Annotated in this window: 53 protein-coding genes; 38 read left to right on the top strand and 15 right to left on the bottom strand. The window is 71.9% G+C overall.

Annotated elements, in window-relative coordinates; genetic code table 11:
• From AMK29_RS28415 to AMK29_RS28430, 4 genes are all read left to right on the top strand, one after another.
• Positions 1 to 1,104, top strand: a 1,104-nt coding sequence (locus AMK29_RS28415; protein ID WP_274535650.1) for a vitamin B12 dependent-methionine synthase activation domain-containing protein, incomplete at its 5' end; no start/stop codon positions are given.
• Positions 1,105 to 1,231: 127 nt separating this feature from the next.
• Entirely contained in the window at positions 1,232 to 1,930 is a 699-nt protein-coding gene (locus AMK29_RS28420; RefSeq protein ID WP_073818427.1) for an HAD family hydrolase, read from the top strand.
• A 474-nt stretch (positions 1,931 to 2,404) separates the two neighbouring features.
• Positions 2,405 to 3,994, top strand: a complete 1,590-nt coding sequence (locus AMK29_RS28425; RefSeq protein WP_073818428.1) for an ABC transporter substrate-binding protein — start codon at positions 2,405 to 2,407, stop codon at positions 3,992 to 3,994.
• A gap of 77 nt (positions 3,995 to 4,071) precedes the next feature.
• A complete protein-coding gene (locus AMK29_RS28430) occupies positions 4,072 to 5,652 on the top strand; it encodes an ABC transporter substrate-binding protein (RefSeq protein ID WP_073818430.1) in 1,581 nt (526 codons plus the stop codon).
• Between the two features lie 102 nt (positions 5,653 to 5,754).
• On the opposite strand, the gene AMK29_RS28435 is transcribed toward AMK29_RS28430, so the two are convergent.
• Positions 5,755 to 6,432 carry a response regulator gene (locus AMK29_RS28435; RefSeq protein WP_073818431.1) on the bottom strand — a complete coding sequence of 226 codons (678 nt, stop codon included), beginning with the start codon at positions 6,430 to 6,432 and terminating at the stop codon, positions 5,755 to 5,757.
• 42 nt (positions 6,433 to 6,474) lie between these two features.
• Positions 6,475 to 7,377, bottom strand: a complete 903-nt coding sequence (locus AMK29_RS28440; RefSeq protein ID WP_241845745.1) for a RecB family exonuclease — start codon at positions 7,375 to 7,377, stop codon at positions 6,475 to 6,477.
• A gap of 181 nt (positions 7,378 to 7,558) precedes the next feature.
• On the opposite strand from AMK29_RS28440, the gene AMK29_RS28445 reads away from it, so the two are divergent.
• The 3 genes from AMK29_RS28445 (at position 7,559) to AMK29_RS28455 (ending at position 10,363) form a co-directional block, all read left to right on the top strand.
• On the top strand, positions 7,559 to 8,692 hold the full coding sequence (locus tag AMK29_RS28445; protein WP_241845755.1) for a site-2 protease family protein: 1,134 nt from the start codon (positions 7,559 to 7,561) through the stop codon (positions 8,690 to 8,692).
• Between the two features lie 18 nt (positions 8,693 to 8,710).
• Positions 8,711 to 9,598, top strand: a complete 888-nt coding sequence (locus tag AMK29_RS28450; protein WP_015032448.1) for a tRNA (adenine-N1)-methyltransferase — start codon at positions 8,711 to 8,713, stop codon at positions 9,596 to 9,598.
• A 186-nt stretch (positions 9,599 to 9,784) separates the two neighbouring features.
• Entirely contained in the window at positions 9,785 to 10,363 is a 579-nt protein-coding gene (locus tag AMK29_RS28455) for a hypothetical protein (RefSeq protein WP_073818436.1), read from the top strand.
• A 4-nt stretch (positions 10,364 to 10,367) separates the two neighbouring features.
• On the opposite strand, the gene AMK29_RS28460 is transcribed toward AMK29_RS28455, so the two are convergent.
• Positions 10,368 to 10,679 carry a ferredoxin gene (locus AMK29_RS28460; protein WP_073818438.1) on the bottom strand — a complete coding sequence of 104 codons (312 nt, stop codon included), beginning with the start codon at positions 10,677 to 10,679 and terminating at the stop codon, positions 10,368 to 10,370.
• A 254-nt stretch (positions 10,680 to 10,933) separates the two neighbouring features.
• On the opposite strand from AMK29_RS28460, the gene arc reads away from it, so the two are divergent.
• From arc to prcA, 5 genes are all read left to right on the top strand, one after another.
• Positions 10,934 to 12,700, top strand: a complete 1,767-nt coding sequence (arc, locus tag AMK29_RS28465) for a proteasome ATPase (protein WP_073818814.1) — start codon at positions 10,934 to 10,936, stop codon at positions 12,698 to 12,700.
• A 181-nt stretch (positions 12,701 to 12,881) separates the two neighbouring features.
• A complete protein-coding gene (gene dop, locus AMK29_RS28470) occupies positions 12,882 to 14,393 on the top strand; it encodes a depupylase/deamidase Dop (RefSeq protein ID WP_073818439.1) in 1,512 nt (503 codons plus the stop codon).
• A 159-nt stretch (positions 14,394 to 14,552) separates the two neighbouring features.
• A complete protein-coding gene (locus AMK29_RS28475) occupies positions 14,553 to 14,765 on the top strand; it encodes a ubiquitin-like protein Pup (protein WP_073818441.1) in 213 nt (70 codons plus the stop codon).
• Between the two features lie 160 nt (positions 14,766 to 14,925).
• On the top strand, positions 14,926 to 15,765 hold the full coding sequence (prcB, locus tag AMK29_RS28480; protein WP_073818442.1) for a proteasome subunit beta: 840 nt from the start codon (positions 14,926 to 14,928) through the stop codon (positions 15,763 to 15,765).
• A 46-nt stretch (positions 15,766 to 15,811) separates the two neighbouring features.
• Positions 15,812 to 16,564: a proteasome subunit alpha gene (gene prcA, locus AMK29_RS28485; protein ID WP_073818444.1), complete on the top strand. Its 753-nt coding sequence runs from the start codon at positions 15,812 to 15,814 to the stop codon at positions 16,562 to 16,564.
• A 179-nt stretch (positions 16,565 to 16,743) separates the two neighbouring features.
• Here the strand turns inward: prcA and AMK29_RS28490 are convergent, their stop codons facing one another.
• The gene (locus tag AMK29_RS28490; protein WP_073818445.1) at positions 16,744 to 17,763 is read right to left on the bottom strand and encodes a LacI family DNA-binding transcriptional regulator; all 1,020 of its coding nucleotides are present in this window, start codon (positions 17,761 to 17,763) and stop codon (positions 16,744 to 16,746) included.
• Between the two features lie 122 nt (positions 17,764 to 17,885).
• Between AMK29_RS28490 and AMK29_RS28495 the strand changes: the two genes are divergently transcribed.
• From AMK29_RS28495 to AMK29_RS28560, 13 genes are all read left to right on the top strand, one after another.
• Complete coding sequence (locus AMK29_RS28495; protein WP_073818447.1) at positions 17,886 to 19,166, top strand: MFS transporter; 1,281 nt, start codon at positions 17,886 to 17,888, stop codon at positions 19,164 to 19,166.
• Between the two features lie 69 nt (positions 19,167 to 19,235).
• The gene (pafA, locus tag AMK29_RS28500) at positions 19,236 to 20,597 is read left to right on the top strand and encodes a Pup--protein ligase (protein ID WP_017241694.1); all 1,362 of its coding nucleotides are present in this window, start codon (positions 19,236 to 19,238) and stop codon (positions 20,595 to 20,597) included.
• Positions 20,598 to 20,749: 152 nt separating this feature from the next.
• Positions 20,750 to 21,691, top strand: coding sequence for an FKBP-type peptidyl-prolyl cis-trans isomerase (locus AMK29_RS28505; protein ID WP_073818449.1), 942 nt, complete (start codon positions 20,750 to 20,752; stop codon positions 21,689 to 21,691).
• A 43-nt stretch (positions 21,692 to 21,734) separates the two neighbouring features.
• Positions 21,735 to 22,115 (top strand): FKBP-type peptidyl-prolyl cis-trans isomerase, encoded by a 381-nt coding sequence (locus tag AMK29_RS28510; RefSeq protein ID WP_073818451.1) that lies wholly within the window; start codon positions 21,735 to 21,737, stop codon positions 22,113 to 22,115.
• A 158-nt stretch (positions 22,116 to 22,273) separates the two neighbouring features.
• Positions 22,274 to 23,230 (top strand): helix-turn-helix transcriptional regulator, encoded by a 957-nt coding sequence (locus AMK29_RS28515; RefSeq protein ID WP_073818452.1) that lies wholly within the window; start codon positions 22,274 to 22,276, stop codon positions 23,228 to 23,230.
• A gap of 17 nt (positions 23,231 to 23,247) precedes the next feature.
• On the top strand, positions 23,248 to 24,201 hold the full coding sequence (locus AMK29_RS28520) for a helix-turn-helix transcriptional regulator (protein ID WP_073818454.1): 954 nt from the start codon (positions 23,248 to 23,250) through the stop codon (positions 24,199 to 24,201).
• A gap of 120 nt (positions 24,202 to 24,321) precedes the next feature.
• Positions 24,322 to 24,585, top strand: a complete 264-nt coding sequence (locus AMK29_RS28525; RefSeq protein ID WP_073818456.1) for a hypothetical protein — start codon at positions 24,322 to 24,324, stop codon at positions 24,583 to 24,585.
• 47 nt (positions 24,586 to 24,632) lie between these two features.
• Entirely contained in the window at positions 24,633 to 24,830 is a 198-nt protein-coding gene (locus AMK29_RS28530) for a hypothetical protein (RefSeq protein ID WP_073818457.1), read from the top strand.
• Positions 24,831 to 25,015: 185 nt separating this feature from the next.
• Positions 25,016 to 25,303, top strand: coding sequence for a Sec-independent protein translocase subunit TatA (gene tatA, locus AMK29_RS28535; protein WP_073818459.1), 288 nt, complete (start codon positions 25,016 to 25,018; stop codon positions 25,301 to 25,303).
• Positions 25,304 to 25,408: 105 nt separating this feature from the next.
• Complete coding sequence (gene tatC, locus AMK29_RS28540) at positions 25,409 to 26,311, top strand: twin-arginine translocase subunit TatC (protein WP_198942359.1); 903 nt, start codon at positions 25,409 to 25,411, stop codon at positions 26,309 to 26,311.
• Positions 26,312 to 26,352: 41 nt separating this feature from the next.
• Positions 26,353 to 27,465: a diacylglycerol kinase family protein gene (locus AMK29_RS35355; protein WP_079197181.1), complete on the top strand. Its 1,113-nt coding sequence runs from the start codon at positions 26,353 to 26,355 to the stop codon at positions 27,463 to 27,465.
• Between the two features lie 44 nt (positions 27,466 to 27,509).
• On the top strand, positions 27,510 to 30,338 hold the full coding sequence (locus AMK29_RS28555; RefSeq protein ID WP_073818463.1) for a DEAD/DEAH box helicase: 2,829 nt from the start codon (positions 27,510 to 27,512) through the stop codon (positions 30,336 to 30,338).
• Between the two features lie 296 nt (positions 30,339 to 30,634).
• Positions 30,635 to 32,032, top strand: a complete 1,398-nt coding sequence (locus AMK29_RS28560; protein ID WP_073818464.1) for a cytochrome P450 — start codon at positions 30,635 to 30,637, stop codon at positions 32,030 to 32,032.
• A 46-nt stretch (positions 32,033 to 32,078) separates the two neighbouring features.
• On the opposite strand, the gene AMK29_RS28565 is transcribed toward AMK29_RS28560, so the two are convergent.
• From AMK29_RS28565 to AMK29_RS28575, 3 genes are read right to left on the bottom strand one after another with little or no spacing between them, the layout of a single operon-like run.
• On the bottom strand, positions 32,079 to 33,017 hold the full coding sequence (locus AMK29_RS28565; protein WP_073818466.1) for an ADP-ribosylglycohydrolase family protein: 939 nt from the start codon (positions 33,015 to 33,017) through the stop codon (positions 32,079 to 32,081).
• Positions 33,018 to 33,021: 4 nt separating this feature from the next.
• Positions 33,022 to 33,474, bottom strand: coding sequence for an ABA4-like family protein (locus AMK29_RS28570; RefSeq protein ID WP_073818468.1), 453 nt, complete (start codon positions 33,472 to 33,474; stop codon positions 33,022 to 33,024).
• Positions 33,471 to 34,511 (bottom strand): hypothetical protein, encoded by a 1,041-nt coding sequence (locus AMK29_RS28575; protein ID WP_241845746.1) that lies wholly within the window; start codon positions 34,509 to 34,511, stop codon positions 33,471 to 33,473. Before AMK29_RS28575 ends, AMK29_RS28570 begins: the two co-directional genes overlap by 4 nt.
• Positions 34,512 to 34,696: 185 nt before the next feature.
• Here AMK29_RS28575 and AMK29_RS28580 point away from each other — a divergent pair, with 185 nt between their 5' ends.
• Complete coding sequence (locus tag AMK29_RS28580) at positions 34,697 to 35,329, top strand: MerR family transcriptional regulator (protein ID WP_073818469.1); 633 nt, start codon at positions 34,697 to 34,699, stop codon at positions 35,327 to 35,329.
• A gap of 122 nt (positions 35,330 to 35,451) precedes the next feature.
• Here AMK29_RS28580 and AMK29_RS28585 read toward each other — a convergent pair whose 3' ends face one another.
• Positions 35,452 to 36,303 (bottom strand): siderophore-interacting protein, encoded by an 852-nt coding sequence (locus AMK29_RS28585; RefSeq protein WP_073818471.1) that lies wholly within the window; start codon positions 36,301 to 36,303, stop codon positions 35,452 to 35,454.
• An 83-nt stretch (positions 36,304 to 36,386) separates the two neighbouring features.
• Positions 36,387 to 37,292, bottom strand: coding sequence for a 5'-3' exonuclease (locus tag AMK29_RS28590; RefSeq protein ID WP_073818472.1), 906 nt, complete (start codon positions 37,290 to 37,292; stop codon positions 36,387 to 36,389).
• Positions 37,293 to 37,580: 288 nt separating this feature from the next.
• On the opposite strand from AMK29_RS28590, the gene AMK29_RS28595 reads away from it, so the two are divergent.
• From AMK29_RS28595 to AMK29_RS28610, 4 genes are all read left to right on the top strand, one after another.
• Complete coding sequence (locus AMK29_RS28595; RefSeq protein WP_241845747.1) at positions 37,581 to 38,813, top strand: quaternary amine ABC transporter ATP-binding protein; 1,233 nt, start codon at positions 37,581 to 37,583, stop codon at positions 38,811 to 38,813.
• Positions 38,806 to 40,611 (top strand): ABC transporter permease/substrate binding protein, encoded by a 1,806-nt coding sequence (locus AMK29_RS28600; RefSeq protein WP_073818474.1) that lies wholly within the window; start codon positions 38,806 to 38,808, stop codon positions 40,609 to 40,611. The genes AMK29_RS28595 and AMK29_RS28600 overlap by 8 nt, the downstream gene beginning before the upstream one ends.
• 162 nt (positions 40,612 to 40,773) lie before the next feature.
• The gene (locus tag AMK29_RS28605; protein WP_073818475.1) at positions 40,774 to 41,325 is read left to right on the top strand and encodes a helix-turn-helix domain-containing protein; all 552 of its coding nucleotides are present in this window, start codon (positions 40,774 to 40,776) and stop codon (positions 41,323 to 41,325) included.
• Positions 41,326 to 41,330: 5 nt separating this feature from the next.
• Positions 41,331 to 42,074 carry a helical backbone metal receptor gene (locus AMK29_RS28610; RefSeq protein ID WP_241845748.1) on the top strand — a complete coding sequence of 248 codons (744 nt, stop codon included), beginning with the start codon at positions 41,331 to 41,333 and terminating at the stop codon, positions 42,072 to 42,074.
• On the opposite strand, the gene AMK29_RS28615 is transcribed toward AMK29_RS28610, so the two are convergent.
• Positions 42,022 to 43,173 carry a TDT family transporter gene (locus AMK29_RS28615; RefSeq protein ID WP_073818477.1) on the bottom strand — a complete coding sequence of 384 codons (1,152 nt, stop codon included), beginning with the start codon at positions 43,171 to 43,173 and terminating at the stop codon, positions 42,022 to 42,024. The two genes, AMK29_RS28610 and AMK29_RS28615, sit on opposite strands and share 53 nt — an antisense overlap.
• 70 nt (positions 43,174 to 43,243) lie before the next feature.
• On the opposite strand from AMK29_RS28615, the gene AMK29_RS28620 reads away from it, so the two are divergent.
• A complete protein-coding gene (locus AMK29_RS28620; protein WP_241845749.1) occupies positions 43,244 to 44,281 on the top strand; it encodes a LysR family transcriptional regulator in 1,038 nt (345 codons plus the stop codon).
• A gap of 196 nt (positions 44,282 to 44,477) precedes the next feature.
• On the opposite strand, the gene AMK29_RS28625 is transcribed toward AMK29_RS28620, so the two are convergent.
• The 3 genes from AMK29_RS28625 to AMK29_RS28635 all read right to left on the bottom strand — a co-directional run bounded on the left by AMK29_RS28625 (position 44,478) and on the right by AMK29_RS28635 (position 47,618).
• Positions 44,478 to 45,164: a gamma-glutamyl-gamma-aminobutyrate hydrolase family protein gene (locus AMK29_RS28625; RefSeq protein WP_073818479.1), complete on the bottom strand. Its 687-nt coding sequence runs from the start codon at positions 45,162 to 45,164 to the stop codon at positions 44,478 to 44,480.
• An 89-nt stretch (positions 45,165 to 45,253) separates the two neighbouring features.
• Positions 45,254 to 46,735: an ethanolamine permease gene (gene eat, locus AMK29_RS28630; protein WP_073818480.1), complete on the bottom strand. Its 1,482-nt coding sequence runs from the start codon at positions 46,733 to 46,735 to the stop codon at positions 45,254 to 45,256.
• A gap of 154 nt (positions 46,736 to 46,889) precedes the next feature.
• Positions 46,890 to 47,618, bottom strand: a complete 729-nt coding sequence (locus AMK29_RS28635) for a FadR/GntR family transcriptional regulator (protein ID WP_073818482.1) — start codon at positions 47,616 to 47,618, stop codon at positions 46,890 to 46,892.
• 89 nt (positions 47,619 to 47,707) lie between these two features.
• Between AMK29_RS28635 and AMK29_RS28640 the strand changes: the two genes are divergently transcribed.
• The 3 genes from AMK29_RS28640 to AMK29_RS28650 are packed head-to-tail and all read left to right on the top strand — an operon-like array spanning position 47,708 to position 51,260.
• Positions 47,708 to 49,072 carry a glutamine synthetase family protein gene (locus AMK29_RS28640; RefSeq protein ID WP_073818483.1) on the top strand — a complete coding sequence of 455 codons (1,365 nt, stop codon included), beginning with the start codon at positions 47,708 to 47,710 and terminating at the stop codon, positions 49,070 to 49,072.
• 44 nt (positions 49,073 to 49,116) lie between these two features.
• Positions 49,117 to 50,481 (top strand): aldehyde dehydrogenase family protein, encoded by a 1,365-nt coding sequence (locus AMK29_RS28645; RefSeq protein ID WP_198942352.1) that lies wholly within the window; start codon positions 49,117 to 49,119, stop codon positions 50,479 to 50,481.
• Positions 50,478 to 51,260: a 3-oxoacyl-ACP reductase gene (locus AMK29_RS28650; RefSeq protein WP_073818485.1), complete on the top strand. Its 783-nt coding sequence runs from the start codon at positions 50,478 to 50,480 to the stop codon at positions 51,258 to 51,260. The genes AMK29_RS28645 and AMK29_RS28650 overlap by 4 nt, the downstream gene beginning before the upstream one ends.
• 23 nt (positions 51,261 to 51,283) lie before the next feature.
• Here AMK29_RS28650 and AMK29_RS28655 read toward each other — a convergent pair whose 3' ends face one another.
• Entirely contained in the window at positions 51,284 to 52,486 is a 1,203-nt protein-coding gene (locus tag AMK29_RS28655; protein ID WP_073818486.1) for an amino acid deaminase/aldolase, read from the bottom strand.
• Positions 52,487 to 52,597: 111 nt separating this feature from the next.
• Here AMK29_RS28655 and AMK29_RS37700 point away from each other — a divergent pair, with 111 nt between their 5' ends.
• The 3 genes from AMK29_RS37700 to AMK29_RS28670 are packed head-to-tail and all read left to right on the top strand — an operon-like array spanning position 52,598 to position 56,024.
• Positions 52,598 to 54,058, top strand: a complete 1,461-nt coding sequence (locus tag AMK29_RS37700) for a hypothetical protein (RefSeq protein WP_274535651.1) — start codon at positions 52,598 to 52,600, stop codon at positions 54,056 to 54,058.
• Entirely contained in the window at positions 54,055 to 55,233 is a 1,179-nt protein-coding gene (gene mycP, locus AMK29_RS28665; RefSeq protein WP_073818488.1) for a type VII secretion-associated serine protease mycosin, read from the top strand. The genes AMK29_RS37700 and mycP overlap by 4 nt, the downstream gene beginning before the upstream one ends.
• Before the next feature lie 59 nt (positions 55,234 to 55,292).
• Positions 55,293 to 56,024, top strand: a complete 732-nt coding sequence (locus AMK29_RS28670) for an SseB family protein (RefSeq protein WP_073818490.1) — start codon at positions 55,293 to 55,295, stop codon at positions 56,022 to 56,024.
• A 161-nt stretch (positions 56,025 to 56,185) separates the two neighbouring features.
• On the opposite strand, the gene AMK29_RS28675 is transcribed toward AMK29_RS28670, so the two are convergent.
• Entirely contained in the window at positions 56,186 to 56,563 is a 378-nt protein-coding gene (locus AMK29_RS28675) for a DUF1844 domain-containing protein (protein ID WP_073818491.1), read from the bottom strand.
• A gap of 307 nt (positions 56,564 to 56,870) precedes the next feature.
• Between AMK29_RS28675 and infC the strand changes: the two genes are divergently transcribed.
• Positions 56,871 to 57,581, top strand: coding sequence for a translation initiation factor IF-3 (infC, locus tag AMK29_RS28685; RefSeq protein WP_073818492.1), 711 nt, complete (start codon positions 56,871 to 56,873; stop codon positions 57,579 to 57,581).
• The last annotated feature ends 90 nt before the right edge of the window (positions 57,582 to 57,671 follow it).

Raw genomic sequence — 57,671 nt, forward strand, 5'->3', positions numbered from 1 at the left:
GAGAACCTGGAGGAGCTGAACCAGCGCGAGCTGGCCGCCAAGTACCCCGTGATCCTCGGCGGCGCGGCCCTCACCCGGGCGTACGTCGAACAGGACCTCCACGAGATCTACCAGGGCGAGGTCCGCTACGCCCGCGACGCCTTCGAGGGCCTGCGCCTCATGGACGCCCTCATCGCCGTCAAGCGCGGCGTCCCCGGAGCCGTACTCCCCGAGCTCAAGCAGCGCCGGGTCGCGAAGAAGGACGCCCCGGCGCTCCAGGTGTCCGAGCCCGAGCCCGGCGGCCGCTCCGACACCGCCACCGACAATCCGGTGCCGGCCCCGCCGTTCTGGGGCACCCGGGTCGTCAAGGGCATCCCGCTGAAGGACTACGCCTCCTGGCTCGACGAGGGCGCCCTCTTCAAGGGCCAGTGGGGCCTCAAGCAGAACAGGGCCGGCGACGGACCCTCGTACGAGGAGCTCGTCGAGACCGAGGGCCGACCGCGGCTGCGCGGCTGGCTGGAGCGCCTCCACACGGAGAACCTCCTGGAGGCGGCCGTGGTCCACGGCTACTTCCCCTGCGTCTCCAAGGGCGACGACCTGATCATCCTGGACGAGGCCGGCAACGAGCGGACCCGCTTCACCTTCCCGCGCCAGCGCCGGGGCCGCCGCCTCTGCCTCGCGGACTTCTTCCGCCCGGAGGAGTCCGGCGAGACCGATGTCGTCGGCCTCCAGGTCGTGACCGTCGGTTCGCGGATCGGCGAGGCCACGGCCGAGCTGTTCGCCTCCGACTCCTACCGCGACTACCTGGAGCTGCACGGCCTCTCCGTCCAGCTCGCCGAGGCCCTCGCCGAGTACTGGCACGCCCGGGTCCGTGCCGAGCTGGGCTTCGCCGGCGAGGACCCGGCCGACGTCCAGGACATGTTCGACCTCAAGTACCGCGGCGCGCGTTTCTCCCTGGGCTACGGCGCCTGCCCCGACCTGGAGGACCGCGCGAAGATCGCGGAACTCCTGAAGCCGGAGCGGATCGGTGTGCACCTGTCGGAGGAGTTCCAGCTGCACCCGGAGCAGTCCACGGACGCCATCGTGATCCATCACCCGGAGGCGAAGTACTTCAACGCACGGTGACCGACGGAGGTAAATCCGTACGTCCGCGATGATCGGGACGTACACTTGTCGGTCCAGTGCAGGCCGGTCATCCTCCCCGTACCGGGGAGGGGGGCCGGCCTTCTCGTCCCTCCATGGAGGTGTCCGGATGACCAGTACGGTCCCCGCGTCCCTGATCCGTACGAACGGAAGCTCCGCCCTGCAGGCCGTCTTCCTCGACATGGACGGGACCCTCGTCGACACGGAGGGCTTCTGGTGGGACGCGGAGGTCGAGGTCTTCGCCGACCTCGGACACCGGCTCGACGAGGCCTGGCGGGACGTCGTCGTCGGCGGTCCGATGACCCGCAGCGCGGGCTACCTCATCGAGTCCACCGGCGCCGACATCACCCTCGCCGAGCTGACCGTCCTGCTCAACGAGAAGTTCGAGCAGCGCATCGACCGGGGCGTGCCCCTCATGCCCGGCGCCGACCGGCTCCTCGCCGAGCTGGCCCGGCACTCCATCCCGACCGCCCTGGTCTCCGCCTCGCACCGGCGGATCATCGACCGCGTCCTCGACTCGCTCGGCCGTGACCGCTTCGCCCTCACCGTCGCGGGGGACGAGGTCGTCAGGACCAAGCCGCACCCCGAGCCGTATCTGACGGCAGCCCGCGGGGTCGGGGCCGATCCTGCGCTCTGCGCCGTCATCGAGGACACGGCGACCGGCGTGGCGGCCGCTGAGGCGGCGGGCTGCCGGGTCGTCGCCGTGCCGTCCGTGGCGCCGATCGCGCCCTCGTCGGGGCGGGTCGTCGTGCGTTCCCTCGAAGAGGTCGACGTTCCCTTTCTGCGCACGCTGATCACCGGCGTCTGAGGTTTCCCTGAGCTTTCCCCGGCATCCGCCGGTGGAATGCGCCGGCACCCGCCGGAAACGATCAGGCCATTCACCGAATGGGCCTCCGCGTGACCTTGGTCACCCAGAGTGCCCGGCGGTGGGTGGCCTTCGTCGTGCCCACTGCCCGAAAAGGGAGAGTTTCGGCGTCCCCATGTGTCCCGATTCGCTCGGCGCCGTCCGCATCATCCGACGCATGACTATCGAGCGCATCGCATTCATGATCACTGTGCGATTACCCCCGAGGGGGCCCGTGGTCCGGCAATAGCTGCGTCGCCCACTAATCTTTCGCGAGTACTTCGCCGCATATCCGCGTGCACCGGCGCACACCCAAGTCGCCGAGAACACAGGACCGATCGCAACACCCGGCCCGATCGCTCCCGCCCCGACCGGGCGGCCGGCGGCGGAGTTCCACTCACTGCTGTGTCCCAGTGCCGGATGAGGAGATCGTCCCTGATGAACCGCAAGACCCTGGTGCTGCCGGCCGTGGCCGGACTGCTCGCCCCTCTGCTCGCCGCCTGCGGCGGAGCGGAGGACGGTGGAGCGATCGTCGTCGGCACCACGGACCAGTTCATCGCCACCGCGGACGCCCCCGCCCCGCTCGACCCGGCCTTCGCCTACGACACCGGCGCCTGGAACATCCTGCGGCAGACCGTCCAGACCCTGATGCACGTGCCCCGCGGCGGCGGCGAGCCCGTCCCCGAGGCCGCCCAGAGCTGCGGATTCTCCGACAAGGCCAGCGAGAGCTACCGCTGCAAGCTCCGCTCCGGCCTCACCTTCGCGGACGGCACCCCCATCACCGCCGAGGACGTCAAATACTCGGTCGAGCGGGTCCTGAAGATCAAGTCGGACAACGGCACGGCCGCCCTCCTCTCGAACGTCGACACCGTCGAGACCAAGGGCACCGACGAGGTCGTCTTCCACCTGAAGACCCCCGACGCCACCTTCCCGTACAAGCTCTCCACCCCGGTCGCCGGCATCCTCAGCAAGGACAAGTACGCCGCCGACAAGCTCCGCGACGGCTTCGACGTGGACGGCTCCGGCCCGTACACCATGAAGGTCGAGCGCGACGGCGAGAAGGCCACCCGCTTCGTCTTCACCAAGAACCCCGCCTACAAGGGCGACATCACCCTGCGCAACGACAAGGTCGAGCTGCGGCCCTACGCCGACGCGGAGACCATGGGCCGGGCCCTGGACGGCGACGACATCGACATGATGGCCCGCTCCCTGTCGCAGCAGCAGGTCAAGGACCTCACCGAGACGCCCAAGGAGGGCATCGAGCTCATCGAGGTCCCTGGCCTGGAGATCCGCTACCTCGGCTTCAACACCAAGGCGCCCGCCGTCCAGGAGAAGGCCGTGCGCCAGGCCATGGCCGCCGTCATCGACCGGGGCGCCCTCGTCAACATGGTCTACGGCCCCACCGCCGAGCCGCTGTACTCGCTGATCCCCTCCAGCATCACCGGCCACGCCACCCCCTTCTTCGACGCGTACGGCGAGCCCGACCGCGCCCGAGCCGCCAAGCTCCTCAAGGACGCGGGCGTCAAGACCCCGGTCAAGGTGACCCTGAACTACACCACCGACCACTACGGCGCCGAGACGGCCAAGGAGTTCGAGGCGATCAAGAAGCAGCTCGTCGCCACCGAGCTCTTCGACGCCACCGTCCAGGGCGCCGAGTGGTCCACCTTCCGCACGGCCCAGAAGCGCGGCGACTACGCCGTCTACGGCCTCGGCTGGTTCCCGGACTACCCGGACCCGGACAACTACATCGCGCCCTTCCTGGACAGCGACAACTTCCTCAACACCCCGTACGTGAACAAGGTCGTCCGCGACCAGCTCATCCCGCGCTCGCGCCGCCAGGCCGATCGCACCGCCGCAGGCCCCGTCTTCAACCAGATCCAGAAGATCGTCGCCGAGGACGTACCCGTCCTGCCGCTCTGGCAGGGCAAGCAGTACGTCGCCGCCCGCGACGACCTCAACGGAGTCGAGTACGCCCTCAACACGTCCTCCGACCTCCTGCTCTGGGAACTGGGCCGCGGCACCGCATAACCCCGTCGACAGGATCGGTTACACCGGCCGCGCACCCGCGCGCGGCCGGCCTGACAAGAGATCACGAGGCACGTTCTGTGAAGACGCACAACAAGTGGCTGACGGCCCCCCTCGCCGCCGGCCTTGCCGCCGCCCTCCTCAGCGGCTGCGGCACCGAACAGGGTGGCAGCGGAGACTCCGGCAACGGCGTCCGCGTCGGCATGTCCGACGAGATCCTCGCCACCGACCCGGCGGCCGGCTACGACCCCGGCTCCTGGCTGCTGTTCAACAACGTCTTCCAGTCCCTGCTCGCCTTCCCCAAGGGCGGCTCCCAGCCCGAGCCCGAGGCCGCCGACAAGTGCGGCTTCTCCGCGGGCAGCACCGTCTACACCTGCACCCTGCGCGACGGCCTCACCTTCTCCAACGGCAACAAGCTCACCTCGAAGGACGTCAAGTACTCCTTCGAGCGGGCCCTCAAGATCGCCGACCCCTCCGGCCCCGCGCCGCTGCTCTCCACCATCGACACCATCGAGACCCCGAACGAGCGGACCGTCGTCTTCCGCCTCAAGGTCCCGGACGCCACCTTCCCCAGCAAGATCGCGTCCGGCGCCGGCTCCATCGTCGACCACCGCGAATACCCGGCCGACGGGCTGCGCACCGACGGCAAGGCCACCGGCTCCGGCCCCTACAAGCTGGACTCCTTCAGCGACTCCGAGGCCACCTTCTCCGCCAACCCCGGATACAAGGGCACCGCGCGGCTCAAGAACGACGCCGTCACCCTCAAGCTCTACCGGGGCGACCGCTCCGCCCTCTCCAAGGCCCTCACCGCCGGAGAGATAGACGTCGCCTACCGAGGCCTCTCCGCCGACGACATCGCCGCCCTCGAGACCTCCGAGACCACCGACGACAAGGGCATCGAGGTCATCCCCGGCAGCAGCGCCGAGGTCCAGCACCTCGTCTTCAACATGAAGGACCCGGTCGTCGGCAAGCTCGGCGTCCGCCAGGCCATCGCCCACCTCGTCGACCGCGAGGCCCTCGTCGAAGGCGTCTACAAGTCGACGGCCACGCCGCTCTACTCGATCGTCCCGGCCGGTATCGCCGGCCACAACACGGCCTTCTACGACACCTACGGCGTCCCCGACGCGGCCAAGGCGAAGAAGGCCCTGCGCAAGGCCGGCATCACCGACAAGGTGAAGCTCACCCTCTGGTCCACGCCCAGCCGCTACGGCCCGGCCACCGACCAGGAGCTCAAGGCCATCGCGGGCCAGCTCAACGCGAGCGGCCTCTTCGACGCCGACGTCAAGTCCGTCGCGTTCGACCAGTACGAGAAGGACATCGCCGCCGGCCGGTACGGCGTCTACGTCAAGGGCTGGGTCCCCGACTACCCCGACGCCGACAACTTCACCGCCCCCTTCTTCGGCGAGGGCAACGTCCTCAACAACCGGTACCAGAACACCACCATCACCGGCAGCCTCCTCCCCAAGACCGCCGCCGTCCCGGACCGGGCCGCCACCGCCGACGAGTACGGCACGCTCCAGGACCTCGTCGCCGACGAACTCCCGCTGCTCCCGCTCTGGCAGGGCAAGCAGTACGCCGTCGCCCGCGACGACGTCACCGGCCTCGAATGGACCCTCGACGCCTCGACCGTCTTCCGCTTCTGGGAGATCCGCAAGGGCTGACCCCCCACGACGGAGGGCCGCCCCCACCCGGCGGCGGCCCGGCCCCGGCACGGCGGAGGGGCCCGGCGCGCACACGCGCACCGGGCCCCTCCGCCGTATCCGCTACTGCCCGCCGGCGCCCGGCCGCACCAGACCGCTCTCGTACGCGTACACCGCGGCCTGCACCCGGTCCCGCAGCCCCAGCTTCGTCAGCACATGACCCACGTGCGTCTTCACCGTCGTCTCGCTGACGAACAGGTCCGCCGCGATCTCCGCGTTCGACAGGCCCCGCGCCACCAGCTTCAGCACCTCGACCTCACGGTCCGTCAGGGTGCTCAGCGTGTCCGGGACCTGCTCCTCGCCCGTCGGCAGATGCGCCGAGTACTTGTCGAGCAGCCGGCGCGTGATCGACGGCGCCAGCATCGCCTCACCGGCCGCCACCACCCGGATCGCCTGCACCAGCTCGTTCGCCGGAGCGTCCTTCAGGAGGAAGCCGCTCGCCCCGGCCCGCAGCGCCTCCACCACGTACTCGTCCAGGTCGAAGGTCGTGAGCACCAGCACCTTCGCCGGACCGTCCCGACCCGGACCCGTGATCTGCCGGGTCGCCTCCACCCCGTCCATCCGCGGCATCCGGATGTCCATCAGCACCACGTCCGGCTGCAACGCCCGCACCTGGTCCTGCGCCTGGAGGCCGTCCCCGGCCTCACCCACCACCGCGATGTCCTGCTCCGCCTCCAGAATCATCCGGAAGCCGGTACGCAACAGCGGCTGATCATCGACCAACAGGACGCGGATCGTCACAAGGGCTCCTTCAGGGGACCTGGGCCCACGAGGTCGCCGGCACTACGGCGCCGGCGGGGCCAGGTCCATTCTGCCCTGACCCGATTCGCCCGACTCCGGCGGGCGCACGGAGACGATCTTCAGCGGATAGACCGGGGGAGTCCCCCCGAACTCCGGACACACCGCCTGATGATCACACCAGCCGCACAGCTTCGTCGGCCGCGGCCGCCAGTCCCCCGACTCCGTCGCCAGCCGGATCGCCTCCCACAGCGCGAGCAGCTTCCGCTCCACCCGCAGCAGGTCCGCCTCCACCGGGTCGTACGTCAGCACCTCCCCGCTGCCCAGGTAGACCAGCTGCAGCCGCCGCGGGATCACCCGCCGCAGCCGCCACACCACCAGCGCGTAGAACGTCATCTGGAACAGCGCGCCGTCCCGGTACTCCGGCCGCGGCGCCTTGCCCGTCTTGTAGTCGACGATCCGCACGTCCCCCGAGGGCGCCACGTCGATCCGGTCGATCACCCCGCGCAGCCGCAGCCCCGACTCCAGCTCCGTCTCCACGAACAGCTCACGCTCGGCCGGCTCCAGACGCGTCGGATCCTCCAGCGTGAACCACCGCTCGACCAGCCGCTCCGCCTCGGCCAGCCAGCCCGCGAGCCGCTCACCCTCCGGATCCTCCGCGAACAGCCCGGCCAGCTCCGGCTTCGACTCCAGCAGCCGGTCCCACTGCCCCGGAACCATCGCCCGCGCCCGCGGAGCCGTCCGCTCCACCGCCGGGTCGTCGAAGAGCCGCTCGAGCACCGCGTGCACCAGCGTGCCCCGCGTCGCCGCCGCACTCGGCTTCTCGGGCAGCCGGTCGATCACCCGGAACCGGTACAGCAGCGGACACTGCATGAAATCGCTCGCCCGCGACGGCGACAACGACATGGGCGCCCGGGGCTCCGCCGGCACCTGCTCGCTCGTACTCATGACGAAGACCCTACGACCCGCCACCGACAACGAGCGGAATACCATCGACCCGGGACCCCGTCGCACTGCATGATCGAACCGTGACACACCGACGTGGGCCACACCCCCGCGACGAAAGGACCCCGTGAACCAGGACGAGCCCAAGCCGCAGCGGACCGAGGAACCCGGCGGCGGGATCCTCATGGGCCGGCCCTTCGGCGTGCCCGTCTACGTCGCCCCCAGCTGGTTCCTCGTCGCCGCCCTCATCACCTGGGTCTTCGGTGACCAGATCGAGCGCGTCCTGCCCGAACTCGGAGCCGCCCGCTACCTCGTCTCCCTCTTCTTCGCCATCGCCTTCTACGCCTCCGTGCTCGTCCACGAACTGGCCCACACCATCGCCGCGCTCCGCTTCAAGCTCCCGGTGCGCCGCATCCAGCTCCAGTTCTTCGGCGGCGTCTCCGAGATCGAGAAGGAGACCGAGACCCCCGGCCGCGAATTCGTCCTCGCGTTCGTCGGCCCCCTCCTCTCCCTCGTCCTCGCCGGCGTGTTCTATCTCTCCCTCTACGCCGTCGAGCCCGGCACCGTCCCCGGCGTCCTCCTCGCCGGCCTGATGATCTCCAACCTGATCGTCGCGATCTTCAACCTGCTCCCCGGCCTCCCCCTCGACGGCGGCCGCATGCTCCGCGCCGTCATCTGGAAGATCACCGGCAAGCCCATGAGCGGCACCGTCGCCGCCGCCTGGGTCGGCCGCGCCCTCGCCGTCCTCGTCCTCATCGGCCTGCCCCTGCTCACCCGCACCGGCGCCCTCGGCAACTCCACCGACGACATCAGCGGCCTCGACACCGTCACCGACGCCCTGCTCGCCGCGATCCTCGCCGCCATCATCTGGACCGGCGCCGGCAACAGCCTCCGCATGGCCCGCCTCCGGGAGCACCTCCCCGAGCTCAGCGCCCGCAGCCTCACCCGCCGCGCCATCCCCGCCGAACCCACCACCCCCCTCTCCGAGGCCCTCCGCCGCGCCAACGAGGCCGGCGCCCGCGCCCTCGTCGTCGTCGACGGCCAAGGCGCCCCCACCGGCATCGTCCGCGAGGCCGCCATCGCCGCCGTCCCGCAGCACCGCCGCCCCTGGGTCGCCGTCAGCACCCTCGCCCAGGACCTCACCGACGGCATGCGCGTCCCCGCCGAACTCACCGGCCAGCCCCTCCTCGACCACCTCCGCGCCAGCCCCGCCACCGAGTACCTCGTCGTCGAGGACACCGGCGAGATCTACGGCGTCCTCGCCACCACCGACGTGGAACGGGCCTTCGTCAAGGCCATGGCACGACCCTCCTCGTAACCCCGGTATTCTGGTCACATGTCCGAACCGACCGGTGCCGCCCGCCGACGCGGGCCCTTCAAGGTCGGGGACCAGGTTCAGCTGACCGACCCCAAGGGCCGTCACTACACGTTCACGCTCGAAGAGGGAAAGAACTTCCACACCCACAAGGGTTCCTTCCCGCACGACGAACTGATCGGCGCCCCCGAGGGCAGCGTTGTCCGCACCACCGGAAACGTCGCCTACCTCGCGCTGCGCCCCCTGCTCCCCGACTACGTCCTGTCCATGCCCCGCGGCGCCGCCGTGGTCTACCCCAAGGACGCGGGGCAGATCCTGGCCTTCGCGGACATCTTCCCCGGCGCCCGCGTCGTGGAAGCCGGGGTGGGCTCCGGATCGCTCAGCAGCTTCCTCCTGCGCGCCATCGGCGACAGCGGAATGCTGCACTCCTACGAGCGCCGCGAAGACTTCGCCGAGATCGCGAAGGGCAACGTCGAACGCTACTTCGGCGGTCCCCACCCCGCCTGGCAGCTCACCGTGGGCGACCTCCAGGACAACCTGTCCGACACCGACGTCGACCGGGTCATCCTCGACATGCTCGCCCCCTGGGAGTGCCTGGAGGCCGTCTCCAAGGCCCTCGTGCCCGGCGGCATCCTCTGCTGCTACGTGGCCACCACCACCCAGCTCGCCCGCACCGTGGAGTCCATCCGCGAGTTCGGCTGCTACGCCGAGCCGCAGCCCTGGGAGTCCATGATCCGCAACTGGCACGTCGAGGGCCTCGCCGTCCGCCCCGATCACCGCATGATCGGCCACACCGGCTTCCTCGTCACCGCCCGCCGCCTCGCGGACGGCGTCGAGCCCCCGATGCGCCGCCGCCGCCCCGCCAAGGGCGCCTACGGCGAGGACTACGAAGGCCCCAACAAGGGCTGACGTCCCGACACCCACGGAGCGCCGCCGTCCAGTTCCCCGCCCCGAACGGGAACTCGACGGCGGCGCCCTCATGTTCGACGAGCACGACCACCGGCCGGCCCGCGCCGACCCCAGCTGTTCCGTCCCCCTGTGACGTGTGGCACGATGCCCGGAAACCACCGCACCACCCCACAGGAGACGTCTCGCGTGCAGCCCTCCGCCGCCCTGGATCTCGCGGACCTCGCCCACACCCACGCCCGGCCGTCCCACTGGCTCGCCGTCGCCACCGCGACCGCCGCGGTCGTCGCCCTCGCCGGCCTGCTCCAGCCCGGCCCCGCCGGAGCCACCGCGGCCCCCGCCGGCGCCCCTGCTCCCGCGCCCGCGCCTGAGGCCTCCGGAGCCGACTACCCCCTGGACTGCGGGGGAGCACCCCACAAGATCGCCAAGCGGGCGTCAGGGGACCTCGACGGCGACGGGAACCCCGAGACCGTTGCGGTCGTGCACTGCGAATCCGGCTCCGGCACCCCGCCGAGCGGCGTCTACGTCCTCACCCGCGGCAAGGAGAAGGGCGCCCCCGCGCGCGTGGTGGCCACCCTCGTCGCACCCGAGCTGCGCAAGAACGTCACCGCGCTCGCCGTACGCGATGGAGCGGTCCTCGCCACCCTGCTCGGCTACTCGTCCCCCGACGTCCCCAGCTGCTGCCCCGACGAGAAGGAGCAGGTCGGCTGGCGCTGGCAGGGCGGCGCCTTCGTCCGCGAGGCCCAGGCCGGCGCGCGGAACGCCTGACCCGTCACTCCGCGTCGGGGCCGTACACCTCGACCTTGTCCGCGGCCCGGCGCACATGGATGCAGTCGCCCGGGCACTCCTTCGCGGAGGCCACCACGTCCTGGAGCAGCGGCAGCGGGACCGGGGTCGTCGCCCCCGCGTCCTGGAGCAGCTCGTCGTCGGCGCCCTTCACATAAGCGAGCCCGTCGATGTCCAGCTCGAAGACCTCGGGAGCGTACTGCACGCAGATCCCGTCCCCGGTGCACAGGTCCTGGTCGATCCAGACCTCCAGCGCCTCCTCGGCGCCCGTGGAAGGGACGTCGTGCTGCACGGTCATATCTCCTGCCGTTCCTGCTTCTCGAATCGCTTCTCGCGGGTAAGTCGGGCCCCCTCCGGCGGGTGTTGGCCCATGACGACGATACAACCGCCCGCTTTCAAGCCGTGAAGGGTGGGTATTCCCTCTGGCGAGAGGGGAAGCGCAAGGGTGAAGATCGGACACACCTCGGAGTCTTTTTGATCTAGGGGTTTCAATCACCACCCACGCAGGTAGGGTCAGGAAGCGTCCAGCTCCCCTTGGAGGAGGTGAGGACCGTGGCAGCCCACGACGACGACATCAACCGCGGCATCCGGCCGGGGCGAGGGTCTGAGGACCCCGCCGGTCAGGTTGCCTATCTCGAGCAGGAAATCGCCGTCCTGCGCCGCAAGCTCGCCGACTCTCCGCGACACACGAGGATTCTCGAAGAGCGGATCGTCGAGCTGCAGACCAACCTGGCCGGCGTGTCCGCGCAGAACGAACGACTCGCGAACACGCTCCGTGAGGCCCGCGACCAGATCGTGGCCCTCAAGGAGGAGGTCGACCGGCTCGCACAGCCGCCGGCCGGCTTCGGTGTCTTCCTGCAGGCCAACGAGGACGGCACATGCGACATCTTCACCGGGGGCCGCAAGCTCCGGGTGAACGTCAGCCCGAGCATCGAGCTCGACGAGCTCAAGCGCGGCCAGGAAGTCATGCTCAACGAAGCGCTCAACGTGGTCGAGGCCATGGAGTTCGAGCGCGCCGGGGACATCGTCACCCTCAAGGAGATCCTCGAGGACGGCGAGCGCGCCCTGGTGGTCGGGCACACCGACGAGGAACGGGTGGTGAGGCTCGCCGAGCCTCTGCTGGACGTGACCATCCGCGCCGGTGACGCCCTGCTGCTCGACTCCAGGTCCGGCTACGTCTACGAGGTGGTCCCCAAGAGCGAGGTCGAAGAACTCGTCCTCGAAGAGGTCCCGGACGTCGACTACGAGAAGATCGGCGGTCTGGGCGGCCAGATCGAGATGATCCGCGACGCGGTCGAGCTCCCCTACCTCTACCCGGACCTCTTCAAGGAGCACGAACTGCGTCCGCCCAAGGGCATCCTGCTCTACGGGCCGCCCGGCTGCGGCAAGACGCTGATCGCGAAGGCCGTGGCCAACTCCCTGGCCAAGAAGGTCGCCGAGGTGACCGGTCAGCCCGCGGGGAAGTCCTACTTCCTCAACATCAAGGGCCCCGAGCTCCTCAACAAGTACGTCGGTGAGACCGAGCGGCACATCCGCCTGGTCTTCCAGCGTGCCCGGGAGAAGGCGAGCGAGGGCACCCCCGTCATCGTCTTCTTCGACGAGATGGAATCCCTCTTCCGCACCCGCGGCTCCGGTGTCAGCTCGGACGTGGAGAACACCATCGTCCCGCAGCTGCTCGCCGAGATCGACGGTGTGGAGGGCCTGGAGAACGTCATCGTCATCGGCGCCTCCAACCGCGAGGACATGATCGACCCCGCGATCCTGCGGCCCGGCCGGCTCGACGTCAAGATCAAGATCGAGCGTCCGGACGCGGAGGCCGCGAAGGACATCTTCGCGAAGTACCTCACGGCCACCCTCCCGCTGCACGCCGACGACCTCTCGGAGCACAGCGGCTCCAAGGCCGCCGCCGCCCACGGGATGATCCAGTCCGTCGTCGAGCAGATGTACGCCGAATCCGAGGAGAACCGCTTCCTCGAAGTCACGTACGCCAACGGCGACAAGGAAGTCCTCTACTTCAAGGACTTCAACTCCGGCGCGATGATCCAGAACATCGTCGACCGGGCCAAGAAGATGGCCATCAAGGCCTTCCTCGACCACAACCAGAAGGGCATCCGCGTCTCCCACCTCCTCCAGGCCTGCGTGGACGAGTTCAAGGAGAACGAGGACCTGCCCAACACCACCAACCCCGACGACTGGGCCCGGATCTCCGGAAAGAAGGGCGAGCGGATCGTGTTCATCCGCACACTCGTCACCGGAAAGCAGGGCGCGGACACCGGACGCTCCATCGACACGGTGGCCAATACCGGTCAGTACCTGTAGAACGCCCACCGGCTGCGGATGCCCGGAATCCGGGCATCCGCAGCCGACGCATTCCATCCAGCATTTCCCCCGGCAGTTCAGGGAAATACGCAAACGATCTCCCCACCAGCGCGGAGCCGCTCTAGGCTCATCGGTACCGCCGAGTCGCGCACAGTGAGCGCCGCCGGGCAAGGAGGGCCGCATGACCGTACGGCGAGTAATGGGCATCGAGACGGAGTACGGGATCTCCGTCCCGGGACACCCGAACGCCAATGCCATGCTCACCTCGTCCCAGATCGTCAACGCCTACGCGGCGGCGATGCACCGGGCGCGCCGCGCCCGCTGGGACTTCGAGGAGGAGAACCCGCTGCGGGACGCCCGCGGCTTCGACCTCGCCCGCGAGGCCGCCGACTCCAGCCAGCTCACCGACGAGGACATCGGCCTGGCCAACGTCATCCTCACCAACGGGGCTCGGCTCTACGTGGACCACGCCCACCCGGAGTACAGCTCGCCGGAGATCACCAACCCCCGGGACGCCGTCCTGTGGGACAAGGCCGGCGAGCGGATCATGGCGGAGGCCGCCGAGCGCGCCGCCCAGCTCCCCGGGGCCCAGCCGATCCACCTCTACAAGAACAACACCGACAACAAGGGCGCCTCCTACGGCACGCACGAGAACTACCTGATGAAGCGGGAGACCCCCTTCTCGGACATCGTGCGCCATCTCACCCCGTTCTTCGTCTCCCGCCAGGTCGTGACCGGCGCGGGACGGGTCGGCATCGGCCAGGACGGTCGCGAGCACGGCTTCCAGATCAGCCAGCGCGCGGACTACTTCGAGGTCGAGGTGGGACTGGAGACCACCCTCAAGCGGCCCATCATCAACACCCGGGACGAGCCGCACGCCGACGCCGAGAGATACCGCCGACTGCACGTGATCATCGGCGACGCGAACCTCTCCGAGATCTCGACCTACCTCAAGCTGGGCACCACCGCGCTGGTCCTCTCGATGATCGAGGACGGGTTCATCACCGTGGACCTCGCCGTCGACCAGCCCGTGCGGACCCTCCACCACGTCTCGCACGACCCGTCGCTCCAGTACCTGGTCACGCTCCGCAGCGGCCGGACACTGACCGCGGTGCAGCTCCAGATGGAGTACTTCGAGCTGGCCAGGAAGTACGTGGAGGAGCGGTACGGCGCTGACGCGGACGAGCAGACCAAGGACGTCCTGGTCCGCTGGGAGGACACCCTCAACCGGCTCGAGAACGACCCCATGAGCCTGGCGGGCGAGCTCGACTGGATCGCCAAGCGGGAGCTCATGGAGGGCTACCGGCGCAGGGACGGTCTGGACTGGGACGCGGCACGTCTGCACCTCGTGGACCTCCAGTACGCGGACGTACGGCCCGACAAGGGCCTCTACAACCGCCTGGCGGCCCGCGGGCGCATGAAGCGGCTCCTGGACGAGACCGAGGTGGAGCGGGCCGAGACGGCGCCTCCCGAGGACACCCGGGCCTACTTCCGGGGCCGCTGCCTGGAGCAGTACGCCGACGACGTCGCCGCGGCCTCCTGGGACTCGGTGATCTTCGACCTGCCCGGCCGGGACTCGCTCCAGCGCGTCCCGACCATGGAGCCGCTGCGCGGGACCAAGGCCCATGTGAAGTCGCTCCTCGACCGCTGCCGGACGGCCGAGGAACTGGTCCGAGTGCTTTCCGGCAACTGATCGGGGGCCCGTCACGGGCCTGAAATGCCCCGGCACTGGGAATCATGGAATCAGTGCCCGGGCGTTGCGAAAACCACGGGGCCGATGTCAGACCCCGCGTATAGGGTCTGATCTTGTACGGACTCAACCGAGCGGGCCGATTCGAGCGGGGTGAGGTTTATGGCGACCAAGGACACCGGCGGCGGACAGCAGAAGGCGACGCGTTCCACGGAGGAGGTCGAGGAGACCACCACGGAGGCGAACTCCGACCTCCAGGAGCGCCAGGAGAAGCTGAGCGAGGACGTGGACTCCGTCTTGGACGAGATCGACGACGTCCTCGAGGAGAACGCCGAGGACTTCGTGCGGTCCTTCGTGCAGAAGGGCGGCGAGTAGCCGCTCCACGCACGGTCGTCCTCCGTCCCCGGAGCCCCGGAGAAAGCCGTGGGTCCGGGGACGGATGACAAGCGGTGGCACGGGTAAGGTCCGTGCACAGCAATCAAGATCGGCCCGCGCGTCCCACGGCGGGCCGACTCTCCCACCCGGAAGGAATCGCGTGGAAGCCAACCCTCGTAGCACCGGGCGTCTGCCGGCGGCCTTCCTGACGCCGGGGTCGTCCTCGTTCATGGACTTCCTGTCGGCGCACGCGCCGGAGCACCTCCCCGGCAACCGGAGGCTGCCGGAGGGCGTCGTCGAGGCCCCGCACGGGACGACCATCGTGGCCGCGACGTTCGCCGGCGGTGTCGTGCTCGCCGGTGACCGGCGGGCCACCATGGGCAACATGATCGCGCAGCGCGACATCGAGAAGGTCTTCCCGGCCGACGAGTACTCCGCGGTCGGTATCGCCGGCACCGCCGGTCTCGCCGTGGAGATGGTCAAGCTGTTCCAGCTGGAGCTGGAGCACTTCGAGAAGGTGGAGGGCGTCACGCTCTCCCTCGAGGGCAAGGCGAACCGTCTCTCCACCATGATCCGGGGCAACCTGGGCATGGCCATGCAGGGGCTCGCCGTCGTGCCGCTCTTCGCGGGCTGGGACGAGGCCAAGGAGAAGGGCCGGATCTTCTCGTACGACGTGACGGGCGGCCGCTCCGAGGAGCACGGGTTCGCCGCCACCGGTTCCGGTTCGATCTTCGCGCGCGGCTCGATGAAGAAGCTGTACCGCGCCGACCTGACCGAGCAGGAGGCCACCACCCTGGTCGTCCAGGCGCTCTACGACGCGGCGGACGACGACTCGGCGACCGGCGGCCCGGACATGGCGCGACGGATCTTCCCGATCGTCACGGTCATCACGGACGAGGGCTACCGCAGGCTCACCGAGGCCGAGTCCTCCGAGCTGGCCCGATCGGTCACCGCACGGCGCCTGGAGCAGCCCGACGGGCCGCGCGCCGCCCTGCTCTGACCACTCGTCGCTCTGTAGAAGCCCAGAAGAAAGGGACGGACCGCCGGTGTCCACTCCGTTCTACGTCTCACCCCAGCAGGCCATGGCCGACCGGGCGGAGTACGCCCGCAAGGGCATCGCCCGAGGCCGCAGCCTGGTCGTCCTCCAGTACACCGACGGCATCGTCTTCGTCGGCGAGAACCCGTCCCGCGCGCTGCACAAGTTCAGCGAGATCTACGACCGGATCGGCTTCGCCGCCGCCGGCAAGTACAACGAGTACGAGAACCTCCGCATCGGCGGTGTGCGCTACGCCGACCTGCGCGGCTACACCTACGACCGGGACGACGTCACCGCGCGCGGCCTGGCCAACGTCTACGCCCAGACGCTGGGCACCATCTTCTCCAGCGCGGGGGAGAAGCCGTACGAGGTCGAGCTGGTCGTCGCCGAGGTCGGGGAGGAGCCGTCGGGCGACCAGATCTACCGGCTGCCGCACGACGGTTCGATCGTGGACGAGCACGGCTCGGTCGCGGTCGGAGGGAACGCGGAGCAGATCGGCTCCTTCCTGGACCAGCGGCACCGGGACGGCATGTCCCTGGCCGAGGCCCTGAAGCTCGCCGTGCAGGCCCTGTCGCGGGACACCAACGGCAGCGAGCGGGAGATCCCCGCGGAGCGGCTGGAGGTGGCGGTCCTGGACCGTACGCGGCCCCAGCAGCGCAAGTTCAAGCGGATCGTCGGCCGCCAGCTGTCGCGCCTCCTGCAGGCGGACAACGCGGCGGTGACGAAGACGGACGAGCCCTCGGACGAGGCTCCCGAGGAGTAGACCCGCACGACCCGAAGGGGGCCCGGTCCACGGCGACCGGGCCCCCTTCGGCGTACGTGCGGCCGCGCGGGCCGGGCGGCAGGGGTGGCGCGCCTGCCGCGCGTGGGACGGGCGCCATGGGCTCACGCCTGCCGCGCGCCGGACAGGCTGCATGGGCGGCCGGCGTGCCCCCGCGGGCCTCAGAGGGCCGGTGCGGGGCCCGTGGAGCCCCGGGTGACGAGGTCCACGGGCAAGGAGACCGGCTCGGGCCGTCCGCCCGCCAGGACGGCGAGCAGCGCCTCCATGCCCCGCCGGCCGAACTCCTCGGCGGGCAGCCGGACCGTGGTCAGCTCCGGCTCGACGACGGTCGCGAGGGCCATGTCGTCGAAGCCGGTGACCGAGAGGTCCTCCGGCACCCGCAGTCCGAGCCGGCGCGCGGCCTTGCAGACGCCGGCCGCGAGGATGTCGTCGTCGCAGACGACCGCGGTGGTCCGGCGGCCGGGTGCGGCGAGGGCCTGCCCGGCGGCCCGTCCCGCGTCCGCGACGTTCAGCGGCGACCGTACGGTGCGCACCTCCGTCCCGCGCAGGGCGTGGGCGAGCACGGCGGCCCGCACGTCGAAGGTCCAGGACGGGGCCGCCGACGCCAGGTGCAGGAAGTCGCGGTGCCCGAGGTCGAGCAGGTGCTCGGTGACGCGGCGCATGCCGTCGGCGACGTCGAGGTTCACATGCGCGGCGGCGCCGGGTCCCGCCGGGTCGCTGTCGAGCATGACGAGGGGCAGGTCGGTGTCCCGGAAGGCGTCGAGGGCGTCGGTCGCCATGGACGAGGCGATGACACCGTCGAGGGCGGCCGGTGCGGAGGCGAAGGGGTCCCGGGCGGGGCCCACGCCGTCGGGGGAGGGGTAGAGGACGACGCCGAAGCCGTGCCGGGCCGCCTCGGCCGCGGCGCCCGTGTAGACGTGGGCGAAGAACTCGTTGGTGAGGGCCGGGACCACGAGGAGGACGGTCCTGGTGCGGCCGAGACGGAGGTTGCGGGCGGCGAGATTCGGCCGGTAGCCGAGGCTCCGGGCGGCCTCGCGGACGGCCCCGGCGGTGCGCTCGGAGACACGGCCGCGCCACTTGTCGCCGAGCACGAGGGAGACGGTCGCCTGGGAGACGCCCGCGGTCCGGGCGACGTCCCTGCTGGTGGGGCGGGTGCCGCCAGGCGGCTCCGGGGTCTGCACTGGGGCCTCCGCGTCGGACGGTTCCGGGGTGCGGGCTGGACCCGCGTACAGCCGACATGGTACGTATGACGAAGCAAGTTATACGTAAAACCTCGGACGGCTCCGGGGCGAGGGGAGACCACATGGCCACCGAGGCACCGGCACACGGCGGCTATCTCGACATACTCCGGGCGCCGCACGCCGCCCGGCTGCTCGCCGGCACCCTCGTGGGGCGCCTGCCGAACGCCGTCGGCCCCGTCGCCCTCACCCTCTTCGTCCGCGACCTGGGCGGCAGCTACACCCTCGCCGGCGGGCTCATCGCCGCCTACGGCGTCGCCACCGCCATCGGCCAGCCCCTCCTCGGCCGCGCCGTCGACCTCAAGGGCCAGCCCCGGGTCCAGCTCCCCGCCGCGGTCCTCTCCGCCCTGGGCATGACCCTGCTCGCCCTGACCGGCATCGGCCACCTCCCGCTCGCCTACGCGGCCGTCGTCCTCGCCGGCCTCTTCACGCCGCCCCTGGAAGGCGGGCTGCGGGCCCTCTGGCCCGGCGTCCTGGGCCGCGAGGACCGGGTCCACCGGGCGTACGCCCTCGACGCGGTCGCCCAGGAGGTCATGTTCACCGTGGGCCCCCTCCTGCTGACCCTCCTCGTCTCCCTCCGGTCGCCCGCCGCGGCCCTCCTCGTCATCAACCTCCTCGGCGTCCTCGGCGCTCTCGCCGTCGTCCTCTCCGAGCCCTCCCGCACCTGGCGCTCGGCCCCCCGTGAGGCCCACTGGCTGGGCGCCCTGCGCTCACCGGGGCTCCTCGCCCTCCTCGGCGCCTTCTTCTTCGTCGGCCTCGCCCTCGGCTCCATCACGGTCGCCGCCGTCGCCTACGCCGACGACCGCGGCACCCCGTCCGTCTACGGCTGGCTGATGGCGGCCCTCGGCCTCGGCGCGCTCCTCGGCGGCGTCGCCTACGGCGCCCGCCAGTGGTCCGGCGCCCCCGAGCGGCGACTGCGCGTGCTCGTCCTGCTCCTCGCGGTCTGCTACCTGCCGCTCGTGCTCACGCCGGGCCCCGCGGCCATGACCGGCCTCTCGGTCCTCTCCGGCGTCTTCCTGGCCCCCGCGCTCGCCTGCGCCTTCATCGTCGTGGACCGGCACGCCCCGCGCGGCACGGTGACCGAGGCCTTCTCCTGGCTCGTCACCACCTTCGGCGTCGGCTCGGCCCTCGGCTCCGCCGCGGCGGGCCCCGCCATCGAACTCGCGGGGACCGTCTCCGGCTTCGCCGTCGCCGGCGCGGGCGGCCTGATCGCGTTCCTCGTCCTCCTGGCCACCGGCAGCGTCCTCGGCGCGCCCCCGGCCCCCGGCACCCCCGCGGCCGACGCGCGACACGCCGTCGGTGCGGGCGCCCCCACCGCCGTACACAGCGAAAAGAACACGCACTGATCGGAAAATGATCGAAACGGGAACGGCCAACCCGGTTTCAGCACAGGCCGTCAGGCGTAATGTTCAGACATGGACCGCCGCATTTTCGGGCTGGAGAACGAGTACGGCGTCACGTGCACGTTCAGGGGACAGCGCCGACTGTCTCCTGACGAAGTGGCGCGCTACCTCTTCCGCCGTGTCGTGTCATGGGGCCGCAGCAGCAATGTCTTCCTGCGGAACGGCGCCCGCCTGTACCTGGACGTGGGTTCGCATCCGGAATACGCCACACCGGAATGCGACAACGTGACCGAACTGGTCACCCACGACAAGGCCGGTGAGCGCATTCTCGAGGGCCTGCTCGTCGACGCCGAACGCCGCCTGCACGAGGAGGGAATCGCGGGCGACGTCTACCTCTTCAAGAACAACACCGACTCGGCCGGAAACTCCTACGGGTGCCACGAGAACTATCTCGTCGCCCGTCACGGTGAGTTCTCCCGGCTCGCGGACATCCTCATTCCGTTCCTCGTCACCCGGCAGCTCATCTGCGGCGCGGGCAAGGTCCTCCAGACCCCTCGCGGCGCCGTGTTCTGCGTCTCCCAGCGCGCCGAGCACATCTGGGAGGGCGTCAGCTCCGCGACCACCCGCTCGCGGCCCATCATCAACACCCGAGACGAGCCGCACGCCGACGCCGAGCGCTACCGCCGCCTCCACGTCATCGTCGGCGACTCGAACATGTCCGAGACGACCATGCTGCTCAAGGTCGGCGCCACCGACCTGGTGCTCCGCATGATCGAGGCGGGCACGGTGATGCGCGACCTGACCCTGGAGAACCCCATCCGGGCCATCCGCGAGGTCAGCCACGACATCACCGGACAGCGCAAGGTCCGGCTCGCCAGCGGCCGCGAGGCCTCCGCCCTGGAGGTCCAGCGCGAGTACTACGAGAAGGCCGTCGACTTCGTCGACCGGCGAGGGATCCGGTCCGGCACCGTCGCCCAGGTCCTGGAGCTGTGGGGCCGGACGCTCGACGCGATCGAGAGCGAGCAGCTCGACCGCATCGAGACCGAGATCGACTGGGTCATGAAGCACCGGCTCATCGAGCGCTACCGGGCCAAGCACAACATGACCATGTCGAACCCGAGGGTCGCGCAGATAGACCTCGCGTACCACGACATCCACCGTCGCCGCGGCCTCTACTACCTGCTCCAGAAGAACGGGCAGGCGGCGCGGATCTGCAACGACCTGAAGATCTTCGAGGGCAAGTCGGTGCCCCCGCAGACCACTCGGGCCAGGCTGCGCGGCGACTTCATCCGCCGTGCCCAGGAGCAGCGGCGGGACTTCACCGTCGACTGGGTCCACCTCAAGCTGAACGACCAGGCGCAGCGCACGGTGTTGTGCAAGGACCCGTTCCGCTCCGTCGACGACCGGGTCGAAAAGCTGATCGCCGGAATGTAGGCAGGTCGTACCGACCATGAGGGCCCCGCACGCTCGGCGTGCGGGGTCCTCGGCGTGGGAGAGGGGCCCCGGACGTCGCGAGCCCGGCCCGATCGGCACGACACCCCCTAGAGTGGCGGCAACTACTGTGCCGTCTGAGATCTGAGGAACACGTGCGCCGACTTGCCGGCCTTCTCGTCGTCCCGCTGCTGCTGCTCTCGACAGCGGCGTGCGGCAGCGACGACAAGGGCTCCGATTCCGCCTCGATGAAGAACGGGCTGCCCGCCATCACCGCGGGCCAGAAGTTCGGGGAGAAGCCGACCCTCGCCAAGGGTGAGGGCGACCCGCCCAAGGAACTGAAGGTCAACGTCATCAGCGAGGGCAAAGGCGCGGTGACGAAGAAGGGTGACGCGCTGTCGGTGAACTACCTGGGTCAGGCCTGGGACTCCACCACCCCCTTCGACAACAGCTTCGACCGCGGTGAGCCGTTCAGCCTGACCCTCGGCGAGGGCGGCGTCATCAAGGGCTGGGACCAGGGCCTCGAAGGCCAGAAGGTCGGCAGCCGTATCGAGCTCGGCATCCCGCCGGAGCTCGCCTACGGCGAGAAGGGCTCGCCGCCGAGCATCAAGCCCAACGCCACCCTCGTCTTCGTCGTGGACATCCTGAAGGCCGTCACGATCCCGAAGTCCGCCACGGGCACCCCGGTCGCCCAGGAGAACAAGGACCTGCCCAAGGTCGGGACGAACACCGACGGCAAGGCGCCCACGCTGACCGTCCCGAAGGTCGCCCCGCCGACCAAGCTCGTCTCGAACTACGTGCTCGAGGCCGACGGCGAGGCCGTGAAGGCGACCGACACGGTCGTCGTGAACTACGTCGCCGCCCTGTGGAAGGACGGCAAGGTCTTCGACTCGACGTACCCCACCGGCAAGCCCGCGAACTTCCCGCTCGCGAACCTGACGCTGAAGGGCCTCAAGGACGGTCTCGTCGGCAAGAAGGTCGGCAGCCGCGTCCTCATCGTCGCCCCGCCGTCGGAGGCGTTCGGCGACAAGGAGCAGCAGGGGATTCCGAAGAACTCCACGCTGGTGTTCGCCGTGGACATCCTCACGAAGGTGTAAGACTGTCCCGATCACGTAGTTCACCAGTATGAGGAGCAGTTCAGTGAGCATCGAGAAGCCCGAGATCGACTTCCCGGGTGGCGAGCCGCCGAAGGACCTGGAGATCAAGGACATCTGGGAGGGCGACGGCGAGCTCGCCGAAGCCGGTGACTTCGTGAAGGTCCACTACGTCGGTGTGTCCTTCGACTCCGGCGAGGAGTTCGACGCCTCCTGGAACCGCGGCGCCCCGCTCGACTTCAACCTCGGCGCCGGCCAGGTCATCCAGGGCTGGGACCAGGGCGTCCAGGGCATGAAGGTCGGCGGCCGCCGCCAGCTGGTCATCCCCGCGCACCTCGCCTACGGCGACCGCGGCGCCGGCGGCAAGATCGCCCCCGGCGAGACGCTGATCTTCGTCTGCGACCTCGTGGGCGTCACCAAGCGCTGACCCCGTACGCGGCCGGGCACCGACCCGGCCGCCGACGGACCTCCGAGGGCCCCCGCCGTTCATGGCGGGGGCCCTCGGCTTGGGCCCCGACACCCCGGGGCGGTACGGTCGGACGTCCGACAGACACGTGGATCCGGTAGATGAGGTGCGGGGCGTCGATGGCGATTGCCAAGTCCGAGCGGCTGATGAATCTCGCGCTGTGCCTCCTCGGGACACGCCGCCCGCTGAGCAAGCGTGAACTCCGCGGCTCCATCGAGGCCTACCTCGAAGCCGGCGGCGACGACGCCTTCAACCGCATGTTCGAGCGTGACAAGGACGACCTCCGCGAGCTCGGCCTCGTCATCGAGACCGTCGAGAACCTGGAGGGCGAGACCGGCTACCTCGCCCGCCGCGACTCCAACCGGCTGCCGCCCATCACCCTCGACGCCGAGGAGGCCGCCGCGCTCGGCCTCGCCGCGAAGGTCTGGCAACAGGCCCGCCTCGCCGGCGCCGCCAGCGGCGCCCTCCAGAAGCTCCGCGCCGCCGGCATGCCGGAGGCGGAGGACTCGTACGACACCCAGCCCAGCGCCCTCGAACCCCGCATCCCGGTCCACGAGGCCGCCTTCGAACCGCTGATGCTGGCCTGCCGCGACCGCCGGCCCGTCGTCTTCGACTACCGCAAGGCCAACGCCGCCCGCCCCGAGACCCGCCAGGTCGAGCCCTGGACCCTCGAATGCTGGCGCGGCCACTGGTACCTGGCGGGCTGGGACCGCGACCGCGGTGCCGAGCGCGTCTTCCGCCTCTCCCGTATCACCGGCAAGGTCCGCTCCCGGGCCGGCGCCTTCACCGCGCCCGTGCCCGACGTCGTCACCGTCCGGGAGACCGTGGAGAGCTGGGCGGGGGAGACCGCCACCCGCTCGGCCCGGATCCGGCTGCGCACCGGCTGCGGCTACCCGCTGCGGGCCCGCGCCCAGTCCGTGCACGAGGGCACCGACGGCTGGGACGAGCTGGAGGTCCCGTACGGACACGGGCTCGACGCCTGGCTCGTCGAGTTCGGTCCCGATGTCGTCGTACTGGAACCGGCCGATCTGCGCGCCGATGTGGTGGACCGGCTCCGTGCCGTGGCCAAGGGCTGAGGGGAAAGACGAACCGCATGGCTGCCAACGCGATCGACCAGACGAGGCGGATGCTCTCCCTCGTCACCTACCTCCGCGAGCGCCCGGGCGCCCACGTCGCCGACGTCGCGCGCGCCTTCGGGATCACCGAGGACGAGCTGATCTCCGACCTGGACGTGCTGCCCATGTGCGGCACCAGCTTCCGCGGCGGGGACCTCCTCGACATCGACACCGACGGCGACCGGATCTGGTGGCACAACCCGGACGACGTCGCCGCGCCGCTGCGGCTCGCCGCCGACGAGGCGACGGCCCTCCTCGTCGCCGCCCGCGCCGTCGCCACCCTGCCCGGGCTCCGCGAGAGCGACCGGGAGGCGCTCCTGCGCGCCACCGCCAAACTGGAGGCGGCGGCCGGCGAGGCCGCCGGGGCCAGCTCCCGTCTCTCGGTGACCTTCGAATCGGAGGGCGGGGTCTTCGCCGAGGTCGACCGGGCCATCTCGGAGCGCCGGCGCCTGTGGGTGCGCTACTACTCGCCGGCCCGCGACGAGCTCACCGAGCGCGAGGTCGACCCGATCCGCCTCTTCGCCGTCGGCCACACGTACATGGAGGCGTGGTGCCGGCTCTCCGAGGCGCGCCGCACCTTCCGGCTCGACCGCGTGGCCGAGATCCGCATCCTCGACGAGCACGCGGCGCCGCCGGAACTGGAGCTGCGCGACCTGTCCGCGGGTCTCGTCCAGCCGTCCGCGGACGACCCCGAGGTGGTGGTCGAGGTCGGCCCCGGCGGACGCTGGGTCGCCGAGTACTACCCGCACGACCGGGCCGACGAGCTGCCCGACGGCGGACTGCGCATCACCCTCCGCACGCCGGACCCCGCGTCGCTGCGCCGACTCGCGCTGCGGCTCGGCAGCGACGGGCGGATCGTCGCACCGCAGGAACTCGCCGACAACGCGAGGACGGCGGCCGCCGCCGCGCTCGCCGCGTACGACGGCGAGTGACGTCTCCCCTCCGGGGGACGCTGTGAGGACGTGGCCGCGCCCCGGTGCGGATGCGGCCACCGACGGGACACCAGAGGTCGACGCGGACGTACGCGGGCGCGTGAGCGCAGGAGTCGAGAAATGAGGGAAATGTCCGTGATGCACGGTTTTTCGGCGACGGTGACCCCGGTCCTCTTCAAGGCCGCCTGCCCCGACTGCCGCTCCCGCTTCGAGCTCTCCGCGAGCGCCCTGCGCCTCGCCATCGGCGCCAGCCGCCGCACCACCTTCTACTCCTTCACCTGCCCCGAGTGCGGCAGCTCCGTCCGCAAACCCGCCGGCGAACGCATCGTCGAACTCCTCACCGGCGGCGGCGTCCGGACCCTGCGCCTCCACACCACCGTCTGAGCGGCCCACACCCCGTCCGCTCCCCGCCCAACGTCTAGGCTGCGCACATGTTCTGGCCCATGCTCGCCATCGCCCTCGGCTTCCTCGGCCTCGCCGTCCTCGGCGTCCTGGCCGTCAAGGTCTTCCTCGAAGTGCAGCGCCTCGGCCGCCAGGTGGCCCATACCACACAACGGATCAACCAGGCCGCCGAAGAGCTGGAGACCGCGGCCGTCGGCCTGGCCGAAACCGGGAAGAACCTGCGCTGAGCCCGTGCCGTACGCTGCATGAAGCGGCCCTTGACCGGGGACGCGGGACGCAATCGGGAGTATGCGCGGGCATTGCCAGGTGTTTACTCCTGCGGGTTACGATCGCAGCCAGCGCGGTGGCCGGACGTCTGTCCGACCCGCCGGGCACGCACTCCATGTCGCCTCGGTGAAGAAGGTACACAGCTATGGGTAGGCTCGGCCCCACCGAGATCATCCTGATTCTCGTCGTCATCATCCTGCTGTTCGGCGCCAAGAAGCTCCCGGACATGGCTCGCTCGCTCGGCAAGTCCGCCCGCATCCTCAAGAGCGAGGCCAAGGCGATGAAGTCGGACGACCAGCAGAGCGCCCCCGCCGACCCGCCGCACGCCGGCACCGCCACGGACCAGCCCGCCCCGCGCACCATCCAGGCCGCTCCCGGAGACGTGACCAGCTCGCGTCCCGTGACCGAGCCCACGGACACCACCAAGCGCTGACCCGGTCCGCCGCGGCCGCCGCACCGGGCGGCGGCCTGCCGCACGAGATGAGGACGTGGGTTGCCCAAGTCTGCCCGCAAGCAGGAGAAGGATCCCGAGGGTCGGATGCCCCTCGTGGAGCACCTGCGTGAACTCCGCAACCGACTGGCGAAAGGTCTCCTCGCCGTCGCAGCGGTGACGATCGTCGCCCTCGTGTACAGCGAGGAGCTCATGCAGTTCCTGACGAGATCGGTGCCCACCTGCGCACCGGACGTCAGCAGCAACGGCGGCAACTGCGCGATCGTCTCCTTCAACACGCTCATGGCCCCGTTCAGCACGACGATCCAGCTGTCGCTGACCGCCGGCCTGGTCGTCGCCAGCCCCATCTGGCTCTACCAGCTCTGGGCCTTCGTCGCACCCGGACTGCACAAGAGCGAGAAGAAGTACACGTACGCCTTCGTCGGCGCGGCCGTGCCGCTCTTCTCCGCCGGCGCCTACCTCGCGTACCTCATCCTCCCCATCAGCGTGAAGGTCCTCATCAGCCTCACGCCCGAGGGCTCCGCGAACATCCTCTCGCTCGGTGACGTCCTCGACTTCACCCTGCGCATGGTGCTCGTCTTCGGCCTCGCCTTCGAGCTGCCGCTCGTCCTCGTCATGCTCAACCTCACCGGCGTCCTCACCGGCCGCCGCATGGCCGGCTGGTGGCGCGGCGTGATCATGGGCGTCTTCGTCTTCGGCGCCATCATCACCCCGACCACCGACCCCATCGGCATGATCGCCCTCGCCGGGCCCATCACCGTCCTGTACTTCGCCGCCGTCGGTTTCTCCCTCCTCAACGACCGGCGACGCAGGCGCGGCAACCCCGACGCCGAACTCGACGACGACGAGGCATCCGCCCTCGACCTCAGGCCCGAGCCCGTCGCCGCCGTCGAACCGGTCGCCGCCTCCCGCGCCCTGCCCGAGCAGGCCACCGGAGAGCACAGCGGAACCAGCCCGCACCGGGTCAACGGTTACGACGACATCACCTGATCTTGTAAGGTCCCCCCAGACTCCGTCCGGGGGGACCGCCCATGACCAGCGACATCACCCTCTTCGTCAACCCCACCGCGGGCCGCGGCCGCGGCGCCCACGCCGCCCAGCCCGCCGCCCGCGCCCTCAGGGACGCGGGCTTCGCCGTCCGCACCGTCCTCGGACACGACGCCGCCGACGCCCTGCGCCGCGCCCGCGCAGCCGTCGCCGACGGCACCGACGCCCTCGTCGCCGTCGGCGGCGACGGCAAGATCTCCCTCGCGCTCCAGGCCGTCGCCGGCACCCGGACCCCCCTCGGGATCATCGCCGCCGGCACCGGCAACGACTTCGCCCGCACCCTCGGCCTGCCCGTCCGCGACCCCGCCGCCGCCGCGCGGGTCACCGCCGAGATCCTCAAGACCACCGGGGCCCGCAGCATCGACCTCGGCCGGATCAGCGGCATCCACACCGGCGCGGGAGCACCCGCCGGACCAGCGCCCACAGGGCCCGCGTCCACAGGGCCAGCCGCCGCAGGACGAGCCACGCCGGGACCGGCCACGGTAGGACGGGCCACGCCAGGACGGGCCACGCCGGGACCAGCCACGCCGGGACCAGCCACGCCAGGACCAGCCGCCCCAGGCGGGGCGACCACCACCCGCTGGTACGGCACCGTCCTCGCCTCCGGCTTCGACTCCCGCGTCAACGACCGCGGCAACCGCATGCGCATCCCCGCCGGACGCTTCAAGTACGACCTCGCGATCCTCGCCGAACTCGCCGGCTTCCGACCCGTCCCCTACCGCCTCACCCTCGACGACGGACGCGTCGTCGAGACCGACGCCACCCTCGTCGCCGTCGGCAACGGCAGCTCCTACGGCGGCGGCATGCGCATCTGCGCCGACGCCCGCACCGACGACGGACTCCTCGACGTCACCGTCGTCGGCGACTGCGACCGCACCACCCTGATCAAGGTCTTCCCCCGCGTCTACAAGGGCACACACCTCGACCACCCCAAGGTCACCACGTACCGCGTCCGCGCCCTCACCCTCGACGCCCCCCACACCACCGGCTACGCCGACGGCGAGCCCCTCGGCCCGCTGCCCCTCACCGTCGAATGCGTCCCCGCCGCCCTCCGCGTCCTGGCCCCCTCCCGGAGCCCCTCCACATCCCCTCGATAAAGATCGCGTCACTGTCACAGGGGGCGGGTAGGCTCGACAACAAGATGACAGAGGACCTCACACCAGCCCAGGCGTACGCGGCAGCCCTCGCCCGCAACGCCGAGCAGGCCACCGCGCTCGCCCCGTTCCGCGAGATGTACGAGTTCGGTCTGGACCCCTTCCAGATCGAGGCCTGCAAGGCCCTCGAAGCGGGGAAGGGCGTGCTCGTCGCCGCGCCCACCGGCTCAGGCAAGACCATCGTCGGCGAGTTCGCCGTCCACCTCGCCCTCACCCAGGGCCGCAAGTGCTTCTACACGACACCCATCAAGGCGCTGTCGAACCAGAAGTACGCCGACCTCGTCAGGCGCTACGGCGCCGCCAAGGTCGGCCTCCTCACCGGTGACAACAGCGTCAACGGCGACGCGCCGATCGTGGTCATGACCACCGAAGTCCTCCGCAACATGCTGTACGCCGGATCCCAGGCCCTCTCCGGCCTCGGCTACGTCGTCATGGACGAGGTCCACTACCTCTCCGACCGCTTCCGCGGCGCCGTCTGGGAGGAAGTGATCATCCACCTCCCCGAATCCGTCACCCTCGTCTCACTCTCCGCCACCGTGTCGAACGCCGAGGAGTTCGGTGACTGGCTCGACACCGTCCGCGGCGACACCGAGGTCATCGTCTCCGAGAGCCGCCCCGTCCCCCTCTGGCAGCACGTCCTCGCCGGACGCCGGATGTACGACCTCTTCGAGGAGGAGACCGACCACGGCGGCCGCGGCGCCTCCCGGCGCGAGGTCAACCCCGACCTCCTCCGCCTCGCCCGCACCGAGAACACGCGCACGTACAACCCGCGCGACCGACGACGCGGCAAGATGGTCCGCGAGGCCGACCGCGAGCGCGAGCGCCGCCAGCGCTCCCGCATCTGGACCCCCGGCCGCCCCGAGGTCATCGAACGCCTCGACGCCGAAGGCCTCCTCCCCGCCATCACCTTCATCTTCAGCCGCGCCGCCTGCGAAGCCGCCGTCCAGCAGTGCCTCTACGCCGGACTCCGCCTCAACGACGACGACGGACGCCGACGCGTCCGCGAGATCGTCGAGGCACGCACCGCCGCCATCCCGAGCGAGGACCTCCACGTCCTCGGCTACTACGAATGGCTCGAAGCCCTGGAACGGGGCATCGCCGCCCACCACGCCGGCATGCTCCCGACCTTCAAGGAAGTCGTCGAAGAGCTCTTCGTCCGCGGCCTCGTGAAAGCCGTCTTCGCCACCGAGACCCTCGCCCTCGGCATCAACATGCCCGCGCGCACCGTCATCCTCGAAAAACTCGTCAAGTGGAACGGCGAACAGCACGCCGACATCACCCCCGGCGAATACACCCAGCTCACCGGCCGCGCCGGCCGCCGCGGCATCGACGTCGAAGGCCACGCCGTCGTCCTCTGGCAGCGCGGACTCGACCCCGAGCACCTCGCCGGCCTCGCCGGCACGCGCACCTACCCCCTGCGCTCCAGCTTCAGACCCTCGTACAACATGGCGGTCAACCTCGTCGACCAGTTCGGCCGGCACCGCTCCCGCGAACTCCTCGAAACCTCCTTCGCCCAGTTCCAGGCCGACCGCTCCGTCGTCGGCATCTCCCGGCAGGTCCAGAGGAACGAAGAAGGCCTCGACGGCTACCGCGAGGGCATGACCTGCCACCTCGGAGACTTCGAGGAGTACGCACAGCTCCGCCGCGACCTCAAGGACCGCGAGACCGAACTCGCCAAGCAGGGCGCCGCCCAGCGCCGCGCCCAGGCCGCCGGCTCCCTGGAGAAGCTCAAGCCCGGCGACGTCATCCACGTCCCCACCGGCAAGTTCGCCGGCCTCGCCCTCGTCCTCGACCCCGGCATCCCGGCGGGCCGCACCAACGGCCACCGCGGATTCGAGCACCACGACGGGCCCCGCCCCCTCGTCCTCACCGCGGAACGCCAGGTCAAGCGGCTCGCCTCCATCGACTTCCCCGTCCCCGTCGAAGCACTGGAGCGCATGAGGATCCCCAAGTCCTTCAACCCGCGCTCCCCCCAGTCACGCCGCGACCTCGCCTCCGCCCTGCGCAGCAAGGCCGGACACATCAACCCCGAGCGCCACCACAAACAGCGCTCCGCCGCCGCCGACGACCGCCACATCGCCCGGCTGCGCACCGAGATCCGCGCCCACCCCTGCCACGGCTGCGACGAGCGCGAGGACCACGCCCGCTGGGCCGAGCGCTACCACCGCCTCCAGCGCGACACCCAGCAGCTGGAGCGGCGCATCGAAGGCCGCACCAACACCATCGCCCGCACCTTCGACCGGATCGTCGCCCTCCTCACCGAGCTCGACTACCTCCGCGGCAACGACGTCACCGACAACGGCAAGCGCCTCGCCCGGCTCTACGGCGAACTCGACCTGCTCGCCAGCGAATGCCTCCGCGACCGCGTCTGGGAAGGCCTCACCCCGGCCGAACTGGCCGCCTGCGTCTCGGCGCTGGTGTTCGAAGCACGCCAGTCCGACGACGCCGTCGCGCCCAAGCTGCCCGCCGGCAACGCCAAGGCGGCACTCGGCGAGATGATCAGGATCTGGGGCCGCCTCGACGCCCTCGAAGAGGAATTCAAGATCAACCAGGCGGAAGGCGTCGGCCAGCGCGAGCCCGACCTCGGATTCGCCTGGGCCGCCTACCAGTGGGCCTCCGACAAGAGCCTCGACGAGGTCCTGCGCGAGGCCGAGATGCCCGCCGGAGACTTCGTCCGCTGGTGCAAGCAGGTCATCGACGTCCTCGGACAGATCGCGGCCGCGGCGCCCAAGGAGAACAGCACCGTCGCCAAGAACGCCCGCAAGGCCGTGGACGCGCTGCTGCGAGGCGTCGTCGCCTACAGCTCGGTGGGCTGACGGCGACACCGCTCCGACGGTCCGCTCCCCCCAACGCTCCGCGAGTACTCCGGGGCGGGCGGGTGTCCGAATCCGACGAGTGACGAGTGACGAGTGAACGAGTGCCCGTGGCGATCAGGCCACGGGCACTCGGCCTTCCCGGACAACCGGTTGCCCCCTCTCGTCGTCCGCGTGATCCACAAGCCGCTGTCCACAAGCCGTTGTCCACAGGCCGTTGTCCACAGGGGTGGCGCGCGCAGGACCCTTCCGCTTGCATGGACTCACAAGCAGGACAGGCCAGTTGGGGAGGGGCTCACATGACCACGCAAGCCGGTCATCCGCACACCGGGACACGCGGCGACACGACACCGCCGTCGCCGGACATCACGGAAGGCCCCCGGGGAGTACCCCTCCTCGGAAACCTGCCCGCGTTCGGCAAAGACCCCCTCGGCTTCTTCGAACAGCTCCGGGACCGCGGCGACTTCGTCCGCTGGCGCTTCGGGCGCAAGTCCTGCCTCTTCATCGCCCACCCCCACACCGTCGGCGAACTCCTCACCGAAGTCGAGCGAAGCTTCGACCAGCCCGACCTCGGCATCGCCTTCCGCACGCTCCTCGGCAACGGCGTCATCGTCTCCAAAGGAGCCGACTGGCGACGCAAGCGCTCCCTCGTACAACCCTCCGTACGCCCCAAGCAGGTCCGCTCCTACGCGACGACCATGACCGAATGCGCCGTCGCCCTCGCTGACCGCTGGACCGACGGACAGCAGGTCGACATCAAGAAGGACATGGCGGCCCTCACCCAACTCATCGCCGTCCGGACCATCTTCGGCGTCGACACCGCCGCCGACGCCGAAGCCATCGGCCAGGCCATGGACATCGCCCAGAAAGAGATCGGCGCCGAGTTCAGCGGCATCGGAGCCGTGCTGCCCGACTGGGTCCCCACCCCGGGACGCGCCCGCATCAAACGCGCCACCGCCGTCATCGACGCGGAGGTCTCCCGCGTCGTCTCCCGCCACCGGGACGGCGACACCGACCGCCCCGACCTCCTCAGCCGGCTCCTCGCCGCCCGCGACGAGACCGGCGCGCCCCTCTCCGACCAGGAGATCCGCGACGAGACCGTCACCCTATACATCGGCGGCCACGAGACCACCAGCTCCACCCTCGTCTGGGCCTGGCACCTGCTCTCCCGCAACCCCCGCGTCCGCGACGCCCTCGCCGAGGAACTCGACCGGGTCCTCGCCGACCACGAACCCGGCTACGACGACTATGCGTCCCTCACCTACACCCAGGCCGTCGTCAAGGAGACGCTGCGCCTCTACCCGACGATCTGGCTCATCACCGGACTGGCCAAGGAAGGAGCGACCCTCGGCGGCAAGGCCGTGCCCGCCGGCACCCGCGTCTGGACCAGCCAGTGGGCCACCCATCGCGACCCCCGCTGGTACGGCGACGCGGAAGCCTTCCGCCCCGAGCGCTGGCTCACCACCGAGGACGGCGAACCCGCCGAGGACATACCCGAATACGCCTGGTTCCCCTTCGGCGGCGGACCCCGCGTCTGCCTCGGCACCCGCTTCGCCCTCGTCGAAGCCGTCCTCGTCCTCGCGGTCCTCGCCCGCCGCTACCACCTGGACCTCACCACCGACGAGATCCACCCGGTCCCGAGCCTCACCCTCCAACCGGACCGCGACGTCCTGGCGACGGTCCGCGCCCGACACTGACGAGAAAACCCGCAACGGGGGGAGCGGACGGAACCGAGGGAGGGGATCAGGAGGGCCTGGAGCCCTCGGCCAGGGCCGTCGCCAGGTCCCGCAGATCGTCGGCACGCAGGACCCGGTCCCCGAACCCGGGCAGAGGCACATGCAGCGGGGACGTCCAGCGGCCCGGGATCGCGGCGGCACCATACACAGCGCCCGCCAGCATGCCGGTCACCGCGGTCACGGTGTCCGTGTCCCCGCCCAGGTCCACCGCCGCGACGAGCGCCTCCTCGAACGAGCCGGTCGTACGCAGCGCCCACACCGCCGAGCCGAGACAAGGCCAGACCGCACCGTTGCACTCCGTGGCGTGGTCCGGGTGCCAGCCGGGAGCGAGGATCCGCGACCAGCGCCCCCGGTGCGCCGGGGTGACCTCGGCGAGCGTCGCGGGCACCGCGGCGACCGGGTCCCCGCCCAGGAGGGCGACACGGACCAGCTCGTGGAGGATCGCCGTCCCTTCCCAGGCCGCCCCGTCGCCGTGTGTCAGGGCGCTGATCCGGCGGGCTGCGTCCATGGTCGCGGCCCTGCCCCGCGCCGCGAAGTACACGGCGGAGGTCGAGGCCCGCATCAGCGAACCGTTCCCCGCCGCCCGCGCGTTGACCTGGAAGTGCAGTGAGGCCGCGAGGTCCCATGAGTCTCCGCCGAGCAGGACCTGCTCCGTCTGGAGACCGATGTCCTTCGGCTCGGACGCCGCCCACCGGCGGAACCGGTCGAAGAGGTCCGGCAGGTCGAGACCACGCCGTTCGAGGAGCGACTCCCCGACGAGGACGGCCATCTGCGTGTCGTCCGTAGCCTCGCCGGGATCCCAGCCGCCGCCCCCGCACATCGTGCCGACACCGTCCGGGAAGCGCTCCCGGAAGGAACCCGGAAGACCGAACTCGAAGGGAGCTCCCAGAGCGTCGCCCGCGGCTGAGCCGAGGACGGCGCCCACGGACCGGTCGATGTCTCGCATGCGGTCAGCGTAGAGCGGGTTCTTTCGGCCGACGGGTGGCCCGGGACGCCCACACCGCCCGGACCACCAGGAACAGAGGCAGGCCGACGGGGGAGAGGAGGATCGTCAGCAGGAGGAGCGGGGCCATCAGGAGGGGTGGGACGGAGAGACGCCGGCCCTCTCGGTACATCCACTGACCGAGCAACAGGTCCCAGGCGATGATCTGTGCCCAGACCGCCCCCGCGCCGTCGGCGAGCGCCGCCAGCTCCCGGAAGGCGTCGATGTCGGGGCTGCTGACGGCCGCCCACAGCTCGGGCAGGACGGGGACGGCCAGCACAGTCCAGACGGTCAGGATCGGCAGGACGGTCAGGGGCGAGCCCGCCAGGCGTTCGGTGAGCCGCCAGGCCGGCGCGCAGATCATCAGCAGCCAGACGGGCGCCGCCAGGAAGAACGTCAACTCGAAGAGGAAGCCCGTCACGACGCGACCTCTTCGGGACGTGCGGAGGAGGGCGGTGCGGCGTGGCCGGCGGGGGGCGCGGCGTGGCCGGACGGCGGCGCAACGGGCCCGGTGGGCGGTGCGGCGTGGCCGGCAGGGGGTGCGTTGTGTTCTGAGGGCAGGGTGGGAGGGGTGGAGGGGGCAGGGGAGGGAGGGGAGGGGGAGGGCCCCCTGAGGGACAGCGTCGCCGCCGCCCCGCCGAACAGCACGATCGCCCCCGCCCCTGCCCACGTCACGCCGTCCGGTGCGAACAGCGCCTGGCCCCGCAGCGCCTGCCAGGTCAGCAGGAGGAACGTCGCCGCGTAGGCGGCCGAGGCCGTCAGGGTGAGCCGGAGCCGGACCCGTTCGTCCGCGAGGCGGGTGACGCGTGGTGCGAGCGCGGCCAGGACGAGCAGCAGCAGCGGAAGCAGTTGGAGCGCGTGCATGCCGAAGAAGTGGGGCACGCGCAGGTCGCCGCCGGTGCCGGCCCAGCCCGTCAGTGGCATCGACGGGCCGCCGTCCGGCACCCCCACGGAGTGTGCGCCGACGATCGGCGAGTCGTCGACCGCCAGTTGCTCGGGCGTCGGACGCACCATCAGGAAGCCCACGGCGGCGCCCGCCAGGGCGATCAGCGAGGACAGCCGGACGGCCCAGGCCATGGCCCGGTCCAGGATCCGGGCGCGCAGCAGGAGGACGGCGATGGCCAGGGCGCCGAGCCAGAGCACGACGACGGTGGCGCCCATGATCTGGAAGACGGCGTTGTCGAAGGGCGTCGCCTGGTTGAAGTGGCTCTGCCTGCCACGGATCACCTGCAGCGTGATGAGCACCATCTCGCCCGCGCTGGCGGCGGCGACCACGGTCCCGGCCCACCAGGCGACCCGGCGGCCCCGGGGCAGCAGCGAGAGCATCCAGGCGAGCGAGAGCGCGTACGCGACGAACGAGACCGAGAACTTGAACGGCTTCGTCCATATCGGTACCCCGACCAGGACCCGGTCGTCGACGGCCATGCCGACCGCGGAGACCAGGGCGAGGGCGCCCATGGAGGCGGCGAACCAGACGAGTGGTCGGTGAAGCCGTGTGTGTGGGTGCGAGGTCACTGAGGACATACGAATCCCCCCGTGGGAAAGTATGGATAGTGGCACTTGCCGCTATCTGATAGCGCCACTATCTATGATGGGGGTGCGGTCGGCAAGGCCGAAAGCAGGATCAGGAAGGTGAACACGCGGTGCGCATCGGAGAGTTGAGTCGCAGGACCGGGGTGTCCGTGCCGACGATCAAGTTCTACGTACGGGAAGGACTACTGCCGGCCGGGGAACTGACGAGCCCGAACCAGGCCTCGTACGGGGAGACGCACGTCCAGCGCCTCCGCCTGATCCGGGCGCTCCTCGATGTGGGCGGCCTGTCGGTCGCGGGCATCCGCGAGGTGATCGTCGCGGTCGACGACCCGGAGCGGTCGGTGCACAAGGTGCTGGGCGCGGCGGCCGACCGGATGGTGCCGCGCTACGAGCGTGAGCCGGGCGGCGGTGTGGAGGAGGCGCGCGAGCGGGTGGCGGCGCTGATCGCCGCGCGGGGCTGGCGCGTCCATCCGGAGAGCCCGGCGGCAGAGGCCCTGACGGTCGCCCTGGCGGTCCTCGAAGAGGTCGGCCACGGCGGGTTCACCGAGGTCCTGGACGCGTACGCGGACGCGGCGGAACGGGTGGCGGCGGCGGACCTGGACCACGTGGCGCACCACGTGGCGCGCGAGGAACTCGTCGAGAGCGTCGTCGTCGGCACGGTCATCGGCGACGCGCTCTTCTCCGCCCTGCGGCGCATGGCCCAGATCGACGCCTCGGACCGCATGTACGGCAGCGTGACCTAGCGCGCGGCGGCGGGGGTGTTCGAAGGCGCCGCAGCCCGGCGGGCGGTCCCCGCGGCCCGACGCGCGGCCTTCGGCAAGGCGGAGCGGGGCCGGGATCACCCGGCCCCGCTCCGTCTGGTCGTTCAGTTCTCGGTGGTCCGGTTCTCCTGCTCGCGTTCCACCTGGTCGTTCCACTCGCGCTTGATCGCGCGCCACGCCTCGTCCGACTTGCCCAGGCGCCAGTAGCCCGAGATCGACAGGCGCTCGCGCGGGATCCCGCGGTCGAGCCGCAGGTGCCGCCTGAGCTCCTTCACGAAGCCCGCCTCGCCGTGGACGAAGGCGTGTACGTCGCCCGCCGGGAAGTCCAGGGCCTGTACGGCCTCCACGAGGGCCTCGCCCGTCGGGCGGTCGCCGCGGTGCAGCCAGGTCACGTCGATCCCCGCCGCCGTCGCGAACTTCTGCTCCTCGTCCGGGTCCCCGATCTCCACGAACGCGTGCGCCCGGGCCCCGGCGGGCAGCGCCTCCAGGGCCACCGCGATCGCGGGCAACGCGCTCTCGTCGCCCACGAGCAGGTGCCAGTCCGCCGCCGGGTCCGGCGCGTAGCCGCCGCCGGGGCCCAGGAAGCGCACCGTCTCGCCGGCCGTGGCGCGCGCCGCCCAGGGGCCCGCCAGGCCCTCGTCGCCGTGGACCACGAAGTCGACGGTCAGCTCGCGGTGGACCGGGTCCCAGGCCCGCACCGTGTACGTGCGCGTCGTCGGCCACTGGTCACGGGGGAACTCGGCCCGGATCCGCTCCATGTCGAACGGCTCCGGGTAGGCGACCCCCTCCGGGGCGAACAGCAGCTTCACGTAGTGGTCGGTGTACTCGCCGACCTCGAAGGCGTCGAGGCCGGGACCTCCCAGGACCACCCGCACCATGTGCGGGGTGATCCGCTCGGTACGCACCACACGCGCTTCGGTGGCCTTCGGTGCCTTGCGGGCCGGCTGCTCTGCCACGAGGGGGTCTCCTGACTCGACGAACTTAGGTATACCTAAGCTAGCATCCCGCTGCCCTGTCGACCCAGTAAGGCCCCTTCCGATCAGTGCGCCAGGACCGGAAGCAGTCGTCCGACCGCCCCGCCGAGACCCCATCGCTTCACCAGCGCGTCGAGCGCGGCCGGGTCGCGGGGGGCCTTCGGCAGGGCCGGGTCGAACTCCGGCAGGGGTGCGTCCCCGGCGACCCGGACCACCGTCGGCGCCACATCCAGGTACGCGGCCGCCTCCACGATCCCGCGGCGCTTGGCCGGCGTCAGCTTCGACGTCCGGTCCTCGGCGGCCGCCCGTACGCCCGCCAGGTCCCCGTACTCCGTGATCAGCTGCGCCGCCGTCTTCTCGCCGATGCCCTTCACGCCGGGCAGGCCGTCGCTGGCGTCCCCGCGCAGCGCCGCGAAGTCCGCGTACTGGTCGGGCCGCACCCCGTACTTCGTGCGGATCAGTTCGGCGTCGACGAGGTCGCAGTCCCCGACGCCCTTGCGCGGGTAGAGGACCCGGACGCCCCGTGCGTCGTCCACCAGCTGGAAGAGGTCCCGGTCGCCCGTGACGATGTCCACGGGGCCTGTGGCGCGGGCCGTCAGCGTGCCGATGACGTCGTCGGCCTCGTACCCCGGCGCCCCGATCCGGGCGATGCCCAACGCCATGAGGACCTCCTCGATCACGGGCACCTGCGGTGACAGCGTGTCCGGGATCTCCTCCTCGTCCGGGCCGGTCTCCGTCACCACGGCCACCCGGTGCGCCTTGTACGAGGGGATCAGGTCCACCCGCCACTGCGGCCGCCAGTCGTCGTCCCAGCAGGCGACGAGGTCGTCCGGACGGTGGTCCTGGACGAGCCGGGTGATGAAGTCGAGCAGCCCGCGCACGGCGTTCACCGGCGAGCCGTCGGGGGCCCGGACGGAGTCCGGTACGCCGAAGTAGGCACGGAAGTAGAGGCTGGCGGTGTCGAGGAGCATCAGGCGTCGAGTCACCTCCGTCACTTTAGGGCTCGGTCCGCCTCGGCGGCGCTGGAGCCGCCGGTGCGCGCCCGCGCCCGCCCGCCCCGTATCACGGCAGTGACCCCCGTCACCTTTGCGTTTGCACCGGGTGAACCCGGGCAGGCGCGAGCCCGGAGCGGAACCCGGTACGGGATTCAACGAAGAGAATCCCCCGTACGCGTCGGGTCCGCGGGCCGATCCCGCCCGCTCCACGGCCCGGCCGCTCGGGGGTGGCGGGCCGTTCTCGTTGCTACCCGTGAGGTGTATGTGTCCAGGCTCCAGGCCGACCACCTGTTCAAGGTGTTCGGCAGACGACCCGACGAAGCCGTCCGCAGGCTCGTCGACGGTGCCGACCGCGAGGAGCTGCGCGCCGAGGGGACGACAGCAGCCGTCGTGGACGCCGGTTTCACCGTCGAACCCGGTCAGATCTTCGTCGTGATGGGGCTCTCGGGGTCCGGCAAGTCCACCCTCCTGCGCATGCTCAACGGCCTGCTCGAACCGACCGCGGGACGAGTCCTCTTCGACGGCCGTGACCTCACCGCGCTCTCCCCCCGGGAGCTGCGCACCGTCCGCTCCACCAAGATCAGCATGGTCTTCCAGCACTTCGCGCTCTTCCCGCACCGAAACGTCCTGGAGAACGCCGCCTACGGCCTGGAGGTCCAGGGCGTCCCGCGCGCCGAGCGCGAGACCCGGGCCACCGAGGCCCTCGAACTGTGCGGGCTCGCCGGCTGGGAGAAGTCCTGGCCCGACGAGCTGTCCGGCGGCATGCAGCAGCGGGTCGGTCTGGCCCGCGCCCTCGCCACCGACGCGGACCTGCTCCTCATGGACGAGTCCTTCAGCGCGCTCGACCCGCTCATCCGCCGCGACATGCAGGACCAGCTCCTCGTCCTCCAGCAGCGGCTGAAGAAGACGATCGTCTTCATCACCCACGACCTCAACGAGGCCATGCGGCTCGGCGACCGGATCGCCGTCATGCGGGACGGCCGGATCGTGCAGCTCGGCACGGCCGAGGACATCCTCGTCCGGCCGGCCGACGACTACGTCGCCTCCTTCATCCAGGACGTCGACCGTTCCCGGGTGCTCACCGCCGCCGCCGTCATGACCGCCGGCGCCGTCCCGGCCGACTGTCCCGCCGACTGCGCCTGCCAGGCCGTCGCGCCCGACATGCTCGTCGCGGACCTCTGCGCCGTCGCCGCCCGCGCCCCGCACCCCGTGACCGTGGAGGACGCCGACGGCCGCGCCCTCGGGGTCGTCTCCACGGAACGCCTCCTCGGCGTCATGGGCGGACTCGGCGCGCAGGACGACGAGCACCCCCGAACCGTGCCGGCCGCCCGGGTCCCCCGGGAGACCCCCGACCCCCAGGCCGCCCCCGGCGCGGAACCCACCCCCGGCGAGAGGACCACCCCCGGCGCGGCCTCCGCCCCGGGCGTCAAGGCCACCCCCGCCACCCAGGCCACCCCCGCCACCCCCGGCGCCAAGGAGGTGACCGCCCGTGCCTAGGCTTCCCCTCGGTCAGTGGGTCGACAGTTCCGTCGACTGGCTGCAGGCGCAGTTCTCCTGGCTCTTCGAAGCCGTCAGCACCGGCGTCACCGGCCTCTACGACGGCATCGACGCCGTCCTGTCCGCGCCCCATCCGCTGCTCTTCGCCGGCATCCTCGCCGTCGTCGCCTGGTGGCTGCGCGGCCTCGCCGCCGGTGTCCTCGCCTTCGCGGGATTCGCGCTCGTCGACTCCGTGCAGCTGTGGGACGAGGCCATGGCGACGCTCTCGCTCGTCCTTGTCGCCACCCTGGTGACCCTGGCGATCGCCGTGCCGCTCGGCATCTGGGCGGCCCGCTCGAAGACGGTCAGCGCCGTCCTCCAGCCGGTCCTCGACTTCATGCAGACCATGCCGGCGATGGTCTACCTCATCCCCGGCATCATCTTCTTCGGCGTCGGTGTCGTCCCCGGCATCATCGCCACCATCGTCTTCGCGCTGCCCCCGGGCGTCCGTATGACCGAGCTGGGCATCCGCCAGGTCGACGGCGAACTCGTCGAGGCCGCCGAGGCGTTCGGCACCACCCCGCGCAACACCCTGCTGCGCGTCCAGCTGCCCCTCGCCCTGCCGACGATCATGGCCGGCGTCAACCAGGTCATCATGCTCGGCCTGTCCATGGTCGTCATCGCCGGCATGGTCGGCGGCGGCGGGCTCGGCGGCGCGGTCTACCGGGCCATCGGCAACGTCGACATCGGCCTCGGCTTCGAGGCGGGCGTCTCCATCGTCGTCCTCGCCATGTACCTGGACCGGATGACCGGCGCCCTCGGCCGCCAGGTCTCCCCGCTGGGCCGCCGCGCCGCCGCGAAGGCCCGCGCGGCCCTGAGCTCGAAGCGCCCCGGGGCGAAGCTGTGGGCCCACCGTCCGCAGCCCGTCACCGCCCTCGTCGGTGTCGTCGTCCTCGCCCTCGTCGCCGGCGGCACGGGCCTCTTCGGAGGCGCCGGCTCCACCGCCGCCTCGGGTGCGAACGGCGGCAACGGCAAGAAGATCAGCATCGGCTACATCCCCTGGGACGAGGGCATCGCCTCCACGTACCTGTGGAAGGAACTCCTGGAGCGGCGCGGCTACGAGGTCGACACCAAGCAGCTGGAGGCCGGCGCCCTCTACACGGGCCTGGCCGGCGGGCAGCTCGACTTCCAGACGGACGCCTGGCTCCCCGTCACCCACGCCCAGTACTGGGAGAAGTACAGGAACAAGATGGAGGACCTCGGCTCCTGGTACGGCCCCACCTCCCTGGAGCTCTCCGTCCCCTCGTACGTGAAGGGCGTCGACTCCCTCGACGACCTCAAGGGCAAGGCGGGACAGTTCAAGGGCCGGATCGTCGGCATCGAGCCCAGCGCCGGCATGATGGGCATCCTCAAGGACAAGGTCCTCAAGGAGTACGGCCTCGACGGCGAGTACAAGGTCGTCGACGGCTCCACGCCCGGCATGCTCGCGGAGCTGAAGCGCGCGTACGAGCGCAAGGAACCCGTCGTCGTCACCCTCTGGTCGCCGCACTGGGCCTACTCCGCCCATGACCTGAAGAAGCTCGCCGACCCGAAGGGCTCCTGGGGCAAGGGCGACGGCGTCCACACCCTCGCCCGCAAGGGATTCGCCAAGGAGAACCCCGAGGTCGGGGCCTGGCTGAAGAAATTCTCGATGACCGAGAAGCAGCTCACGGACCTGGAAGCCGTCATCCAGGAGACCGACAAGGGCAAGGAGCAGCAGGCCGTCCGGACCTGGCTGGACCGCAACCCCGGCCTCGCCGAGAAGCTCGCCCCGCGGTAGCCCACCGCGCGGCAGCCGACAGCTGTCCGAAAAGGGGCGGTCGCCGAACGTGTTCGGCGACCGCCCCTTTTCGTCACGACGCGAAACCCCGCCCCAAAGCTGCGTAAGGTTCAGGTAACCGCCCGGTACGAGTACGCGCGAGGCACGAGGGAGGGAGCCGACATGGACGAGAAGGAATCACCCCGCGTGGGCGCGGCCGTCAAGAGGCGACGCAGAGCGCTCCAGCTCACCCTGGCCGTCGTCTCCTCCCGCAGCGGTCTGTCCGTGCCCTTCCTGAGCCAGGTCGAGAACGACCGGGCCCGCCCCAGCCACCGGTCCCTGGAGCTCGTCGCCGAGGCCCTGGAGACGACCGCCGGCGAACTCCTGGCCGCCGCCGAGGCCTCCCGTACCGTCGACGTCGTACGGTCCGACGACCCCTCCCCGGCCCTGCCCGCGGGCGTCCGGTCGCTCGTCCGCGGCCGCCACCAGCTGCACGCCCTGGAGTTCACCGGCGAGCAGGACGCGGGACGCGAGTTCCAGCACCGGAACGACGAGCTGCTGTACGTGGCCGACGGAGCCGCCGAGGTCGAGGCCGAGGGCCGCGCGTACCGGCTGGGCCGCGGCGACACCCTCTACCTCTCCGGCGGGGTGCGCCACCGCTGGCGCGCCACCGAGCCGGGCACGCGGCTGCTCGTCGTCGCCGTCGCCGACCACGTCGAGGCCGAGGTGGAATGAGGGCCATGGGGGCCATCCCGATGAGGGTCGTGTCCCTCGTGCCGTCCCTCACCGAGGCCGTCGCCGTCACCGCGCCCGGTGTCCTCGTCGGTGCCACCGACTGGTGCAGCCACCCCGCGGGCCTCGACGTCGTCCGGATCGGCGGCACCAAGAACCCCGACGTCCCCGCGATCACCGCGCTCCGCCCCGACCTCGTCCTCGCCAACGAGGAGGAGAACCGGGCCCCCGACCTCGCCGCGCTGCGCGCCGCCGGGATCGACGTCCTCGTCACCGAGATCCGTACCCTCGACCAGGGCCTGCGGGAGCTCCGGCGCGTCCTCGCCGCCTGCGGCGTGCCCCGGCGGCCCCGCTGGCTCGACGAGGCCGAGGCGGCGTGGGCCGCGGTCACCGCGGACGCGGCCGGTGGAGCACCGCTCACCGCGGTCGTGCCGATCTGGCGCCGCCCCTGGATGGTCCTCGGGCGGGACACCTTCGCCGGCGACCTGCTCGCCCGCCTCGGTGTGCGCAACGTGTACGCCGACCACCCGGAGCGCTATCCGCGCCTCCCGCTCGACACGCTCCGCGCCGCCGCCCCCGACCTGGTCGTGCTGCCCGACGAGCCGTACCGCTTCACGCGGGACGACGGCCCCGAGGCCTTCCCCGGGACCGCCACGGCCCTCGTCGACGGGCGTCTGCTCACCTGGTACGGGCCGTCCCTCACCGAAGCGCCGCAGGCGCTGGCGCGGGCCCTGCGAGCAGCGCACCGCTGACGAGCCCGCGCACGGTGTGCCGGCCGGCCACCAGCCAGGCCGCCACGAGGAACCCGTACAGGCCGATCGCGAGCCAGCGGAAGACGGCGAGACCGGTGTGCTGGGCGAGCCCCTCGGCACCCGTCACACAGGTCCCGACCGGGAAGGTGAACGCCCAGAAGGTCATCGCGAAGCCCATGCCCCGCCGTCGCGCCCGCAGCACCATCGCGCCGGCGAGCGCCAGCCAGAGCAAGGCGAAGCCCATGACGGGGACCCCGTAGAGGACGGCGAAGGCGGCGAAGCCGTGTGCGTACGGGGCGGGCAGGACCCCCGGCGCCACGTCGGCGAACTTGTTCGCGGCGGTCGTCGACTGGCCGAGGGGGCCGAGGACGAGGAAGAGGGTGGGGGTGAGCGCGAGCGGCAGCGGCCCGCCGGTCACGAGCCGGCCGAACACCAGCGGCAGCATGACCAGGGTCGCCAGCAGACTCACGCCGAACATCGCCCAGCAGACGATGAGGAGTGTCTCCCGCGCCTGCCCGGCGGGCAGGTGGGGCACGAGCAGCGGGCCGAGGGCGGCGGAGACCATGGGGGCGACCACCGGCAGCAGCCACACCGGGGACGCGCTCTCGATCCTGTGGTGGACCACCATGAGGTACGGGACGGCCACGGCGGCCGCGAGACCGACGACCGTGCCGACGGTGAACAGGACGGCGTCGAGCGCCACGGCGGCGGGGAGACCGATCCAGTCCCGGCCGACGACCATCGCCCCGCCGCCGACGGCGAGCAGCGCCATCGAGGCGCATCCGTGGAACGGCGCGACGGCGGGGTCCAGGAGGTGGGCGCGGGCCTGGTCGCGGTGGTGGAGCCAGTGCACGGCGCGGGCGGCGACGAGGACGAGCAGCATCGCGAGGGACAGCGCCCACACCGCGGCGCAGAACGTGCGGAGTCCGGGCACGGGCAGCGGGAGGCCCGCGCCGGCGGTGGCCACGATGGCCGTACCCATCACGGGGGCGTACCAGTTCGGTCCGAGGTGACGGACGGTACGGGTGCGAGGGCCGGCCGGCCGGGCGCCGTGGGTGGTGGCGCGGTATGCCGGACGGAGAGGTGCGAGGCTTGCCATGGTCCCACCGTCGCCGGGTTCTCCGGCCCCCACCAGGGATCATGCGGCTATGACGTCATAAGCTGGCTTTATGAGCGAGCGGAAGCGTGGCAGCGGGACGCGCGGGGGTGACGCGCGCGGGAGCGAGGCGTACGGGGGTGACGTGCGCGGCGGCGAGGCGTACGGGGGTGAGGCGCGCGGCGGCGAGGCCCATGGGGGCGGGGTCCGGGCCCAGCTCCACCACCGGGTGCCGGACCTCGGCGCCCTCGAACTGCTCCTCGCCGTCGCCCGGCACGGCAGCCTCGGCGCCGCCGCCCGCGAGGTCGGCATCACCCAGCCCGCCGCCAGCAGCCGCATCCGCTCCATGGAGCGGCAGCTGGGCGTGGCCCTGGTCGACCGCTCGCCGCGCGGCTCCCGGCTCACCGACGCGGGCGCGCTCGTCACCGACTGGGCGCGGCGGATCGTGGAGGCGGCGGAGGCCTTCGACGCGGGCGCGCAGGCCCTGCGCGGGCGGCGGGACTCCCGGCTTCGGGTGGCCGCGTCCATGACGATCGCCGAGTACCTGCTGCCGGGCTGGCTGATCGCGCTGCGCGCCGACCGGCCCGACACGGCGGTGTCGCTCCAGGCCGGGAACTCGGCGGTGGTCGCGGAACGGCTCCTCGCCAACGAGGCGGACATCGGCTTCGTGGAGGGGCTCGCCGTGCCGGACGGCCTCGACGGGGTAGTCGTCGCGCACGACCGGCTCGCGATCGTGGCCGCCCCCTCGCACCCGTGGGCCCGCCGCCGCGGCCCCCTGGACCCGGCGGAGCTGGCGTCGACCCCGCTGGTCCTGCGGGAACGCGGCTCCGGCACCCGGCAGGTCCTGGACGCGGCGCTGTCCGGCCACGGCGGGCTCGCGCAGCCGCTCCTCGAACTCGCCTCCACGACCGCGGTCAAGGCGGCCGCCGTCAGCGGGGCCGGCCCGGCCGTCCTCAGCGAACTCGCGATCGCCGAGGAACTGGCCTCCCGCCGGCTGGTCGCCATCCCCGTCGAGGGCGTCCAGCTGCGCCGCGACCTCCGGGCCGTCTGGCCCACCGGCCACCGCCCCACGGGCCCGGCCCGCGACCTGCTCTCCCTGACGCGCGGCTAGGCCGTGTCCGGAAGGGCGCCCCGGGCCTCCGACGCCGACGCACGCGTCAGGTCCGCCGCGCTCTACGCCCTCCTCATGCGCGACGACCCCGCGCTCCTCGCCGCCCGCGCCGCTGCCTGAGCGGGCGCGCGCGGCCGGGCCCGAGCGCGCACACGCCGGGTCGGACCCGTCCGGGTCCGAGCGGGCGCGCGCCGGGTCAGACCCGCCCGAGGGCGGCCTCCACCAGCCCCCGCATCACCCGCGGGTCGTCGCCCAGCTCCGGATGCCACTGGACGCCGAGCGCCCAGGCCGGGTCGGCCAGTTCGACCGCCTCCACCGTGCCGTCCTCCGCGTGGGCCGAGGCGGCGAGACCCGCGCCCAGCCGGTCCACGGCCTGGTGGTGGTAGGTCGGGACCTCGGTGAGTTCGGGAACGAGGGAGGCGTACCGGCTGCCCGGCACCGGCTTCACCGCGTGCCGGCCGACGACCCCGACCGCGTCCACGTGCCCGTCCAGGTGCTGCACCAGCGTCCCGCCCAGGGCCACGTTCAGGAGCTGCATGCCCCGGCAGATGCCGAGCAGCGGGGTCCCGGACGCCAGGGCCGCGTCGATCAGGGCCAGCTCCCAGGCGTCCCGCTCCCGGGCCGGCGGGCCGGTGCGGGGGTCGCGCTCGGCCCCGTACCGCACGGGCTCGACGTCCGCCCCGCCCGCGACGACCAGCCCGTCGAGCCGGGCCACGACCGCCGCGGCGGCCTCCGGCCCGTCCGGCGGCAGCATCACCGCGAGCCCGCCGCTCTCCTGGACGAGCCGCGGATAGCGGGCGGGGAGCAGGGCGGCCCGCATGTCCCACACCCCCCACCGGGCCTGGTCGAGGTAGGTCGTCACGCCGATGATCGGCTTGGGCACGGGAGTTCCTCCGGAAACGACGGGAGAGACGGGAGAGACGGGGGCGACGGGATGGACGGGCGCGAGGCGGCGGACGGGCGGGACCCGCGTCAGTCGCGCGCGAGGTCGGCCTCCGCCTCGGCGAGGGCCGCGAACTCCTCCTCGGGCGCCCTCGCCACCAGATGGTGTCGACTGTAGAACGCGAAGTAGGCGAGGGCGACCACGTACACCCCGAGCGCCATGAACGCCGCCGTCCGGTCCACCAGGAAGGTCGCGACCAGGGCCGAGAGGGCCAGGACGAAGGCCACGGAGGAGGTCACGGTCCCGCCGGGCGTGCGGTACGGCCGGTGCAGCCCCGGCTCGCGCCGCCGCAGCACGATGTGGGAGAGCGCCATCAGGGCGTACGAGATGGTGGCGCCGAACACGGCGATGTTGAGCATCCGGGCCCCGTCCCCGGTCCCGGCGGCGAGCGCGAAGCCGATCGCGCCCGGGATGAGCAGCCCCAGGTAGGGCGACTTGCGGCGGCTGGTGAGCGAGAGGAAGCGGGGCAGGTAGCCGGCCCGGGAGAGGGCGAAGAGCTGGCGCGATCCGGCGTAGATGAGGGAGAAGAAGGAGGCGACGAGTCCCGCGAGGCCGGCGTAGTTCACGAACCTGCTGAGCGCCGTCGGCTCCCCCTTCCCCTGGAGCGCCGTGACCAGCGGGTTTCCGTCCGTCTGGAGGATCGCCGAGCCGCGCGCTCCGGTGGCGGCGAGGAACGTCACGACCGCGAGGAGGGCCAGGACGCCCATGGAGATCGCGAGCGCCTTCGGCATCGACCGCGCCGGGTCCTTGGCCTCCTCGGCGGCGAGCGGCACACCCTCGACGCCGAGGAAGAACCACATGCCGAAGGGGAACGCGGCCCAGATGCCGAGCAGGCCGAACGGCAGCCAGGAGTTGGATCCGAAGGCCTCGCCGTCGACCGGGATGTCGTTCAGCCGATCGACGTGGAAGTCGGAGAACGCGCCGAACGCGAAGACGACGAGCGCGGTGACGGCGATCGCCGTCACGATCAGGCTGAAGCGCAGTGCCTCGCCCACGCCCCACAGGTGGATGCCGATGAAGAGCGCGAAGCAGACCAGGTAGACGGGCCAGCCGGACGTCAGGCCGAAGAGGCCGAGGCTCTCGACGTAGTCGCCGATGAAGAGGGAGATCGCGGCGGGGGCGAGGACGTACTCGATGAGGATCGCGGTGCCGGTCAGGAATCCGCCCCAGGTGCCGAGGGCCCGGCGGGCGAAGCCGTAGCCGCCGCCCGCCGTGGGCAGGATGGCGGAGAGTTCGGCGAGGGCGAAGACCAGACAGGCGTACATGGTGCCCATCAGGACGGTGGCGACGGCGAGCCCGCCGAAGCCGCCCTTCGACAGGCCGATGTTCCAGCCGGCGAAGTCGCCGGAGACGACGTACGCGACGCCGAGCCCGGTGAGCAGCAGCCAGCCGGCGCTGCCGCGCCGCAGCGCCCGGCGCTCCAGGTAGTCGTCCTTCGGCGGTGCGGTGCCCCCGGACGTCCCTCCGGGCTTGCCCCCGGGTGTGCTCCCGGTCGTGTCTTCGAGCGTCATGGCAGCGTCAGCTCCCCGCAGCGGGCCCAATGGATTGAGGCCATACCTTTGCGGTGGTCGACGGGGGAGCGCAACCCCCGTGCGTCACTTTCGAGTCACGCGGGGAGGGTGCCGCGGCCCCCGGCGCGGGTACGGCGGTCCCGGCCGGCGCGCCTCACGTCAGGAAGCCCCGCAGCAGGGCCGCCGTCCCCGCGCAGTGCTCCCGCATCACCTCGCGGGCCGCGTCCGCGTCCCCGTCGAGGACCGCCTCCACGAGGGCGGTGTGCTGGTGCTGGGAGTGCTCCAGGTTGCGTACGAGCAGGGGGATGCAGTCCAGGAGGTCGTTCACCGTGGCCCGGACGGCCGCGTACCGGGCCGTCAGGGTCGGCGAGCCGGAGAGCTCGGCGAGCGTGAGGTGGAGCAGGGTGTCCTGACGGCGGTAGTCGGCCAGCGGCGCGTCGTGCGTGGCGGCCAGCGCGGCCCGCAGCCGCTCGGCGCCCGCCGGTTCGAGGCCGTGGGCCGCGCAGAGTCCGGCGGCCCCCACCTCCAGGACCTCACGGAAGCGCAGGGTGTCCTCCATGTCGACCGACGCGATCCGGCGGCGCAGCTCGTCCTCGTCGGCCGTCTGGACGCGGGGCAGCACGAACGTTCCGCCGTACCGGCCGCGCCGGCTCTCCACGAGCCCCTGCTCCTGGAGCACCTTGAGGACCTCGCGCAGGGTGACCCGGCTGATCCCCATCCGGTCGGCCAGCTCCCGCTCGGCGGGCAGCCGCTCGCCGCCCGGCACGAGCCCGAGCCGTACCACCTGGAGGATCTGCTCCAGTGCCTCCTCGAAGCCGTTGCCCGCCCGCACCGGCCGCAGCACGGGCGTCAGCCGGTCCGCCGATTCACTCGTACTGGCCACGTTCTCGTTTCCCCTTCTCCCGCACTTCCCAAGCAATGGTCTTCCGCAATACCTTATGACTTCCGGCAGGCCGAAGGAGGAGCAATCCCGTGGCAGACCGCACACCCCCGCTCACCGTCGAGAAGCTCCGTGCCCTCGTCGCGAGCGGCGAGATCGACACCGTCGTCCTGGCCTTCCCCGACATGCAGGGGCGGCTCCAGGGCAAGCGGTTCGCCGCCCCGTTCTTCCTGGACGAGGTACTCGGCCACGGCACCGAGGGCTGCAACTATCTTCTGGCCGTCGACACCGAGATGAACACCGTCGAGGGCTACGAGATGTCCTCCTGGGCGCGCGGCTACGGCGACTTCGCCATGCTCCCGGACCTCGCCACCCTCCGCCGGCTCCCCTGGAACGAGGCAACCGCCGCGGTGACGGCCGACCTCGCCTGGGCCGACGGCACCCCGGTCGTCGCGGCACCCCGCCAGATCCTCCGCCGCCAGCTGGAACGCCTCGCGGAGCACGGTCTCACCGCCCACGTCGGCACCGAACTCGAGTTCATCGTCTTCAGGGACAGCTACGAGCAGGCCTGGGACGCGAACTACCGCGGCCTCACCCCCGCCAACCAGTACAACATCGACTACTCCGTCCTCGGCACCGGCCGCGTCGAACCGCTCCTGCGCCGCATCCGCAACGAGATGACCGGCGCCGGACTCACCGTCGAGTCCGCCAAGGGCGAGTGCAACCCCGGCCAGCACGAGATCGCCTTCAAGTACGACGAGGCCCTCGTCACCTGCGACCAGCACGCCGTCTACAAGACGGGCGCCAAGGAGATCGCCGCACAGGAGGGCTACGCGCTCACCTTCATGGCGAAGTACAACGAACGCGAGGGCAACTCCTGCCACATCCACCTCTCCCTCCAGGACGCGGACGGGACGAACGTGATGGCCGGGGACGACGAGCACAGCATGTCCGCGACCATGCGGCACTTCCTCGCCGGACAGCTGTCCGCCCTGCGCGACTTCTCCCTCCTCTACGCCCCCAACATCAACTCGTACAAGCGGTTCCAGCCCGGCTCCTTCGCGCCGACCGCCGTCGCCTGGGGCCACGACAACCGCACCTGCTCGCTCCGGGTCGTCGGCCACGGCCGCTCCACCCGCTTCGAGAACCGCCTCCCCGGCGGCGACGTCAACCCCTACCTCGCCGTGGCCGGCATGGTGGCGGCCGGACTGCACGGCATCGAGCAGCGGCTCGAACTGCCCCCGCCCTGCGCCGGAAACGCGTACACCGCCGAATACGCGCACGTGCCCACCACCCTGCGCGAGGCCGCCGAACTCTGGGAGACCAGCGAGATCGCCAAGGCCGCCTTCGGCGCCGAGGTCGTCGCCCACTACCGCAACATGGCCCGCGTCGAGCTGGAGGCCTTCGACGCCGCGGTGACCGACTGGGAACTGCGCCGCTCCTTCGAACGCCTCTGAACCGGACCCTCCCCACGTACGCGTACGCCTCCGAGAGGAACGAGTTGCTCCAGGTACTGAACCCGGCGACCGAGGAGCTGGTCGCCACCGTCCCCGCCGCCACCCCCGCCGACGTCGACGCCGCCGTCGCACGGGCCGCCGCCGCCCAGCACGGCTGGGCCGCCGCCGCGCCCGCCGACCGGGCCCGGCTGCTCCGCCGCTACGCCGCCGTCGTCGACGAGCACATCGAGGAACTCGCCCGCCTGGAGGTCACCGAGGCCGGCCACACCCTCGGCAACGCCCGCTGGGAGGCCGGAAACGTCCGCGACCTCCTCGACTTCGCCGCCGGGGGAGTGGAGCGCCTCAACGGACGCCAGATCCCGGTGCCCGGCGGCCTGGACATCACGATCCTCGAACCGCTCGGGGTCGTCGGCGTCATCGCCCCCTGGAACTTCCCCATGCCGATCGCCGCCTGGGCCACCGCGCCCGCCCTCGCCGCAGGCAACGCCGTGATCCTCAAGCCCGCCGAGACCACCCCGCTCACCGCGCTCCGCCTCGCCGAGCTCGCCCTGGAGGCGGGCCTGCCCGAGCACCTCTTCCAGGTCCTCCCCGGCACCGGCCCCGTCGCGGGCAACGCCCTCGTCGAACACCCCGGCGTCGCCAAGATCGTCTTCACCGGCTCCACCGAGGTCGGAAAGTCGATCATGGCCAGGTGCGCCGGCCAGGTGAAGCGGCTCACCCTCGAACTCGGCGGCAAGAGCCCCAACATCGTCTTCGCCGACGCCGACATCGAGGCGGCCGCGGCCGCGGCGCCGATGTCCTTCCTCGACAACAGCGGCCAGGACTGCTGCGCCCGCACCCGCATCCTCGTCCAGCGGAGCGCGTACGACCGCTTCCTCGCACTCCTCGCCCCCGCGATCGAGGAGATCGTCGTCGGCGACCCCTCCGACGAGCGCACCCAGATGGGCCCGCTCATCTCCCGCGCCCAGCTCGACCGCGTCCGCTCCTACGTCACGGACGGACTCGACGGCATCCGCGGCAAGGCCCCCGAGGGCCCCGGCTTCTGGTTCCCGCCGACCGTCCTCACCGGCGTGCCGGAGGACGCCCCCTGCGCGGTCGAGGAGATCTTCGGACCCGTCGCCGTCGTCCTCCCCTTCGACGACGAGGCCGACGCGATCCGCCTCGCCAACGCCACCCCGTACGGCCTGTCCGGCTCCATCTGGACCCGGGACGTCGGCCGCGCCCTGCGCGCCTCCCGCGCCGTCCGGGCCGGCAACCTCTCCGTCAACTCCCACTCCAGCGTCCGCTACTGGACCCCGTTCGGCGGCTACCGGCAGTCCGGCCTCGGCCGGGAGCTCGGCCCCGACGCCCTGACCGCCTTCACCGAAACCAAGAACGTCTTCATCAGCACGGAGGGCCCCGCACTGTGAGCAACGAGATCATCTGCCGCCGACTCGTCGGCCGCACCGCCGTCATCACCGGAGCCGGCAGCGGCATCGGCCTCGCCACCGCCCGCCGCCTCGCCTCCGAAGGCGCGAACGTCGTCTGCGGCGACATCGACGAGGAGGCGGGCAAGGCCGCCGCGGAGGAGGTCGGCGGCACCTTCGTGAAGGTCGACGTCACCGACCCGGAGGAGGTCGAGGCACTGTTCAGGACCGCCTTCGACACCTACGGCTCCGTCGACATCGCCTTCAACAACGCCGGCATCTCGCCCCCCGACGACGACTCCATCCTGGAGACCGGCCTGGAGGCCTGGAAGCGGGTCCAGGACGTCAACCTCACCTCCGTCTACCTCTGCTGCAAGGCCGCGCTGCCCTACATGCGCCGCCAGGGCAAGGGCTCCATCATCAACACCGCGTCCTTCGTCGCGATCATGGGCGCGGCGACCAGCCAGATCTCCTACACCGCCTCCAAGGGCGGAGTCCTCGCCATGTCCCGCGAACTGGGCGTCCAGTTCGCCCGCGAGGGCATCCGCGTCAACGCCCTCTGCCCCGGCCCGGTCAACACCCCGCTCCTCCAGGAGCTGTTCGCCAAGGACCCCGAGCGGGCCGCGCGCCGCCTCGTCCACATCCCCGTCGGCCGCTTCGCCGAGGCCGACGAGATCGCCGCCGCCGTCGCCTTCCTCGCGAGCGACGACTCCTCCTTCGTCAACGCCAGCGACTTCCTGGTCGACGGAGGCATCTCGGGCGCGTACGTGACGCCGCTCTAGCCGCTCCGGCGGCTCCGGCCGCTCTAGAGGAAGGTGCGGCCCTCACCCCGGTACGTCGGCACGGTCGCCGTCACCCGGTCCCCCTCGATCAGCTGAAGGCTGTCGAACCGCTCGCACAGCTCGCCGGCCTTCGCGTGCCGGAACCACACCTTGTCGCCGATCCGCAGATCGTCGGCCGGCGAGCCGAGCAGCGGGGTCTGCACCTCGCCGGGGCCCTCCTGCGGGTCGTACCGGAGCCCCTCCGGCAGATACGGCACCGGCAGCCGGTCCCGGCCCGCCGCCCCCGACGCCGGGTACCCGCCGCCGAGCACGGTCACCACCCCCACCCCCGGACGGCGGACGACGGGCTGCGCGAAGAGCGCCGCGGGCCGCCCGCTGAACGACGTGTAGTTGTCGAAGAGCCGCGGCACGAACAGTCCCGAACCCGCGGCGATCTCCGTCACCGCGTCCTCGGCGGCCGTGTGCTGCACGCTCCCGGTGCCGCCGCCGTTCACGAACTCCAGGTCCGGCGCCACCGCCCGGACCGCCCGCACCACGGCCGCCCTGCGCTCCGCCAGCTCCCTGCGGGCCGCCGCCTGCATCAGCCGGATCGCCCGCGAACGCAGCGGCCGGCCCGCGACCGCGTCCCCGACACCCGCGACATGCCCCTCGTACGCCATGATCCCGACCAACCGGAACCCCGGGCGCCGCACCACCGAGCGCGCCAGCTCGGCCAGCTGGGCGGGCTCCCGCAGCGGAGAGCGCAGCGCCCCTACCCGTATCCGGCCCCCGAGCAGGCGCAGCGCCGTGTCCAGCTCCAGACAGACCCGCACCTCCTCCGTCCCGCCCGCGCGCGCGGCGTCGATCAGATCCAGCTGCGCCACGTCGTCGACCATCACGGTCACGGCGGCGGCGAGCTTCGGATCCCGCGCCAGCTCCCCGAACCCGGAACGGTCCGCCGAGGGATACGCCAGCAGGACGTCGTCGAAGCCGGCGCGCGCCAGCCACAGCGACTCGTCGAGCGTGTACGACATGACCCCCGCGAAGCCCTCCCGCGCGAGCACCCGCTCCAGCAGGGCCCGGCACCGCACGGACTTGCTCGCCACCCGCACCGGCTTGCCCCCGGCCCGGCGCACGAGGTCCGCCGCGTTGGCGTCGAAGGCCTCCAGATCGACGACCGCCACGGGCGCGTCGAGATGTGCGGTGGCCCGGTCGTAACGGGCCCGGTCGGCGGCACGGGGAGTCATGGCCCGAGCTTGCCAGACCGGTTTACGGGTGGGTAGCCCCTGAGTTCCCGCGCCGGGGGGAACAGCCCGTAGAGTGACGGGCATTGTCGACACGAGCGGGGGGGAACGGGGATGACCGGCGAGCAGCGTCCCCCCGCGACCTCCCGCATCACGGACGCGCTCCTTCCGACGGACCCCACCCCCGAACCGTCCCCGGCGGAGACCACCACCCGCCTCCGCGCGATCCGCCCGCCCGAACCCCGCACGGAGACCACCCGGCGGGACTCCGCCACGGAGGCGACGCACGCGGGCGCGGGAGCGCCGACGCGCCGCGCGCCCGGGACCGCGCCCCGGGCGACCGTGGACCGGCTCTCGACAGCGACGACGCCCTCGCCCCCGGCAGCGGCGCCCTCGGCACCCGCCGGCACGCGGCCCCGCCCGGCGTCGAACCAGGCCACGCCGCCCGCCGCTTCCCCGCCGCGTCCTGCTTCCCCGCCGACCCCTCCGTCCCCGCCGCGCCCGGCGGCCCAGCCGGTGGCCACTGCACCCGCCGGCACGCCGCCCCGCCAGGCGCAGGGCCCCGGGACCTCGGTGCCGGCGGTCCCTCCGCTCCCCGCGGCCCGCCCCGCGGCACCGGCGCCCACCGCCCCGCCCCGCCCGGGCCCCGGTCCCGCCGCCCCGGACGACGGCTGGCAGGTCCCCGCCGCGCCGCGGCAGGCGGACGGTGCCGTCGGCGTCCGGCACCTCCCCCCGTACGGCCACACGTACGGGCACACCGCCCCGCAGCCTGAGGGTCTCGGCGAGACCACCACCCGGTTCCGGCCCGTACGGGAGCGGCGTACCGGGCGACGGATCGCCGTCGCCGTCTGCGCCGTGCTCGGGATCGGACTCATCGGCGGCTCCCTCGCCGGCGTGTGGCTGGCCGCGGCCGAGCCCGGCAAGCCCGCCGAGCCCGCCGGTTACACCGAGGCCATGGGCCTCTGGCACAACGCCCCGGTCGACACCCTCTTCCCCCGCACCCTCCCCGGCCCAGGCGCCGGACCCGGCGCGGCCGCGCGGACCTGGACCCGGATCGTCGTCGCCCCGGACGCCCCCTGCACGCCCGCCGTCCTCGCCAAGGGCCTGCTCGCCACCCTCCGCCCGCTCGGCTGCGAGCGCGTCCTGCGCGCCACGTACACCGACGCCACCGCCAGCAGCGTCCTCACCGTCGGCCTCGTCTTCACCCGTGCCGACGCCCAGACGCAGCGCACCCTCGGCGGGACCACCGGCCTCACCGCCCGCCTCGGCGCCGACGTCCCGCCGGCGCTCTCCGGCCCCGGCACCGTCGCCGCCCGCTTCGGAGCCGCCCAGCGCGCCAGCTGGTGGCTGAGCGCCCCCGCCGACCTCCCCGTCGTCGTCACCGCCGTCTCCGGCTTCGCCGACGGCCGGGCCGTCACCGGTCCGCAGCCCGCCGACCGGGCCATGGCCGCGGGCCGTACCGACGCCACCGCGCAGTCCGGCCTCGGCCACGAGGCCAAGGGCATCACCGTGCGCATCGAGCGGCTGCTGCGCACGACGGTCGCCGCGGCCGTGAAGGAGAAGAACGCCCGGTGACCCGCCCCACCCGCCCCACCCGCACCGTCGCGGCCGTCCTCCTCGCCGCCGCCTTCGCCGTCCTGCCCGCCACCACCACGCCCGCCTACGCCGACACCATCCGGGCCCGCCAGTGGGGCCTCGAAGCGCTCCACACCACGGAGGCCTGGCGCACCACCAAGGGCGACGGCATCACGGTCGCCGTCCTCGACACCGGCGTCGACGCCGAACACCCGGACCTGGAGGGTTCGGTCCTGCCGGGACGCGACCTCGTCGGCTTCGGCGCGTCCAGGGGCGACCGCGCCTGGGCCCGGCACGGCACCGCCATGGCCGGGATCATCGCCGGACACGGCCATGGATACGACGGCGAGGACGGCGTCCTCGGCATCGCCCCCGACGCGAAGATCCTCCCCGTACGGGTCATCCTCGAAGGCACCGACAAAGCCCGCGACAAGGCCCGCAAGACCCGGGGCACCGCCCTCGCCGAAGGCATCCGCTGGGCCGCCGACCACGGCGCCGACGTCATCAACCTCTCCCTCGGCGACGACTCCAAGTCCGCCCACCCCGACGCGGGCGAGGACGCCGCCGTCCAGTACGCGCTCGCGAAGGGCGTCTCCGTCGTCGCCTCCGCCGGCAACGGCGGCGAGAAGGGCGACCACATCTCCTACCCCGCCGCGTACCCCGGGGTCATCGCCGTCACCGCCGTCGACCGCTACGGCACCCACGCCTCCTTCTCCACCCGCCGCTGGTACGCCACCGTCAGCGCCCCCGGCGTCGACATCGCCATCGCCGACCCCGACCGGCGCTACTACGAGGGCTGGGGCACCAGCGCCGCCGCCGCGTTCGCCTCGGGAGCCGTCGCCCTCGTCCGCGCCGCCCACCCCGACCTCACCCCGGCCCAGATCAAGCGGCTGCTGATCGACACCGCCCGCAACCGGCCGAAGGGCGGCCGCAGCGACGCCAAGGGGTACGGAACGGTCGACCCGGCCGCCGCGATCGAGGCGGGCGCCCGGCTCAAGGGCGCCGACCCCAAGACCACCACCAGCGGCTACCGCGGCCAGTACTTCGGCCCCGGCCCGCTCCCCGCCGCCGAGGAGAGCCGCCCCGTCGGCCTGCTCGCCCCCCTCGCCGGCGGGCTCGGCGTCCTGCTGCTCCTCACCGCCGTCGTCCTGCGCCGCGCCCACCGGCCCCGCTAGGGGGCGTCACCCGGACCCCGGCGGGCCGCGCGTCCCGGCGCGACGGTTAGGCTCGGTGCGTGGCGCTCAAGAACATCCCGGACCCCGGTTTCTCCGACGACGACGGCACCGCCGACCCGCGGCTCGCCGCGGCCCTCGCGGCCTGGGCGGAGGACAGGACCGCCCACGGACCGGTCCTCGACGCGCTGCGGACCGCCCGGCTGCTCGTCCCCGTGGTGGCCGTCCTCGGCGAGGTCGAGACCGACGAGAACGGACTGCGGCGCGAGAAGACCAGCGACATGGCCGTCCCCACCCTCACCGCGGGCGACCGGCGCGCCCTGCCCGCGTTCACCTCGATCGCCTCCCTCGCCCTGTGGGACCCGGAGGCCCGGCCCGTGGCCGTCCCGCTCCACCAGGCGCTCCAGGCCGCCGCGCACGAGAAGGCGGACACGGTCGTCCTGGACCTCGCGGGCCCCGTGCCGTACCAGCTGACCGGCCCCGCCCTGCTCGCCCTCGCCGAGGGCCGCACCAGCGCGGACCCGCTCGACGACCCCGCCGTACGGGACGCGGTACGGGCCGCCGTCGCGGCCGAGCCCGCGGTGCTCCGCGCCCATCTGGGTCCCGGCTCCGCCGACGGCACCCTCGCCCTGGTCCTCGCCGCGGACGCCGCACCGGCGGAGGCGGCCCAGCGCGTGGCCCGCGCCCTCGCCGCCGACGACACACTGAGGGCCCGCCTGGTGCGGGGCCTCGACCTGGCACTCCTGCCGGCCGCGGCCACCCCTCCGGGCGAGCCCTTCTACGTAAAACAGTGAAAGCGACGGGGCGACCGGGTCCTAGCCGTACACCGGCCCCGTGGCTGTCGTCCTCCGGGGGGCGACCCCCGTACCCCCGGCCGACCGGGTCCTACCCGTACACCGGCCCCGTGGCTGTCGTCCTCCGGGGGGCGACCCCCGTACCCCCGGCCGACCGGGTCCTACCCGTACACCGGCCCCGTGTACTTCTCGCCCGGGCCCTGGCCCGGCTCGTCCGGGACGAGGGAGGCCTCGCGGAAGGCGAGCTGGAGGGACTTCAGGCCGTCCCGCAGCGGAGCCGCGTGGAAGGACGAGACCTCCGTCGCGCCGGCGTCCAGCAGGCCCGCGAGCGCGTGCACCAGCTTGCGGGCCTCGTCGAGGTCCTTGTACTTGTCGCCCTCCTCGGTGAGCCCGAGCTTCACCGCGGCGGCGCTCATCAGGTTGACGGCGACCGTCACGATCACCTCGACCGCCGGGACCTCCGCGATGTCGCGGGTCATGGCGTCGAAGTCGGGGGAGTCGGGGGAGTCCGCGGACTCGTTCTGGGGCGTCTCGCTCATGACTCATACGATAGGCCGGTCCTCGGTTCGCGGAGACCGCCGGGTCCTGCTAACCTTGTGTAACGACCGGCCGGACACGTGTGTGCCCGGCCCACAAGTGGAGGCTCCGAACTCCCACCTGACCACCCTCGCGGGTGGCGGGTCACCGGTCAGGTGGCGCCCATCGTTCCGTACGGACGATGGAGCCGCCCGATGTGCGCCCCGCGGTTGACCGCGGCGGTGTTCCGGTATTCCCCTGGAGCCCCGCCTGTGTCCCGTCCGGGGCGTTTTTCATGTGCCGGCTCGGTTGGTCAGAAACAGACAGTGCGTGTCCGTCCGCCAGGCGGTCGCGTGGTGCTACCGAGGAGGATCCATCAGCGCCGAGCCCCGCATCAACGACAGGATTCGCGTTCCCGAGGTGCGACTTGTCGGACCCAGCGGCGAGCAGGTCGGGATTGTTCCGCTTGCCAAGGCCCTGGAGCTCGCACAGGAGTACGACCTCGACCTGGTCGAGGTCGCGGCGAACGCCCGTCCGCCCGTGTGCAAGCTCATGGACTACGGGAAGTTCAAGTACGAGTCGGCCATGAAGGCCCGTGAGGCGCGCAAGAACCAGGCGCACACGGTCATCAAGGAGATGAAGCTCCGGCCGAAGATCGACCCGCACGACTATGACACCAAGAAGGGTCACGTCGTCCGGTTCCTCAAGCAGGGTGACAAGGTCAAGATCACGATCATGTTCCGTGGTCGTGAGCAGTCCCGTCCCGAGCTTGGTTTCCGGCTGCTGCAGCGGCTGGCGTCGGACGTCGAGGAGCTTGGCTTCATCGAGTCCAACCCGAAGCAGGACGGCCGGAACATGATCATGGTTCTCGGCCCGCACAAGAAGAAGACCGAGGCCATGGCCGAGGCGCGTGAGGCCCAGGCCGCACGCAAGGCCGAGCGCCAGGGCGTCACCTCCGAGGAGACGTCCGAGGCTCCGGCCCCCGAGGCCCCGGCGGCCGAGGCTCAGGCCGACGCCCCGGCCGAGAACCCCGAGGCGTGACCCGGCGGGCTGCCACCCAGGCAGCCCCGGGCCCCGCCCGGAACCACCAATCGAAGAATTGACGCTCCCGGATGTCCGGTGCCCGCACCG

The organism is Streptomyces sp. CB02261 (genome assembly GCF_001905665.1).
Classification (GTDB): Bacteria; Actinomycetota; Actinomycetes; order Streptomycetales; family Streptomycetaceae; genus Streptomyces.

Coding starts and splice junctions, on each gene's coding strand:
- AMK29_RS28420 (WP_073818427.1), top strand. CDS start 1,232: ATGACCAGTACGGTCCCCGCGTCCCTGATCCGTACGAACGGAAGCTCC.
- AMK29_RS28425 (WP_073818428.1), top strand. CDS start 2,405: ATGAACCGCAAGACCCTGGTGCTGCCGGCCGTGGCCGGACTGCTCGCC.
- AMK29_RS28440 (WP_241845745.1), bottom strand. CDS start 7,377: ATGAGTACGAGCGAGCAGGTGCCGGCGGAGCCCCGGGCGCCCATGTCG.
- AMK29_RS28445 (WP_241845755.1), top strand. CDS start 7,559: ATGGGCCGGCCCTTCGGCGTGCCCGTCTACGTCGCCCCCAGCTGGTTC.
- AMK29_RS28450 (WP_015032448.1), top strand. CDS start 8,711: ATGTCCGAACCGACCGGTGCCGCCCGCCGACGCGGGCCCTTCAAGGTC.
- AMK29_RS28460 (WP_073818438.1), bottom strand. CDS start 10,679: ATGACCGTGCAGCACGACGTCCCTTCCACGGGCGCCGAGGAGGCGCTG.
- dop (WP_073818439.1), top strand. CDS start 12,882: ATGACCGTACGGCGAGTAATGGGCATCGAGACGGAGTACGGGATCTCC.
- AMK29_RS28475 (WP_073818441.1), top strand. CDS start 14,553: ATGGCGACCAAGGACACCGGCGGCGGACAGCAGAAGGCGACGCGTTCC.
- AMK29_RS28495 (WP_073818447.1), top strand. CDS start 17,886: ATGGCCACCGAGGCACCGGCACACGGCGGCTATCTCGACATACTCCGG.
- pafA (WP_017241694.1), top strand. CDS start 19,236: ATGGACCGCCGCATTTTCGGGCTGGAGAACGAGTACGGCGTCACGTGC.
- AMK29_RS28515 (WP_073818452.1), top strand. CDS start 22,274: ATGGCGATTGCCAAGTCCGAGCGGCTGATGAATCTCGCGCTGTGCCTC.
- AMK29_RS28520 (WP_073818454.1), top strand. CDS start 23,248: ATGGCTGCCAACGCGATCGACCAGACGAGGCGGATGCTCTCCCTCGTC.
- AMK29_RS28525 (WP_073818456.1), top strand. CDS start 24,322: ATGAGGGAAATGTCCGTGATGCACGGTTTTTCGGCGACGGTGACCCCG.
- AMK29_RS28530 (WP_073818457.1), top strand. CDS start 24,633: ATGTTCTGGCCCATGCTCGCCATCGCCCTCGGCTTCCTCGGCCTCGCC.
- tatA (WP_073818459.1), top strand. CDS start 25,016: ATGGGTAGGCTCGGCCCCACCGAGATCATCCTGATTCTCGTCGTCATC.
- tatC (WP_198942359.1), top strand. CDS start 25,409: ATGCCCCTCGTGGAGCACCTGCGTGAACTCCGCAACCGACTGGCGAAA.
- AMK29_RS35355 (WP_079197181.1), top strand. CDS start 26,353: ATGACCAGCGACATCACCCTCTTCGTCAACCCCACCGCGGGCCGCGGC.
- AMK29_RS28555 (WP_073818463.1), top strand. CDS start 27,510: ATGACAGAGGACCTCACACCAGCCCAGGCGTACGCGGCAGCCCTCGCC.
- AMK29_RS28560 (WP_073818464.1), top strand. CDS start 30,635: ATGACCACGCAAGCCGGTCATCCGCACACCGGGACACGCGGCGACACG.
- AMK29_RS28565 (WP_073818466.1), bottom strand. CDS start 33,017: ATGCGAGACATCGACCGGTCCGTGGGCGCCGTCCTCGGCTCAGCCGCG.
- AMK29_RS28575 (WP_241845746.1), bottom strand. CDS start 34,511: ATGGGCGCCCTCGCCCTGGTCTCCGCGGTCGGCATGGCCGTCGACGAC.
- AMK29_RS28590 (WP_073818472.1), bottom strand. CDS start 37,292: ATGCTCCTCGACACCGCCAGCCTCTACTTCCGTGCCTACTTCGGCGTA.
- AMK29_RS28605 (WP_073818475.1), top strand. CDS start 40,774: ATGGACGAGAAGGAATCACCCCGCGTGGGCGCGGCCGTCAAGAGGCGA.
- AMK29_RS28610 (WP_241845748.1), top strand. CDS start 41,331: ATGGGGGCCATCCCGATGAGGGTCGTGTCCCTCGTGCCGTCCCTCACC.
- AMK29_RS28615 (WP_073818477.1), bottom strand. CDS start 43,173: ATGGCAAGCCTCGCACCTCTCCGTCCGGCATACCGCGCCACCACCCAC.
- AMK29_RS28620 (WP_241845749.1), top strand. CDS start 43,244: ATGAGCGAGCGGAAGCGTGGCAGCGGGACGCGCGGGGGTGACGCGCGC.
- eat (WP_073818480.1), bottom strand. CDS start 46,735: ATGACGCTCGAAGACACGACCGGGAGCACACCCGGGGGCAAGCCCGGA.
- AMK29_RS28655 (WP_073818486.1), bottom strand. CDS start 52,486: ATGACTCCCCGTGCCGCCGACCGGGCCCGTTACGACCGGGCCACCGCA.
- AMK29_RS37700 (WP_274535651.1), top strand. CDS start 52,598: ATGACCGGCGAGCAGCGTCCCCCCGCGACCTCCCGCATCACGGACGCG.
- AMK29_RS28675 (WP_073818491.1), bottom strand. CDS start 56,563: ATGAGCGAGACGCCCCAGAACGAGTCCGCGGACTCCCCCGACTCCCCC.